Raw genomic sequence first — 56645 nt, forward strand, 5'->3', positions numbered from 1 at the left:
CGGTGGTGGGCAACGAGGACGGTGCGCATAAGGTGAGCGCCGACACCTTCCAGGGGCTCAACGACGTCGGTTTCACTCTCGCTCCGGGGGCGGTGACGTACTGGGTGGGCGAGGCCATGCAGGGCACCGACTACCAGGATCTGGACGGGACCCCGGACGCCGTCGCCGACACCACCCGGACCCTCGCGGCGAACACCGTCCATCTGGCGCGACTGCTGCGTGACGCGCCCTACCCGTCCGCATCGTCCTGAGGTGACCGCTGACGTCCCGAGGTGACGCTCACGTCCCGAGTGGCCGCTCACGTCCGGACGTGACCGCTCACGTCGGTAAACGTCCGCGTTGATCCGTCGCTAATCGTTTGTTGATCGGTTCTGTTCACCCTGTGCCCGTCGATATTCGGGGGAAGACAGGGAAAGACCAGTGTCGGATACACGCATATCGGTGGCCGTACACGCCACCGACCCCCTCAGCCGCGCCGGAGTGATCAGTCACCTCCGCCACCAGCCCAGCGTCGAGCTGGTGGACCGCACCGAGGACCCATCACAGACACCTCAGATCGCGCCCGGCAGGGCGCCCGCACCGGAGCGCGTCGCCGTCATGCTCGTGGACCGGCTCGACGACCTCGCGGGCACCGAACTGCGCCGGCTCGCCAGGTCCGCCGAGCAGCGCGTCGTCCTCATCGCCAGCGAACTGCGCGAGCCGGAGCTGCTCGCGGTCGTCGAGTGCGGCGTACGCGCCATCCTCTGGCGGCACCAGGCGACCCCGCAGAAGCTGCTGCGCGCCGTGCACAGCGCGGCGCGCGGCGAGGGGGAGCTGCCCCCGACCTCATCAACCGGCTCATGACCCAGCTGGGGCGGCTGCGGCTCTCGGCGCTCGACGGGTCGCCGTCCGCCGCCGGGGCGCTCGTGCCGACGCTCGGCATGGCGCCCCGCGAGGTCGACGTGGTCCGGCTGATCGCGGAGGGCCTCGACACCAAGCAGATCTCGGAGAAGCTCGCCTACTCCGAACGCACCGTCAAGAACGTGCTGCACGCGCTGATGACGCGCCTACAGCTCCAGAACCGCGCGCATGCCGTCGCGTACGCGCTGCGGGAGGGATACATCTGATGCCGCCGATCCACCGCCTCCGCCCGTCCGGGCCGGGGGTCCCGTCGTGATCCACGAAGTGGACGAAGCGCTGCGCCAGTTGCTGCGGGCCGCGCTCCCCGAAGGGTCCGGCGAGGTCGTCTTCGAGGCACCCAACCGCGACTGGGCGGCGCGCCGCAACGCGCCGACGCTCAACTCGTACCTGTACGACATCCGCGAGGACGTGGCCCGGCGCGAGCGCGGCGCGTACGCGGAGCGGGGGCCGGACGGCGTGGTGCTGCGCAGGCGGCAGCCGCCCCGCTGGTTCCGGCTCTCGTACCTGCTCACCGCCTGGACCAACCGCCCGGAGGACGAGCACCGGCTCCTCTCCGCGGCCCTCGGCACGCTGCTCGCGCACGAGCTGCTGCCGCCGGACCGGCTCCCGGACGCGCTCGCCGCACTCGGGGTGCCGCTGCCGCTCAGCGTCGCGGTGCCGCCGCCCGAGTCGCGTTCCATCGCGGACATCTGGTCGGCGCTCGGCGGTGAGCTGAAGCCGTCCCTGGACGTGGTGATCACGGTGCCGTTCCCGGTGTCCCCGGTGTACGACGTGGCGCCGCCGGTCACCGAGGGCGCCGTCGTGGCCGTACGCGGCATCGGCGGCGAGCCGGGCGACGCGCGTCCGCGGATGCTGCGGACCAGGGCCGGCGGCGCGGCCGGGCCGGCCGAAGAGAAGGGCACCCGGTGAGCGCCGCCCCCGACACGCTCCTCGGGCTGCTGGACGAGCTGCGCGGGCGCGTGGCGGAGCTGGTCGAGCGGCGCGGCTCCGCCGACCCGACGGCGGCCGACCCGCTGCGCGGCCTGTACGTGACGCAGGAGCTCGCGCACCGGCTGGCCACGGCTCCCCCGCAGCCGCCCGCGGACCTCATGGGGACGGGCGAACTGGGCGGCGTCCTGGGGGAGTTGTCCGGGCCGTTCGGGCTGTCCCCCTTGACCAGCGCATCCTGCTGGCCGCCTGCGCGCCGGACGTGGACCGCCGCTTCGAGCCGCTGTACGGGTATCTGAACGACGACGTGGGGCGGCGCCGGGCCACGGTCGCGCTCGCCCTCGACCTCGCGGGCACCGCCCCGCACGACCCGGCCGCCCGCGCCCGCTTCCACCCCCTGGCGCCGCTGCGTGCCGGGGGGCTCCTCACGCTGGAGGACGAGGACCGGCCGCTGCCGGGGCGTGCGTTGCGCGTGCCCGAGCGGGTGGTGGCTCGGCTGCTCGGCGGCGACGCGCTCCTCGACCCGGAACTGACCGGCCACGCCGTGGAGTTGCTGCCCCCGGTGGTACCGGCGGCAGGCGACGCCCAGGCGTCCGGTGATCGGCTCGCCGCGCGCATCGCGGACCTCGCCGCCGACCGTGCGCTCCTCGTCCACCTGCGGGAGCGCAGGGACGGCTCCGCCGCCGAGCCCGTGGCCGACGCGCTGCGGGCCGCCGGGCTGCCCGTGCTGCGCCACCGGCAGGCGGGCGGGACGGGGGACGACACCGGCCGGGTCGCCCTCGCGCTGCTGCGGGAGGCACGGCTGCGGGGAGCCGCGATCGTCGTGGGTCCGCTGCCCGCCGCACCGGGGCCCCTGGTGCGGTCCCTGGCGACCGGGGACGTACCCGTGGTGTTCCTCGGGAGTGAGCCGTACGACCCCGGGTGGGCGCCGGACGCGGGGCTGCTCGCGCTGGACGCGCCGCCGCCCGACGGGATCGACGCGGCGGCGATGTGGCGCGCCGAGCTGGCCCGGTACGGGCGGGAGCACCACGCCCCCGACGCCGACGACCACCGCCCCGGTGTCGGCCTGGCCGAGGCCGTCGCCCCCTACCGGCTCAGCGCCGCGCAGATCCGCCGGGCCGCCCGCGCCGCCGCGAACCTCGCCGCGTTCGACGGCACCGCGCCGACCGCCGCGCACGTCCAGAGCAGCGCCCGGCTCCAGTCCGCGCCGCTCCTGGACAAGCACGCCCGGCGGATCCGGCCCGAGGTCGGCTTCGCCGACCTCGTGCTGCCGGACGAGCCGCTCGCCATGCTGCGCGAGCTGGCGCAGCGCGCCCGGCACCGCGACAAGGTGCTCGGGGAGTGGCGGCTGCGCACCGGGGGCGGCCGCGGGCGCGGCGTCGTCGCGCTGTTCGCCGGGGACTCCGGCACCGGCAAGACGCTGTCCGCCGAGGTGGTGGCCGGTGAACTGGGCCTCGACCTGTACGTGGTGGACCTGTCGGCGGTGGTCGACAAGTACATCGGCGAGACGGAGAAGAACCTGGAGCGCATCTTCGCCGAGGCGGACCGCACGGACGCCGTGCTGCTCTTCGACGAGGCCGACGCCGTCTTCGGCAAGCGCTCGGAGGTCAAGAGCTCCCACGACCGGTACGCCAACCTGGAGAGCGCCTATCTCCTCCAGCGCCTGGAGGCCTTCGACGGCATCGCGGTGCTGACCACCAACCTGCGGTCCAACATCGACGACGCGTTCACCCGGCGCCTCGACCTCGTGGTCGACTTCCCGTTCCCTGACGTCGACCAGCGTGTCACGCTGTGGCGGACCTGTCTGTCGGGCACGCCCTGCGCGCCCGACCTGGAGGCCGAACTCACGCGCTGCGCGAAGGAGTTCGAGCTGGCGGGCGGCGGTATCCGGTCGGCCGCCGTGACGGCCGCGTATCTGGCGGCGGGGCGCGGCGGCCCGGTCTCGGGTGCGGACGTGCGGGCCGGGGCGCGGCGTGAGTACCGCAAGATGGGCCGGCTTGAGCCGGGTGGGTCACTGCCCTGGCAGTGACCCGCCCGGAAGCGGCCGGGGCCGGGCGGCGCACCCCGCGGTGCGCCGCCCGGCCCCGGCCGTACCTGTTCCCGTACGGCTACTCCGGCCAGTCGGAGATCGTCCAGCCCATGCTCTTGTTGTTGTCGTCGCACTGCCAGGTGACCGCGCTCAGGTCGTTCTGCATGTCGACGAGGCACTCGCCGGAGCCGACAGCGACGATCCGCGTCAGCCCGTCCGGGCGCTTCTCCAGCTTCCACTTCTGGTTGTCCGGCAACCGGCCGGACTCGATGTTCTCCGGCGGGGCGTGGAAGATCTGGGCGATGTTGGTGTTCACCTTCTGGTCCAGGACGGTGCCGGGGGCGTGGGCGGGCTCCAGGGCGTAGGTGTCCGACTCCGGGTAGTGGTGCAGGATCCAGTCCTGGTTCTCGCCGAACTCGTCCGTGAGGGAGGGGTTCTGGCCGACATAGGTGCCGTCCTCCTGCTTCCCCTCCTTGACCTCCAGGTACCAGCCGCCGCCTTCGGCGCTGCGGATGGTGTGCGTCGTGGGGCCCTCGAGCTCCTTGTCCTTCTCCTCGCCGCCGCTGCCCGGCTCCGACTTCGGCGCCTCTTCCTTGCCCGCGTCGGCCGGGGGCGCGGGCTTCTCCTTCTTCTCCTCGCTGGGCTCCGGCTCGGGACTCGGCGCCTTCTTCATCTTGTCGCCCTGCGGGAGCTGCTGCTGCTTGCCGGGCAGCTCCCTCGCCTGGGAGGTCAGGGCCGGCTTGTGCTGGAACCACATCACGGCCGCCGCGATGCCCAGCGCCACCAGGACCGAGAGCACCGCCATCGCCCAGCGCGGGATCACCGAAGGCTGTACGTACGTGCCGCGCAGCTCCACGGGCTCGGGCACCCCGGCCCGCAGCACGGAGACGGTGAACGGATGCTTGCTGGTGCCGCCGACCCAGCTCACCGCGCCCGGCTTCAGGCGCAGGTCGGCGAAGCCTGCGCGGCCCGGGGCGACCTGGACGGAGCCCGGTTCGGACTCCACCTCCAGCTCCTCGCCGTTCTCCCGGCCGGAGAAGGAGGCGGTCAGCTGCTGGTTGCCGAGGTTGTCGACGGCCACGGCGGCCCGTGCGCTGAACCGGCCGCGTACGACCAACGGCAGGAGTTCGGTGCGCAGTTCGGTGAAGGGGCCGACGGTGACCTGGCCCTCGACGACGTCCGCGGTGTGCGGCGCCTCGCGCGGCAGCACCCGCACGCCGACCGGTGTCGGGCCCGCCACCGCGTCCGACGTGCGGGGCGGCGCGAGCTCGACCTCGGCCGTGGCCTCCGCGCCCGGGTACAGCCGCAGCACGTCGGGCTGTACGCGGGCCCAGCCGGCCGCGGTCCCGACCACCTGGAGGCGGTACTCCTCGACGGTGTCACCCGTGTTGCGCACCCGCAGCCGCATCTTCGCGGTGGAGCCGGGCTCCACCGTCGTCGCGGCCGGTTCCAATGCTGTCCACATGTCGCTCATCGCCCTACCACGCCGGGATTCTTCACGCTTCCGCCGACCATCGCCCGAAGGGTCGCGCTGTCCGCGACGCCGGTCCTGGGGAGGCCGACGGCCCCCTGGTACTCCTTGATGTGGGCGGCGGTGTTGCTGCTGTACCTGGCCGTGGTCGGCGCCGAGCGGCCGTTCGCGAAGTAGGCGACGCCGTGCTCGGCGTAGGCCCGGTCGCGGTTCAGGTCGTCGTCGCTGATGCCGGCCTGGGAGGCCCACCAGAAGGCCGCCTGCAACTGCACGACCTCCCAGGTGTCCGCACCGGAGCGGACGTCGTCGGGGCGGATGCCCTGGGCCCACAGGGAGGTGAGCGTGGCCCGGCCGAGGGTGCCCTTGTCGTCGGTGGCGAAGATCTGGGCGGTGTTGCGGCCGCTGCTCTCGCCGGAACGGACCACGGCTTCCTGGTAACAGATCAGCGAAGCCTCGGTGTTGGCGTCGATGACGCCGGGGGTCACGCGACCGTTCAGCGTGCACGGGTTCTTCGAACCGAGGGCGGCGAGGCGGCGCTGGGCGTACTCGACGACGACGTCCGCCTTGTAGCCGCGCTTCCACGGCGGTCCCGCCTTGGCGCCGCCGCCCGCGCGGGGGGCTCTGGGCTTGTCGGCCTGTTCCGCGCCGCTCCCGCTTCCTCCGCCGCCACCTCCGCCGCCACCGCCGCCTCCACCGCCCCCGGAGGAGCCGCCGGAGCCGCCCTTGTCCCCGCCGCCGGGTGCCGCGGCGCCGCCGCCACCGCCACCGCCTCCACCACTCACGTCGTCGCTGATCTTCTCGTCCTTCGGGGGCCCCGGGGCGTCCACCAGCTTCTTCTTCTCGCCGCCCTGCACGACCGCGTCGGGGGACGGGGCGGCCTGGTTCTCGCGGGCGGAGCCGGTCAGCTTGGGGGCGAAGGAGAACCAGAGCACCACGAACGCGACGGCGAGGGCGGCGAGGACGCTGCCGAAGGCGAGGAGCCACCGGGGCAGGACCGAGCGCTGGTCGAAGCTGCCGGGCAGCTCGTGGGCGGTGTCGTCGCCGGAGCGGCGTACGGAGACGGTGAGCGGGTGCGCCTGGGCCCCGCCGGTCCACAGCACCTGCTGCGGGCGGACCGTCATCTTGACGAACGCGGCCCGGCCAGGCGCCACTTGGACGGCTGCGGGCAGGACCTCGAACGTCAGCCGGTCGGCGTCGGCGCGGGCGGTCAGGGACGCGGTGAGCGGGGTGTTGCCGAGGTTGTCCACGGCGACCGAGGCCCGGCCGCGGAAGCGTCCGACGATGGTGGGCGGCAGCAGCTCGGCCCGGATCTCGGAGAACGGCGTGACGGTGACCTCGCCCTCGACGACATCGCGGGCGTGCGGGTTCTCCCGGGGCTCCACGCGGATGCCGAACGGGGTCGGACCCGCCGCCGAGTCCGGTGAGCGGGGCGGCGCGAAGGAGATCTCGGCGGTGCCCTCGCTGCCCGGGTAGAGCCGCAGGACCTCCGGTTCGACGCGGGACCAGCCCGCCGGGGTGCCGACCACCCCCAGTCGGTACTCCTCGACCGTGTCTCCCGTATTGCGTACGCGAAGCCGTACGGTTGCTCGGCCACCGGGGTCAACGGTCACCGCGGCCGGGTCAAGGGAGTTCCACCACGTCATACGGGCACGGTAGAGCCCGCCGCCGGGTCTCTCCTTGTACGAAAGGGCCACGCCGGGGGCAGCCCGTACTGCCCTCCCGTACGGGCCGCCGGGCCGTGCGCCGCACCGTCCGGCGGCGGCTCAGCCGTGGGCCGGCAGGAGGGGCCGGGGCGCGCCGGTCCGCGCCTTCCACCGGGCGAGCTGCGCGGCGATCTCGGCGGCCTCCATGGCGCCGCGCCGGTCCATGACGCGGTAGGCGATCAGCAGGGCGCCCCTGGCCCGGTCGAGATCGCCGAGGGCGAGGAGCGCCCGGCCCCGCGCGGCCATCGCCAGGGCGTGGCAGAACGCGTCGCCCAGCTCGCCCTCGACGGCCAGCGCCGCGTCCGCGCAGTCCATGGCCTTGCCGGGGCTGCCGAGCTCCAGTTCACAGGCGGCGAGGCGGGCCCAGCACAGCGCCTCCCAGCGGGGGTCGCACGCGTGGGCGTGCAGGCGCCGTGCCTCGCGCAGCCGGTCGGCGGCCTCGGCGGCGCGGCCCGCGGCGAGCAGGGCGCAGCCCGCCTGGTAGAGGACGTGGGCGAGGGTGGAGGTGCCGCCCGACTGCCGCGCCTGGCGCACCGCTTCGGTCAGGGCGGTGTCGGCCTCCGCGCGCCGCCCGAGGGTGACGTGCACCCGTGCCATGTGGGAGAGGACGCGGATGCGGTCGCTGTGCCCGCCGAGCGCCCCGAACCGGGCGTAGGCGAGGCGCAGTTGCTCCAGGGCCGCTTCGGGGCGGCCCGTGCCCATGAGGACGATGCCCAGTTCGTGGGTGCCCTCGGCGCCGACCAGCGGGTCGCCCGCGGTCGCGGCCAGGCGCAGGCTCTCGCGCAGGGTCCGCTCGGCGCGGCCGTAGGTCTCCGTGCCGTAGTGCGGGGCGCCGAGGAGCCGCAGGGCGCGGGCCGCCGCCAGGTCGTCGCCGTGGCGGCGCGCGATGTCCAGGGCGAGTTCGGCGAGAGGTTCCAGGTCGCGGTGGCGGGCGGTGCCGACGAGGAGGTGGGACCAGGCGGTGAGCAGGTCCACGGTGGGGCGCAGGCCGGAGGGCGCGCCGCCGTCGTCGCCCGCCGCGTCGGGGATGTACCGCAGGGCGTTCTCGGCGGCCGCGTACAGGCGGGTGTGGGCGACGACGAGCCAGTCGCGTGCGGCGGCCTCGTCCGGCAGGTCCTTGCCCGGTGACGCGGGCCGGTGCAGCAGGGCGGGCAGCACGCTGTGCGGCTTGAGGTGGCGGACGGCGGTGACGACGGTGGCCAGGACGTAGTCGAGGAAGCGGAGCCGGGCGTCGGCACGCTCGCGGGGGCTCTCGTGGCGTTCGCACCGGCGGCGCGCGAAGAGCCTGACGAGGTCGTGGAAGCGGTAGCGGTCCTCGCCGTGCAGCTCCACGAGGCCGGCGTCGACGAGGCGTTCCACCGCCGTCTCGGCCTCCTCGTCGGGTATGTCGAGCAGGGCGCCCGCGGCTCCCCGGCAGAAGGAGGGCATGTAGCAGAGCGACACCATGCGGAAGGCGCGGGCGAGGTCCGCGTCGAGGGCTTCGTAGCCGAGGCGGAAGGTGGCCTCGACGCCGAGGTCGTCCACCCGCAGCTCGTCCAGACGGCGGTGCTCGTCGCGCAGCCGGGCGGCGAGGTCGGCGACGGAGCGGCCGGGCCGGGCGGCCAGCCGTGCGGCGGCGATGCGGACGGCGAGCGGGAGCCCGCCGCAGGTGGCGACCAGTTCGCGGGCGGCGGCCGGTTCGGCGCTCACACGGTCGCCGCCGATCATGGCGGAGAGCAGGCCCAGTGCCTCCCGCTCGTCCATCGTCTCGACGTCGACGAGGCGGGCGCCGGGCAGGGTGATGGTCCGCGAGCGGCTGGTGACGAGGACCGCGCAGCCCGGGGTGCCGGGCAGCAGGGGCCGTACCTGCGCGGTGTCGCGGGCGTTGTCGAGGAGGACGAGCACGCGGCGTCCGGCGAGGAGCGAGCGGTACAGGGCGGTCTGCTGGTCGAGGCCGTCGGGTACGGCGCTCTCGGACACGCCGAGGGCGCGCAGGAAGCCGGTGAGCGCGCTGCCGCTGTCCACGCCCGGCGCCGGGTCCGCGCCGCGCAGGTCCACGTACAGCTGTCCGTCGGGGAAGTCCTCGCGTAAGGCGTGCGCGACGTGCACCGCGAGTGCGGTCTTGCCGACGCCGCCGAGCCCGGTGAGCGTGGCGACGACCATCGTGCTGCCGGTCGTGGCCCCGCGCAACGTCTCTCCGAGCACGCCCACTTCGGCCTCCCTGCCCGCGAAATCGGTGACGTCGGAGGGGAGTTGCGCGGGGGCGAGGGCGGTGGGGCGGCGGGGGGTGTCCGGGCGGCGCGGCGGGGCCTTGAGGGGTGGCGTGCGCAGGGGTGGGCGGGTGGCGGCGGCCGTCGTCGTCGGCGCGAGGGGGCCGCCGCCCCGCAGGCTCTTGTACAGCGCGGTGAGTTCCGGGCCCGGGGAGACGCCGAGTTCGGTGGCGAGGGTGCGGCGCGCCGCCTCGTACACCGCGACGGCGTCCGCCTGCCGGCCGCAGCGGTGCAGGGCCAGCATCAGCAGGGCCTGGGCGCGCTCGCGCAGCGGATGTTCGGCGGCGAACACCCGCAGCGGGCCGGTCGTCTCGCCGTGCCGGCCGAGCGCGAGGGCACAGGCGAAGAGTTCCTCCTGGGCGGTGACGGTCAGCTCGGTCAGCCGGTCGCGCTGCCGTGCGGCGTAGGGGCCGGGCAGGCCGGCCAGGGGCGCGCCGTCGGACAGGGCGAGCGCCGCCGTCAGCTCCTCGTGGGCGTCGGCGTGCCGTCCGGCCCCGCTCGACCGGCGGGCAGCGGCCACCCGGTCCTCCAGCTCGCACGCGTCCAGGGCGGTACGCGGCACCCGCAGGGCGTAGCCGTCCCCGGCCGACACCAGGAGCCGGGCGGGCCCGCGGGCACGCCGGTCGGGTTCGAGCAGGGCACGCAGCCGGGAGACGTACGTACGCAGCGTGCCCACCGCACGCGGCGGCGGCTCCTCGCCCCACAGCGCGTCGACCAGCTCCGCGGCGGAGACCGGCCGCCCGGCGCGCAGCAACAGCACGGCGAGGGTGGCGCGCTGCTGCGGCGAGCCGAGCGTCAGCTGCTGTCCGTCGCGCCAGGCCCGCACGGGCCCGAGGACCTGGAACCGCAGTGCTTCGTCGGGGCCGCCGCGGCCGGCCGCCCGCCCGCCGTCGCCGTTCCGTCCCGGATCGCCCTCCGCGTCGCCCCACATGGTCAGCCCGCACCCCTTGCCCCGTGACGCACCGCGAATGTGCCCGTTCGTACTGGCCACGGATGGCCATCAGCACCAAACGTTACGACAGTCGCACCGGTCCCCCGGCGCATCCGGCGCACTTGCGCCACCTTGTTGACCAGGTATTGACGCTGCTGAGACGCGGTGCGAGGCATATGCGCCAAGGACCACGCACATTCGGCCGAGCCGGGCGGGACGGGGAACGGCGGGCCCGCCGCGACCGTCGCGGGTGCCGGTGCGGGTGTCCGGAAGGGCACCGCGCGCTGCCCCCGCCGGCGCGGCGGCCGGAACGGGGGCGCCCCGCCCCGCGTGCCCCGGCCGGCGCACCCGCCCGGGCGGCCGAACGGGCAGCGGCCTCTGCCCTCGTTGACGTCCGTTCGTCTCTACGCTCCGGCCCGCGCGTGAGACATCGTCACCGGTATCGCCCGACGCCGAGCCCGGTCACGGCCCACGTCGATCCGTCGATTGCCCTCCCTCCAGGAAGAGAGCCAGGACCCACATGCCCACGTACCTGTCCCCCGGTGTCTACATCGAGGAAGTAGCCAGCGGTTCTCGACCCATCGAGGGCGTCGGCACTTCCGTGGCGGCCTTCGTCGGCCTGGCGCCGCGCGGCCCGCTCAACGAGCCGACGCTGGTGACCAACTGGTCCCAGTACGTCGCGGCGTTCGGCGAGTTCACGGACGGGTACTACCTGGCGCACTCCGTGTACGGGTTCTTCAACAACGGCGGCGCCGCCGCGTACGTCGTCCGGGTCGGCGGCACCGACTCGGCCGAGGCGGCCCCGCGGGGCGCGGCTCCCGCGCAGGCCCCCAAGCAGCTGACCGCGGGCGAGCCGGTGGCGCTCGGCGCCTTCACGGTGTCGGCGATCACCGCGGGTTCCGCGGGCGGGCCCCTCACCGTCGAGGTGCAGGACGGCGAGGGCGAGAGCGCCGCGGACCGCTTCAAGCTGGTCGTCAAGGACGGCGACAAGGTCGTCGAGAGCTTCGACGTGAGCGCGAAGAAGACCGCGCGCAACTACGTCGTCACGCAGGTCAAGCAGCGTTCCAAGGTCATCGTCCTGGAAGAGGCGTCGGCGGCCGGCCAGTTGGCCAGGCCGGAGGCGCAGACCGTCACGCTCGCGCCGCCCGCGCCCGCCGCCGCCGTGCCCGCGACGGCCTCGCCGAACGGCGCCGCGCCCCGCGTCGAGACCGCCCAGTTCATCGGCGACTCCGCCGACCGCACCGGGTTCGGCGGCCTGGAGGCCCTGGACGAGATCAACATGGTGGCGGTGCCGGACCTGATGGCCGCCTACCAGCAGGGCCTGATCGACGAGGAGCAGGTCAAGGCCGTCCAGCTCGGGCTGATCGCGCACTGCGAGCTGATGGGCGACCGCATGGCCATCATCGACCCGCCGCCGTCGCTCAACGCCCGCCAGGTGCGGCAGTGGCGCCAGGAGACCGCGGGTTACGACTCGCGGTACGCGGCCCTGTACTACCCGTGGATCAAGTCCTTCGACCCGGCCACCGGCCAGGCGGTCCTCGTGCCGCCGTCCGGCCACATGGCGGGCGTGTGGGCGCGCAACGACTCCGAGCGCGGCGTGCACAAGGCCCCGGCCAACGAGATCGTGCGCGGCGCGGTCGACCTGGAGCTCCAGATCACCCGGGGCGAGCAGGACCTGCTCAACCCGATCGGCGTCAACTGCATCCGCGCCTTCCCCGGCCGCGGCATCCGCGTGTGGGGCGCGCGGACCATGGCGTCCGACCCGGCGTGGCGCTACCTGAACGTGCGCCGCTACTTCAACTACCTCGAAGAGTCGATCCTCATCGGCACCCAGTGGGTGGTCTTCGAGCCCAACGACCACGCCCTGTGGGCACGCATCCGCCGCAACGTCTCGGCGTTCCTGGTCAACGAGTGGCGCTCGGGCGCCTTGTTCGGCCAGCGCCCCGAGGACGCCTTCTACGTGAAGTGCGACGAGGAGACGAACCCCGCCGAGTCGGTCGACCTCGGCCGGGTCGTCTGCGAGATCGGCATCGCGCCGGTCAAGCCCGCCGAGTTCGTGGTGTTCCGGCTCGCGCAGTTCTCCGGCGGGGGCGGCGAGCTGGAGGAGTAGAGCGCGAGCGCGTACGCACGTCAAGCACCGCCCACAAGCATCGCTACAGGAGTGAACCCCCTTGTCCCTTCAGCCCGGTGACGCCCTCACCACACACAACTTCGGCCTTCAGATCGACGGTGTCATGGTCGAGTACCTGCAAGAGGTCAGCGGCCTGTCGATGGAGCAGGACGTCATCGAGTACCAGCAGGTGTCGGCGGACGGGAAGCCCGTCGTGAAGAAGATGCCCGGCGTGAAGAAGGCCGGCGAGTGCACGGTCACGCGCGGCATGACGCAGAGCCCCGTCTTCAGCGAGTGGATCAACAAGTCCATCGCGGGCGACATGGGTTCGGCGCGCAAGAACGCCACGATCATGATGATGGACTACCAGAACTCGCCGGTGAAGCGGTACAACCTGCGCAACGCCTGGTGCAGCAAGGTGGAGACCAGCGGGGTCAAGGCGGGCGACGCCGCCGCGCTGACCGAGCAGGTCACCATCGTCTTCGAAGAGCTGGTCATCGAATAATGCGGCGCGAGGGCCCGGCGGGGGCGGCGGCGGTCCGTGAACCGCTGCGCACGGAGTTCGAGTTCGAGCTGCCGCGCGGCTTCGTGGACGAGTCCGGCACCGTGCACCGCAACGGCGCGATGCGGCTGGCGACGGCGCGCGACGAGCTGGTCCCGCTGCGGGACGTGCGGGTGCGGGAGAACCCCGCGTATCTCTCGGTGGTGCTGCTCGGCCGGGTGATCACCCGGCTCGGCACGCTCGGTGCCGTCCACGACGGCACGGTGGAGAACATGTTCGCCTCCGACCTCGCCTTCCTCCAGGACTTCTACCGGCAGATCAACGCGGAGGGGCACACGCGGGCCGCCGTGGCGTGCCCGCACTGCGAGGAGTCCTTCGAGGTGGAGCTGGCCGGGAGCCGCCTGGGGGAATCGTGACGTACGCCGCCGACCGCATCGAGGAGGAAGTCGCGTATCTCGCCTACCACTTCCACTGGGGCATGGACGACATCCTCGACCTCGAACACGCGGACCGGCGCGCGTACGTGGGGCGGACGGCCACGTTGGTGGAGCGGGCGGAAGCGGGGCGGTGAGGCGGTGGGCCGGTGTGGCGGCGGGACGGTTCCGCTGGTCGGTTCGGCTGGTCGGTTCGGCTGGTCGGTGAGTCAGGCAAGTGGTGAGTCGAGGTAAGTGATGGGCTTGTTCGGGTGGCGACGCGGGTCGCGGAGCCGTGGGGCGGAGGTGCCGCCGCGGGCTGACGCCGGTGCCGGTGCCGACGCCGGTGCCGCCGCCGGTTCCGGGGTGCGGCGGGACGGCGGCTGGGCCGCCGTGCCGCCGGTCCAGCGCGTCCTCGCCACACCGCGCACGGTCGCCGAGCAGGGCTTCGGCGCGACGCTCGCCACTCACCAGAACCCGTCCTTCGGCGGGGAGTTGGGCCATGCGGTACGCCCCTCGGCCCCCGGCGGCCTGCTGCGCGACGTCCTCAGGCCCGTGGCCGGACGCCCCGGCGCCCTCGACCTGCCGTCACTGCACCTGCCGGTCCACGGGCTGCCGGAGCCGCTGGGTGAGGAGGCGGGCTCGGGTTCCGTGGGTGCGGGTTCTGCGCGGCACGCGGCTTCGGGAAGCGGTGTTCAGCGGTCGGGGCCGGCGCGTTCGGGCGGGCAGGCGGTTACGTCTCCGGCGGCGTCGGCTTCCGCTCCCGGCAGGCCTGTACAGCGGTCCGCCGAGCCGCCGGCCGAGGGCACGGCCTCGCGCCCGGCCGACAGCGGCAGCGCGGCTCGGGGCAGGCCCGAGAGTGGCGCCGCCCCTGTCACCGGCGGCCGGGGTACGTCGGCGCCGGGGAGGACCGCCGCGCCGCGGCCCGCCGCACCCGCCAGGGGCACGGCCGCAACGCCGAGCGCCACCCCCGCCTCCGCCTCCAGCTCCACCCCCACCCCCGTCCAGACCGCACCGCAGAGCACCGCACCCGCCAGGGGCACAGCGGCGGCGCCCAAGCCGGTAAGCGGAACAACCGGCCCGCTCACCAGTAACCGGGGCACATCAGCGCCCGGGACACCCGCCGCACCAGGCAACGCCACACCCCAGCCCGCCACACCCACCACGCCACCTACAGCCACCCCACAGCCCGCCACAGACACCAAGCACACGACCCCGCACAAGCCCACCGACAACACGGCCCAACCCACCAGCAACCGCAGCACACCAACGCCCAGGACACCCGCCGCACCACGGAACGCCACACCCCAGCCCGCCACACCCACCACGCCGCGTAAGCCCACCACGCCCAGCACCCCCGCCGCGCCCGTCAAGGGTCCGGCCGTGAACACGTCAGGGGACGGTTCCAGCCCCCTCATCGGCAACCGCAGCACACCGACGCCGAGCAGCACCCCCGCTCCCATCCAGCTCGCGCCGCAGACCACCACACCTGCCAAGGGCACGGCCCCGCACAAGCCCGTGAGCGGTACCGGCCCGCTCGCCGGCAGCCACAGCGCGCCCGCGCCGAACGTCGCCCCCGCGCCGGGGAAGGCCATGCCGCGGCCCGCCACGTCCGCCACGGGCTCGGCCCCGCACACCGACAGCAACCCCACCTCGGCAGCACCGGCAGTACCGGCAGCAACCCCCGGTTCGCCGAAGGCCGTTCCGCAGGCCGCCGCGCCCTCCAAGGGCATGGCCGCCGACAAGCCCGGGAGCCGTACCGCCCCGCTCCTCGGCAACCCCAGTACGCCCATGCCGAGCGTCACCCCCGGCCCCGCCCAGGCCGCACCCACGGCAGCCGCGAGCCCCACCGAACAGCCCACCGCGCCCGCCGAAGGCGCCGCCCGGAACAAGGGTGCCGCCCCTCCCACCGCCGGCCCCAACCCCCCGCAGCCGTCAGCCACGTCCGCCACGGCCGCCGCTCCCCGGCAGGCCACCGCACCCGCGGCCCCCAAGACCACCGGCATCTCGGCCCCCGTACAGCGCAGGGCGACCGGCGGCGTCCCGCTCACCGGTACGCGGACGCCTCCCGCCCCCGGCGCGAGCCCCGACCGACCCGGCCACGGGACCGCCGTACAGCCCACGCAGCCGCACCCGCACCCGCACCCACAGCCGTCCACCGCGCAGGCTGAAGCCGCCGCCTCACACACGCCCACCGTTCAGCGCGCCGCAGCCCCCCGCGGCGGCACGTCGCCCGGAGGCGCCGCACCCGAACCCCTCGTGGGGCGCGCACCGGCAGGGCGTTCCCGTTCTCCCCTGGTGTCCGCCGTGCCGAGCGTGGTCCCGCAGCGGCGGCTGTTCCCCGTCGGCGTCGCGCGCGGCGCCGACGCGGGCCATGCCGATCTTCCGGACAGGCCGAGCCCTCGAACCGGCTCGCTGTCCGCGCCGGACGCCTCCCCGGGCGTCCGGGCCCCTGATGTCCCCGGGTCGGTGCCCCCGCCGGCCCGGGGATGCCTGCCGCAGCCGTTCCCGGTCCAGGGAACGTGCCCGCGGCGGAAGACCCCGTCGCTGTGCGGGCGGATTCCCCCGTCCAGCCCGTACAGCGACGGCCTCTCGTACGCCGTGTCCGGCGTTCCCCGGACGACGGCGCGACCCCGGCGGCCGGGCGTCCGCGCACGGGACTCGGCAAGCCGCTGACTCCGCAGGTCCCCGCCGTGCCCGGCGGCCCGGCAGCGGCCACCCCCGTGCAGAAGGCCCCGGCCGCCGCCACCCCCTCGCCACAGCCCCCGGCTCCCGCTCCCGCTCCTCCGGCCACGCCCACGCCCACGCCCGCCCCGGAGGCAGAACGCACCACACCCATCGCGAAGCCCCTGCCCGTCGTGCCGCTCAACCGCCGTGCGACCCCCGGCAGTTACCGCTCGTCGGCCGCCGCGGCCACCCGCCCTCTGGCGCCCTCCCGGAGCCTGAAGGGCCGGCCCCGGCGGCGGACCACGCCGGGCCTGCGCCGCGAGCCCTTACGGGGCGGGCGGTGCCGAACGCCGTGCCGCTCCAGCGTTCCGTGGGCACGTCCAGCACGGCCGCCACCCCGGCCACCGCCGCCACCCCTGTCGTCGTCCCCCTGGGCAAGCCGAACCCCCGAGCACCGCGCCGGACGCCCTCCCCCGCGCCCGCTCCCCTGACCGCGCCCGCCGCCCCGGCCTTCACCTCCGTACCGGCCACGCCGCCCGTACGCACCTCTGCCCAGCCCACGGCCCGACCGGCCGTCCAGCGAAGCGCAGCGCACACCGCACCCGCGCCCACCCCGGCACCCGCTCCGCCTCCGCCCCGGCCGGCCCCGCTACGCGAAAAGCCGACGCCCCCGCTCCCTCCGCTCCCCCCGCTTCCGGAGAAACCCGTGACGGCGGCACACCCCCCACCGCCGCCCCCGAGTCCACCCCCGCCGACCTCGACGACCTGGCCCGGCGCCTGCTGGCCCCCCTCTCCCGGCTGCTGCGCGCGGAGCTGCGCGGTGACCGCGAGCGGATCGGCCGGCTGCGCGACCACGGCCGCTGACCGGACCGTCCGCCCGCCCGCACGCCCGCCGCCCGCTCGCTCATCCGCTCGTTCACGTCCGCCACGCCGCCACAGGAAAGAACCACCGATGCCCTCGACCCTGGACCCCGGTTCCACCGTCTTCTTCAAGCTGACCATCGACGGCCAGGACCTCGGCCTGTTCAACGGCTGCGACGGGCTGTCCTCCGAGGTGGAGGTGGAGCAGCGGCAGGAAGGCGGCAACAACGGGTTCGTGTGGCAGCTGCCGACCCGCGTGACGTTCTCCACCATCCGCCTCACCCGGCCCCTGACCGCCGACACCTCCCGCGTGGCCGCGTGGATCTCGTCCATCGCGACCGGGATCTCCCGGCCCACGGCCCAGATCGCCGCCCTGCGCGCGGACGGGTCCGTCGTCGCGCAGTGGGGTCTCGTGGAGGTGCTGCCGGTGCGCTGGCAGGGGCCGAGCCTCAGCCCGGACAGCCCGAGCGTGGCGACCGAGACGCTGGAGATCGCGCACCACGGGTTCACCGACGCGGGGGGTGCCTGAGATGGCGGCGCCGACCGGCGGCAAGGCGGGAGCGAGCCTCGTACGGGCCGCGCTCGCCATCCACCAGCCGCCCACCGATCTGGGCGGCTCGCTGGGCGGGAAGATCGGCGAGGTCGAGTTCCAGTTCAACCCGACGCAGCTCCAGATGGGCCGCTCAGCCGAGTGGCGCACGCAGCCCGCGGTGGCCTACATGCGGGGCGCGCCGCCGAAGTTCACCGGGTCCGTGCCCGCCACGCTCCAGCTGGAGGTCTTCCTCGACTCCTCGGGGACGCCGAACTCCGGCAAGGTGCAGAAGCAGGTGGAGCTGCTGCTCTCCTGCTGCGAGGTGACGCCGCAGAGCGCGACCTCCAAGCGGCCCTCGCCGCCCTGGGTGCGGTTCTCCTGGGGGTCGTTCAACACCGTGCAGTTCGTGGCGTACGTGACGAGTGTCAGCGCGACGTACACGCTGTTCAATCCGACCGGCGAGCCGATCCGCGCGACGTGCTCGCTGTCGCTCACCGAGGTGGCGATGCCCACCAAGGGGCAGAACCCGACGTCCGGCGCGCTCTCCGCCCGCCGCGTGCACCGCACGGTGGCCGGTGACTCGCTGGCCTCGCTGGCCTGGCGGGAGTACGGCGACGCCACCCGCTGGCGGCTGATCGCCGAGGCGAACGACATCGACGACCCGATGCGGCTGAGACCCGGCACCGAACTGCTGCTGCCCGCCGCCGAAGAGGCCCGCCCCGCGCCTGCGCACATGGAGTCCGCATGAGTGACCTGAGTGACCTGAGTGACCAGAGCGAGAAGACGTACACGCGATGAGCGAGAAGACGTACACGAGCGTCCTGCACGCCGAGATCGGCGGCTCCGTCCTGCCGGACAAGCTGGCGGCGCTGCTCGTCGAGGGCTGGGTGGACTCCAGTGTGAACGTGCCGTCCGCCTTCCAGCTCACGTTCACCGACGCGGGCGGCGACATTCTGGAGAAGTTCCCGCAGATCAAGGTGGGTGCCAAGGCTGTGCTGTGCCCGTTCACGGACGGTGTGCGCGGCAAGCCGATGCTGACCGGTGAGGTGACCGCGCTGGAGGTGGACGCCGACGGGGGCGGCAAGTCCCTCGTCGTACGCGGCTACGACCCGGGTCACCGGCTGCTGCGCAACCGCCGCGTGCAGGGCTTCCCGAACATGACGGCCTCCGACATCGTGCGCCGCGTGGCCGCCCTCAACAGCCTCAAGCTCGGCAAGATCGACGCGACGCCGACCGTGTACGAACTGGCCACCCAGCCCAACATCACCGACTGGGACTTCCTGTCGCGCCTCGCCCAGGAGAACGACACCCATCTGTCGTTCGACGAGACCGGCAAGCTGTGCTTCGCCAGGCTCGCGCCGGCCGCGGGCGCGCCCGCCGACACGACGCCCGCCGCGCAGAACCCGTACGTCCTCGAATTCGGGCACAACGCGCTGCACAGCCGCGTCGCGGTGACCGCCGCCGGGCAGGTCTCCACGGCGGAGGCGCGCGGCTGGGACATGCGGGCCAAGCGGCCGCTGTCCGCGCGGTCGCCGGCGATCAGCAGCAAGGACATCGTCGCCGACATCACGCCCGCCCAGCTCTCGCGGCCCTTCGGCAAGGCCGAACTGACCAGTACGCATACGCCGTACACCACGCAGGCCCAAGTCCGGCACGCGGCCCAGGCTTTGGCGGACGACGCGGCCGGTTCCTTCGCGGAGCTGGAGGTCGCGGTCACCGGCAACCCGGATCTGAGGCCGGGGCAGCCCGTGGCTCTGAAGGGCGCCGGTTTCCCCTTCGAGGGGAAGTACACGGCGACCGGTGTGCGTCATGTCTTCGAATCCGGGCGGCAGTTCATGACCTGGCTGACGGTGTCGGGGCGGCAGTTCCGCTCGCTGTACGGTCTCGCCTCCGGGGGCGCCGACGCGGCCCCGCCGATGCCGGGCGTCGCCATGGCCCTGGTCAGCAACGCCAAGGACCCGCTCAAGCTGAACCGCGTCAAGCTGCGCTTCCCGTGGCTCTCCCAGACGTACGAGAGCGACTGGTGCCGCATCGCGCAGCTGGGCGGTGTGCGGGGCGGCGGCCTGATGCTGCCCGAGGTCGGCGACGAGGTGCTCGTCGCCTTCGACCGCGGCTCGCTTGAACACCCGTACGTACTCGCCGGGTTGTACAACGGCGTCGACAAGCCGACGCCCAACACGGACGGGCTCCAGCCCATCGACCCGACCAGCGGCCGGGTCAACTGGCGCTCCCTGGCCTCGCGCAGCGGTCACACCGTGGAGCTGATCGACGCCAAGTCCCGTATGAAGAGCGGCATCCGGCTCCAGACGGGCAACGGCCGGCTCACCGTCCACATGGACGAGACCCGCACCAGCGTGACGATCCGCAGCGACGGCTCGGTGTCCATCTCCGGCACCCGCAACGTCAGCATCAGGGCGGGCGGCAACCTGTCGCTGACCGCGGGCGGCTCGCTGACGATGAGCGCGGGCGGCGCCGTGGACATCAAGGCGGGCGCGAAGTTCGGCGTCGTCGCGGGCGGCGCGGCCGACATCAACGCGACCGGTGTCGTCAGCCTCAAGTCGGCGGGCGCGATCGCGGTGAACTCGGTCGGCGCGGTCACCGTCAGCGCGGTCGGCGCGGTGGCCGTCAACGCGGGCGCGGCGGCGGCCATCAGCTCGCCGGCCACGGTCGCGCTGAGCGCCCCGGCCGTCCTGCGCAACGGCATTCCGTTCTAGGGGGCGCGACAGACATGCGGTGCGTTCAAAGGGGGGCGGCAGACATGCGGTGCGTTCAAAGGGGGGCGGCAGACATGCGGTGCGTTCAAAGGGGGGCGACAGACATGCGGTGCGTTCCGTTCCGGGAGGGTGGCAGGGATGAGTGAGCAGTTCGTCGGCGCGGGCTGGACGTTCCCGCTGCGCACGGACGCGGGCGGCGGCATCGCGCTGGCCCGCCGCGAACGCGAGATCGAGGAGTCGATCCGGCTGGTGCTCGCCACGGCGCCCGGCGAGCGCCCGATGCGGCCCGAATTCGGCTGCGCCGTGCACGACCTGGTGTTCGCGCCGGTCAACGAGGCGACGGCGGGCCGGATCCGGTACGAGGTGCGGTCCTCGCTCGACCGGTGGGAGCCCCGCATCGAGGTCCTGGACGTCGAGGTCACCCCGGCGCCCGACGACCCGTCCGTCCTGTTCATCGACGTGAGCTACACCGTGCGCGGCACCAACAACCCGCGCAGCCTCGTCTTCCCCTTCTACGTGATCCCGTCCACGGAATCAGAGAGCGGAGTCTGAAGTCCGATGGCCCTGCCCGCACCCCACCTCGACGACCGGCGCTTCCAGCAGTTCGTCGACGACGCCAAGCGCTACATCCAGCAGCGCTGCCCGGAGTGGACCGATCACAACGTCTCCGACCCGGGCGTCACCCTCGTCGAGGCGGTCGCGCACATGGCCGACCAGATCGTCTACCGCCTCAACCGCGTGCCCGAGAAGAACCACCTGGCCTTCCTCGACCTGCTCGGTGTCACCCTCTTCCCGCCCTCGGCGGCCCGCGCCGACGTCACCTTCTGGCTCTCCGCGCCGCAGCCGGAGCCGGTGGTGCTGCCCGCAGGGACGGAGGTGGCCACCAGCCGCACCGAGACCGAGGAGGCGGTGGCCTTCGCGACCGAGGCGGACCTGACGGTGGTGCCCTGCGAACTGGACGCCGTGCTGCGCCAGGAGGCGGGCGGCACCCCGCAGGACTGCGGGCAGGACGTGTTCGGCGGGCGTGACGTCGGTGTCTTCGCCGAGTCCCCGCGGCCGGGCGACACGCTGCTCTTCGGGCTCAGCGCCGCCGTGCCGCGCAATGTGGCCGTGCTCCAGCTGGACAGCCGCGTCGACGGCGTCGGTGTCGACCCGCGCCAGCCGCCGCTGGTGTGGGAGGCGTGGACCGCGGAGGGCTGGACGGAGTGCGAGGTGGAGGAGGACTCCACCGGCGGCCTCAACCGGCCCGGCGACGTCGTCCTGCACATCCCGGCGGGGCACGTCGTCTCGCGGGTGGGGCGGCAGGAGGCGGGCTGGGTGCGGTGCCGGGTCGTCGAGGCCGCCCAGGGGCAGCCGTTCTACAGCGCCTCGCCGACCGTGCGGGCGGCATCCGCGTTCACCATCGGCGGTACGACGGTCGTCGCGCACGCCGACGTCGTGCGCGACGAGCTGCTGGGCGACTCCACGGGCGTGCCCGGCCAGCGGGTCCGGCTCGCCCAGGCCCCCGTCGTCGCCGACCGGCCCCCGCTCGTCCTGGAGGTCTCCGAGGGCGCCGGGGGCTCCGACGAGGACGGCGCGGGCTGGCAGGAGTGGCAGGTCGTGGACCACTTCGCGGCGTCGGGCCCCGACGACCGGCACGTCACGCTGGACGCGGCGACCGGCGAGATCGCCTTCGGCCCCGCGGTCCGCGAACCCGACGGCTCCCTGCGGCAGTTCGGCGCGGTCCCCGCCAAGGGCGCCGCCCTGCGCGCCACCCGCTACCGCACCGGCGGCGGCCGCGCGGGCAATGTGGCGCGCGGCGCGATCCAGGTGCTGCGCAGCTCCATCCCGTACGTCGCCCGGGTGGAGAACCGCGAGGCGGCGCGCGGCGGTGTGGACGGCGAGACGGTGCAGGAGGCCAAGGTCCGCGCGCCGATCGCGCTGCGCGCCCAGGAGCGGGCGGTCACCGCGCGCGACTACGAGGAGCTGGCGCGGCGCGCGGCGCCCGAGACGGCCCGCATCCACTGCCTGGCCGCCGACGCGGCGGACGCGGGCGACAACGCGGTACGGGTCCTCGTCGTCCCCCAGGCCGTGCCGGATCGCGGCGGCCGGCTCCGCTTCGAGCAGCTGGTCCCGGGCGACGAACTGCTCGCCCGCGTCACGGACTTCCTCGACGACCGCCGCCCCATCGGCACCCGGCTCGCGGTCGGGCCGCCCTTCTACCAGGGCGTCACGGTCGTCGCCACGCTGCACTCCTTCCGCGCCGCCCAGGCGGAGCGGGTGCGGGCCGACGCCCTCGACGCGCTCTACGCCTACCTGGACCCGCTGACCGGCGGGGCGCACGGCACGGGCTGGCCCTTCGGGCGCCCGCTGCGGGCGGGTGAGATTTTCGCGGCGCTCCAGCGGGTGCCGGGCGTGGAACTGGTCGACGAGGTCCTCCTGCATCCGGCCGACCCCCTCACGGGCCGCCGGGGCGACGCCACCGACCGCATCGAACTCGGCCCGTCCGCCCTGCTGTTCCCCTTCGACCACCGCGTGCGTGTCATCGAGGCGCGATGACGGCGGGGTCTGCGGGGCCGGTGTCGGCAGGGCCGGGGCCCGCGATGCTGCGCAAGGGTGGAGGCGGCGGCTCAGCGGGGCCGGGGGCCGGTGCCGTGGCGCCGGGGGGCGGCTCGCGGCGCGGATCGCTGCCCGCGCTGGTCTCCGCGCATCCGCTGGACGAGCAGCTGCCCGCGGTCTTCGCCGACGACGACTTCGCGCTGCGCTTCGTCTCCGGTCTCGACATCGTGCTGGCGCCCGTCTTCACCGTCCTGGACTGTCTGGAGGCGTACTTCACGCCCGCCCTGGCGCCCGAGGACTTCCTCGGCTGGCTCACGGACTGGGTCGGCACGGAGCTGGACGGCACCGAGCCGCTGCCGCTGCGCCGCCACGCGGTGGCCTCCGCCGTGGCGCTGCACCGCGTGCGCGGCACCCGGCGCGGCCTGTCCGCCGCCGTCGAACTGGCCTTCGGCGTACGGCCGCGGATCACCGAGAGCGGCGGCGCGACCTGGTCGGCACGTCCCCTCGGCCCCTTCCCCGGGGCTTCGCGCCCCGCCCTGCACGTGACCCTGCGGGTGCCCGACCCGGCCGCGGTCGACCCCTACCGCCTGCGGTCCGTGGTCGCCGCGGCCCGCCCCGCACACCTCCCTTTCACGGCCGAGGTGACCGCCCTGCCCTCCCCTGAAGGAACCTGATGCCCGAGCAGCCCGAGCAGCCTGAGACGGACCCGATGCCCAACTCCCCTTCCTCTACGCCCGCTACGTCTTCCTGCCCCGAATGCGGCACCCCCGCCCGGCAGCGGGGACAGTCCTTCTGCGACTCCTGCGGCGCCTTCCTCCGCTGGGACACCCCGGCGAGCCCGGTGAACGCGGCCGCCCAGGACGGCCCCGCGACCCCGAGCACGCCCACCCGTCCCGCTCCGCCCCGGCCGCACCAGACCAACAGCACGGCACAGTCCGGTGCCGGAGCGGGCCAGGCCGGTGCCGGGACGGGCCACGCCGGTGCCGGAGCAGGCCAGGCCGGTGCCGGGACGGGGCAGGCCGGTGCGGCGGCCCGGGCCGAGGCCGCCCGCCCGGAGGCGACACCCTCTGCCTCCCCTGCCGCCTCACCGCCCGCCCCGACCACCCCGGCCGGCCCGGGTCCGGCACCGCCGCCGCCTCCACCTCCGCGCCCGCTCCCACCACGGGCGCCACCGACACCACCGTCCCGCTCCCGACGACCGGCCCGGCGCAGCCCACCGGCGGCGCCGCGGGCGGCTCGCCGTCGAGCAGGTCGGCGGCGGGCGGGCCGGCGTCGGGCGGCTCGGCACCGGGCCGCTCGTCGTCCGACGGCGCACCGGTCGGCGGCACACCCGCAGGCAACTCGCCCTCCGGTGGGACGGCACCGCCCCGCTCGTCCTCCGGTTCCGGGATGTCCGACACCGCCATCCGCTCGCTGCTCGTCCCCGTGCCGGAGGCCTCCCAGCCCGCCGCGCCCGCGGAGACGCCGGGAGGTGTACTGCCGGGCAGGCCCGAGGCGGCGCGCCCGCGCGTACGGCAGCCCGTCGTGCCGGTCGAACCGGAGTCCGGCGCGCCGTGCCGCGGCTGCGGGACGCCCAACGCCGCCCGCCGCCACTTCTGCCGCAGCTGCACCACCCCCCTGAAGGACTCCGCCGCCCCGGCCGCCGAAGGCCCGTACGCCGGTCAGCGGCCGCGTCTGCACCGGGACCGCACCCGGTGGATCGCCCGCGCCGTGGGCGTCGCGGTGATCGCCGGCCTGGTGATCGGCGGCATCTTCGGCGGGCCCCCGGCCGCGCGGGCCGTGCAGGACCACTTCGCCAAGCGGGTGCCCGTGCACCCCACCGATTACAGCGCCTCGCACGCCGCCCCCAAGCAGGCGGCGAAGCTCGCCTTCGACAGCTACTCCAACACCTGGTGGGGCACGGGTTACGCGGGCGACTCGGCGGGCCAGTGGATCCAGGCCGAATTCGGCCAGCCCACCGACCTACTGAACCTGCTCATCACCCCGGGCACCTCCCCCCGCACCGCGCAGGCCGCCCAGCAGGCCAGGCCGATGGAGTTCGACCTGGTGGTCAGCGACTCCGCGGGCAAGGAGCACACCATGCACCGCCGGATCAACGACGGCGGCGTCCAGAAGATCGACGTACGCGTACGGGACGCGGTCAGCGCCCGGCTGATCCTGCGCTCCGCGTACGGCGCGGCCGACAACCGCCAGGTGGCCATCGCCGAGCTGGAGTTCTTCGGCCGCTCGGCCAGGCAGTAGCTCGGCCGGGCAGGAGCCGCCCGGCCAGGCAGGGACCGCTCGGCCGGGCGGTAGGGACCGCGACCGGCCACGGGAGTGGCCGCCGGGCACCGGAGGGGGTGCGCCCGGCGGCCACGACTGGGGGCCGTCACGTGGACCGGGCCGGCGGCTAGGACAGCTGCGACTGCACCTGGGAGGAGATCAGCTCCAGGTGGTCCAGGTCGCCGAGGTCCAGGCACTGGAGGTAGATACGGCTCGCACCGATCGCCTCGTACCGCCCGATCTTGTCGACGACCTCGGCCGGGGAGCCCGCCAAGCCGTTGGCCTTGAGCTCGTCCACCCCCCGGCCGATGCCCGCCGCACGGCGGGCGACCTCCGCGTCGTCCTTGCCGACGCAGGCCACCAGCGCGCTGGAGTACACCAGGTCGCCGCCCTTGCGCCCGGCCTCCTCGGCCGCCGCGCGGACCCGGCCGAACTGGCGCTCGCTGTCCTCGATCGAGGCGAAGGGGATGTTGAACTCGTCGGCGTACCGCGCGGCGAGGCGCGGGGTGCGCGTCGCGCCGTGGCCGCCGATGAGCACCGGCACCTTGGCCTGTGCGGGCTTGGGCAGGGCCGGGGAGTCGGTGAGCTGGTAGTGCCTGCCGTCGAAGTCGAAGGTCTGGCCGGCCTCCGTGGACCACAGGCCGGTGACGATCTCCAGCTGCTCCTCCAGGCGGGCGAACTTCTCCTTCGGGAAGGGGATGCCGTACGCCTTGTGCTCCTCCTCGAACCAGCCTGCCCCCAGGCCCAGTTCGACCCGGCCGCCGGACATCTGGTCGACCTGCGCCACCTGGATCGCGAGGACGCCGGGCAGGCGGAACGTACCGGCCGTCATGAGGGTGCCCAGCCTGATCCGCTTGGTCTCCCGCGCGAGCCCGGCCAGGGTGATCCACGCGTCCGTGGGGCCCGGCAGCCCGTCGACGGAGCCCATGCGCAGGTAGTGGTCGGAGCGGAAGAAGGCGTCAAAGCCGAGGTCCTCCGTGGCCTTGGCGACGGTGAGCAGGGTGTCGTAGGTCGCCCCTTGCTGGGGCTCGGTGAAGATTCGAAGATCCATGTTTCCATCCTGCACGGTCGAAAGCGTGTCGGCCCCGCCGGTTCCGCCGATTCACGGCCGCCCCGGTCGGGTGAAAAACCGCGGCACCGGCACCGGCACCGGCACGGACGTCGGCACCGTTGAGGCCACGAACGTAGGCACCAGCACCGGCACCGGCACCCCGCCCACCCCCACAGGTCGGCGCCACCACCCGGCAGGGGCGCCGCATCGGCGTCTCATGCCCACCCCGCCGCCGAGTCGGGCTCCGGCAGGCCCCGGTCCCGCACCGCGAGCCTGCGCAGCATTTCGAGGACCCGGTCCCTCGACTCGTCGGCGGCGTCTATCGCCTCCATGCACTGCCAGTACACCCCCTCGTCGGCGGCGCCCATAGCGACGCCGACGAGCGCGATGCCGACCTCGCCGAGGAGCCGGTCGAGGGCGACCAGGACCGCGTGGGCGTCGCCGGTCTCGGTGAGCCGCGCGGCTCTGATGTCCTCCGTCCCGAGATGCGGGGCGTCGAGCAGTCCGCAGGCTCTGCCGCCCACTTCGCTCAGGCCCAACGCCTCGCCCCGTAACTCGGGAGGGCCCGTGACCGCGAGGCGGCTGCCGATCGCCTGCGCGAGCGCCTGCGACTGCCACACCTCCACGACGATGCCGATCGGATCCTCGCTCCGCGCCAGCGCACGCCGGTTCGCCTCGATGAGCCGCATCGCGTTCATGCGCAGCCCCCCATCCATCCCGCGCGCCCACTCCGCACGTCCGCCCGAACTCGCCTGTCCACTACCCAGAGTGATACTCATCCGGGCGAAAAGCCAGGGGAGGTCTGAATTCTGTGGACAAGTAATCGAGATTGGACAAGACATCCACTCCGGAGAGTGACGAAAATATCGGTGAGGGGTGCTACGGACCCTCAGGAGTGCCCTTGGAGGCGCCCTCGGAGGCGCCCTCGGACGCGCCCCCGGGAGCCGGAAAACGCTCTTCGTTCCGCTCGATCTTCGCCGCGAGCGCGGCCAGCGCGTCGATTCCCAGGGCCTCGCAGAACTGCAGCAGATACGCGAGGACATCGGCCACCTCATCCGCGACCCGGTGCGCGGTGTCCGGGTCCCGCATCACCTGTTGCGACTCCTCGGGCGTCAACCACTGGAAGATCTCGACCAGTTCGGACGCCTCCACGCTCAGCGCGGCGGCCAGGTTCTTCGGGGTGTGGTAGGGCTGCCAGTCGCGGGCCGCCGCGAACCGGGCCAGTCTGCGCTGGAGTCCCTCTACATCAAGTCGTTCTGTCACGCCCCAGGTCTACCACTGAGGCGTCGGCGGCGTCGGCCGCCCCTGCGGCGTCGCGCACCGCCCCGACCAGGCGGATGTGGCCGCGGGCGCAGGTGCGCGCCGCCAGTTCGCCGAGCGCGCTCACCTGCCGTGCGTCCAGTCGGCGGTCGAGGTCGTCGGCGAGGACGGTGAGGGTCTGGTACGCCTCCGGGACCTCCGCCACCGGGTCGACGGCGAGGACGCCGGGGCCGGTCAGCAGGACGAGCGCCAGCGCGAGGTAGCGCAACTCGCCGTCCCCGAGCCGTGCGAGAGGCGTACGCACGCCGTCCCCGCGGTCGATGAAGGCCTGCACCGAACCGTCCTCCGCCTCCTCGGCGAACACGTCCGCGGCCGGCCCCGCGCAGCCCTCGCGCACCGCCGAGACGAGCAGCGCGTGGCGCCCCGCGCACTCGGCGCGGGTACGCCACAGCACCTCCGCGAGGTTGTCGCAGCCGCCCTGGAGGCGGCCCGCGCCGATCAGTCCCGCCGGGACCGGGGCGCGCATCCGGCTGGGCCGCGGGTCGCAGGCGAACGCCGAGCGCAGCGCGACCACGACCTGTTCGGCCGCCGCGAGCACCAGGCGCTGCCCCTCGGTCTTGCCCGCCACGCGCAGCGGCACGAGCGCCGTGCCGAGCCGGTCGTCCGGCATGGGGGCGCGGGTCACGGGCGCCGTGCCCGCGGTGTGCCAGGCGGCCTGGACCATGCGTCGCCCGGGGTCGCGCAGCGCCGTCTCCAGGAGGACGAGGCCGCCGCGGGTCAGCCGCTCGCCCACGACGCGGAGTTCCGGCTCGGCCTGGACGGCGAGGTCGAGCCGGACGGTCCCGGCGGGCCCCTCGACGGTGCAGCCGATGCGGAACCCGCGGCGCCGCTGGCCGTCGGCGCGGGCCCGTTCGGGCACGCACGCCGCGGGGTCGTCGAAGACATCGACCAGTTCGGCACCGGCGCTGAGCCGCGCGAGCGCCTCGTACGCGCGCAGTGCGCTGGTCTTGCCGCTGCCGCTGGGGCCCGTCATCAGCGTGAGCGGGCCGAGGGGGAGGACCGCGCCGCGATGCCGGGCGAAGGCGGACAGCCGCAACTCGGTGACCTGCGGCCGGTCCTGGCCTGCCGGCGGCCGAGCGGCCGGCACCGGGGAGAACACCGTCATGTCCGGAAGCTAAGCGGCATCGCACGGGGCGAACCGTTCCGCCAAGCCGACCTTCCTACGATCGGGCGATTCCCCCCGAAGCTCCCCCACGGCGGCTCCGCGAGGGGCTACAGCCTCAAGGCGCCCCCGAGACAACCGTGTGGCAGCCCTGAGGCAGCCTCAAGGCTGTGCCACCGCCTCCACCAGACCCTGCACCTCCGTGCCGGGCGGGGCGAGGAGGAAGACGTTCTTGTCGACCCGGTGCATGCCGCAGCCCAGGCCCATCACCACACCGCTGCTGAAGTCGAGGACGCGCTTGGCGACATCCGTCTCGGCGCCCGTCAGGTCGAGCAGGACCGGGATCTGCGACATGACCGTCTCGGCGACCTCGCGGGCGTCCGAGAAGACGTTGACCCGCATCACCACGAACCGCCGGCGCGTCTCGGTCTCCGCTTCGGGCAGCGCGCTGTGTCCGGGCCACGAAGGCCATTCGTTGCGGCTGCGCAGCGGTACGACCTGGGCGAGCCCTTCCCACTGTTCGTCGGTGACGTCGTGGCGCTGACTGCTACTCACTTGCCCACCCCGTCCTGGCTCGCACTCATAGTCTGCACTGACCAATTCTTACGCCAAGTCACCCGTTCAGCCCAACAGCGACACGGATGGCTCCCCCGAGGCCGGGCCACGCCCCTCATCAGCGCCGTCAGACCGAGCCCGACGCCTTGTGCCGTCCTGCCGGCAAACAGCCACGTGAACGGCAGCGGTAGCTCGGTGAGCGCCTCGTGCGATTCCACGCGTTTGAAGTCGTTGCTCACGAACCCGGAACGCGCAGCGGTTTCCGGGCCGATTCGGCATCGGGGGTGGACCGCCGCTATGTGTACCGGATCGGACCGCCCAGGTTCTGCCAAGGCTCCGCCTTGGCCGTGCTCAGACGCGTGCCCTTCCCGATGGAGGCAGGTGCGCGACCGAGGAGGGTTCGCGCTGTGCGGGCCAGGTGGGCGTGGTCGGCGAAGCCCGCGGATGCCGCGGCTGCGGCGACCGATTCATCAGGCAGGCCGGCGATGGCGGTGCGCAGTCGGGACCATTGCCGCAGCCGCACGAGCGGGATTCCCACAGCCGTACGAACCAGGGCGCGCATCCGCGGTGGTGAAAGTCCGACCTCGGCGGCAATGGCTCCGATGTGGGCGTGGGGGTCGGCGCGGGTGCTCTCCTGGATTGCGTGGGCCACCCGTGGATCGAGGGAGTGTCCTGCTCCGGTGAGGGCGGTGAGTTCGGCTTTGGCGGCTGCGAGGTCGGCCCCGGTGTCAGGAAGGTCGGCGTGGCCCAGTGCGGCGCGTAACCGCCGTGCCGCGGCGTTGTCGAGGCATGTGAGCCCCGGTTCAGGACGGAGCATCCAAGGGTCGATGAAGAGGGCGACGTAGGACGACGACGCGGCACACGTGTGGGCGAGTTGAGGGGGCACGATCACGCCGGCCGCCGCTGTGGTACGCCTCCCGCTCACCCCGACTTCGACGTGGCCGCCGATCGGCAGGACGACCTTCCATGCCGGGTGGCAGTGGCGAGTGACGCTGAACGCGCGGGTCTCGGCGAACAGAGTCGCTTCGGAGCCGGAGACGAAGACGAGCCGGCGATCGTTTTGTTCAAGCTCCCATGCGCGAGTGGGGAAGATCATCACGGCATGCACGTTATCGCGGCCCTGGTGTCGGCGGTCTTCCTGATCGCGGTGGGAATCGCGCGCTTCGCGGTTCCTGGCTACTTCCGCACCCTGGTGCCTGGTACCCCCCTGGCTAGGCCGGGCAGGAGGGCTCGTCGCTGCCGGCGGAGCGGCGGAGATCGTCGAGGGCACGCTGATCCTGACTCCGCAGGCCCGAGAGGCCGGCAGTCGGGCCGCCGTCGCGCTCATCACCGCCTGCCTGCCCTCCCCCCTCGATGCCCTGCACCGCGCACGTCCCGACCGGCCGCGTCGGAAGGCCGTCGGCACGGGCACGGACAGTTCGGCCGCCGACCGGAACCGACAACAACAAGGAGCTTCATGACTCACCGCATCGTGGTGCTGGGCGCCGGATACGCCGGCCTGGCTGCGGCCAAGCGCCTGGCCCGGCTGCTGCGCCGAACCGACGTGAAGATCACGCTGGTCAACACCGCGGACCGCTTCGTGGAACGAGTCCGGCTGCACCAGCTCGCCGCCGGGCAGCAACTGCGCGACCTGCCCCTGCGAGACCTGCTGACAGGAACCGGTGTCGAACTCCGCATCGCCCATGTGACCGCCATCGACGCCGCGCACAGAACGGTCCAGGTCGGGGCCGCGCCGCACAGCATCGGCTACGACACGCTGGTGTACGCGCTGGGCAGCCGCGCCGATGTCGATGCCACGCCCGGGGCGGCCGAGCACGCCTACACCGTCGCCGGGGCCCCGCAGGCACTGCGGCTTCAGCGGCGAGTGGCCCAGATCGCGTCCGGCGGTGCCCTCGCCGTGGTGGGCGGCGGACTCACCGGCATCGAGGTGGCCACCGAGATGGCCGAGAGCTACCCCGACCTGCGGGTCGAGCTGCACACAGCGGCCGACGCCGGAAGGTGGCTGCCACGGCGGGCCCAGCACCATGTGCAACAGGCGCTGGACCGATGGGAGATCACTCTCCGTTCCCGGACCTCGGTGGCGGAAGTCCGGCAGAACGCGGTCGTCTGCGCCAGCGGGAAGACGTTCACCGCCGACGCCGTCGTGTGGGCCGCCGGCTTCCGGGCGCCCGCGACAGCGGCCGAAGCGGGTTTCGCCGTCGACGAACGGGGCCGGATGATCGTCGACGAGACGCTGTGCTCGGTATCCCACCCCGAGGTGTTCGCGGCCGGGGACGCCGCCGCGGGTCACGCGGCGGACGGTGCCGAGACGCGCATGTCCTGCCAGACTGCCATGCCCATGGGACAGCAGGCGGCCGATGCCATCGCCGCCCGGCTGACCGGTCGCAAGCCCGAACCGGCCCGCATCAGGTATGCCTTCACCAATATCAGCCTCGGTCGTCGGGACGGCATCACCCAGTTCACCCACGCTGACGACACCCCACGTGGAGCCATGCTCACCGGACGCGCCGCCGCGGTCTTCAAAGAGGCCATCGTCCGCAGCACTGTCCTGACCATGCGCCACCCCGGTCCCATGCGTCTCGGCCTCCGTCCGTAAGGACTGACGGAGTAGGGGACCATGCCCGGCGAGGACCGGGGCGAGCTGACCGAGCGCGAGGCCGCCCTGCTGGACCACATCGCCGTCGAAGAGAGGCCTCCTGAAGCTGCCGTCCAGGCGGAAGAGGCCCGCGCTCTCGCAGCCCGGCTTGCGCGCCGAGATCGACAGAGTCGGCTGAGCACGGAGCCCGTCCATCACCCCGGGGCGGCGGCCGGTTCGCGCTCGGCGGCGCCCCCCGGTCCGCGTCGGTGAGGGTGTCGGCCCACTTCTCAGGCCCGGGGCGCCCAGGTCGGTTCGCAACTCGGTGAACGGCGACCGGCCGCCACAGGCGAGCGCGTCGAGGGTGGACTCACCGAGGGTGACGATCTTCTTCGGATTCCTCGGTGCCTCCCCGGACTTGTCGTGGGCGTCCGTGACGGTCCGGGTGCCCGACGAGGCGCCCGCCGCTCCCCTCACCGTCCCCCTCGCCGGTCGCTGCCGCGGTCCGCGAGGACGAGCGTGAGAGCTCCGGTGAGCGCGGCGGCGGTCAGGGCGGTGCGGCGGACGGTGGGGGCACCAGTAGAGTGCCAGGGCGCAGCCCCCTCCCGAACCCCGAGGTACCCGCAGTGACCCCCGCACCCCCGGCCTCCCCCGCAGGCATACCGGCCGTCACCGTCGTCGGGATCGGAGCCGACGGCTGGGCCGGGCTCTCGGCCGCCTCCCGCGCCGCCCTCGGGGACGCCGAGATCATCGTCGGCGGCCCGCGCCAGCTCGGCCTGCTGCCCGCCGACGCCTGCCCCGGCGAGCGCGTGGCCTGGCCCTCGCCACTGCGGCCCGCCGTGCGCGGACTGCTCGCCGACCACGCGGGGCGCCGCGTCGCCGTCCTCGCCAGTGGCGACCCCATGTTCTACGGGATCGGGCGCGCCCTCACCGAGGAGCTGGGCGCCGACAGGCTGCGCGTACTGCCACACCCGTCCGCCGTCTCCCTCGCTTGCGCCCGCCTCGGCTGGCCCGTGGAGGACACGGAGGTGATCACGCTCGTGGGCCGCCCGGCCGCGCGTCTGGCCGCCGCGCTGCACGACGGGCGCCGCCTGCTCGTGCTCAGCGCGGGGGCCGCGACGCCGGGCGAGGTCGCCGCGCTGCTGCGGGACCGGGGCTTCGGGCCGAGCCGGATGCGCGTACTGGAACAGCTGGGCTCGGAGCACGAGTGTGCGTACGAAGATGTCGCAGACGCCTGGTCGCACGCGCCCGGCGACCCCCTGAACGTCGTCGCGGTCGAGTGCCGCCGCGCCCCCGGCGCCCTGCGGCTCGGCGCGGCGGCGGGGCTGCCCGACGCGGCGTACGAGAGCGACGGCCAGCTCACCAAGCGGCATGTGCGGGCCGTGACGCTGGCCGCGCTGGCGCCCGCGCCAGGTGAGCTGCTGTGGGACGTCGGCGGTGGGTCGGGGTCGATCGCGGTGGAGTGGATGCGCACGCACCCCTCGTGCCGCGCCGTCACCGTCGAGAAGAACGCCGTGCGGGCCGAGCGGATCGTCCGCAACGCGGACCGGCTCGGCACCCCCGGCCTGCGCGTCGTCACCGGCGCCGCGCCCGCCGCCCTGGCCGAACTGCCCACGCCCGACGCCGTGTTCATCGGCGGCGGCCTCACCGCGCCCGGCCTGCTCGACGCCTGCTGGGCGGCGCTGCCCGCCGGCGGACGGCTCGTCGCCAACACCGTGACGATGGAGTCCGAGGCGCTGCTCGCCGACCGGTACCGGCGCCACGGCGGCGAGCTGGTGCGGCTCTCGGTCGCGCAGGCCGTCCCCGTCGGCGGTTTCACCGGGTGGCGGCAGGCCATGCCGGTCACTCAATGGACCGTCACCAAGCCTGCTCAGCAAGGAGAACAAGAACGATGACCGTGTACTTCATCGGTGCCGGACCCGGCGCCGCCGACCTGATCACGGTGCGCGGCGCCCGGACGCTCGCCGCCTGCCAGGTCTGCCTGTACGCGGGCAGCCTCGTCCCGCGTGAACTCCTCGCCGAATGCCCGGACGGCGCACGGCTCGTGGACACCGCGCACCTCAACCTGGACGAGATCACCGCCGAGCTGGTGCGCGCCCACGAGGCGGGGCTCGACGTGGCGCGGCTGCACTCGGGCGACCCGTCCGTGTTCAGCGCGGTCGCCGAGCAGATGCGGCGGCTCGACGCGGCGGGTGTCCCGTACGAAGTCGTGCCGGGCGTCCCGGCGTTCGCCGCCGCCGCTGCCGCGCTGAAGCGGGAGCTGACGGTGCCGACGGTCGGCCAGACGGTCATCCTCACCCGCGTCGCGCAGCGCGCCACGGCAATGCCGCCCGGGGAGGATCTGGCCACGCTCGGCCGTAGCGGGGCGCTGCTCGTCCTGCACCTCGCCGCCGGGTACGTGGACCGCGTGGTCGAGGAACTGATCCCCCACTACGGCGCCGACTGCCCCGCCGCCGTGGTGGCTCTCGCCAGCCGGCCCGACGAGGTGATCCTGCGGGGCACGCTGGAGGACATCGCCGGGCAGGTGAAGGAGGCGGGGATCGTGCGGACCGCCGTCATCATGGTGGGGCGGACGTTGGGGGCCTCGCAGTTCCGGGACAGCCATCTGTACTCGGCGGAGCGGGACCGGCACGTCTGCTGAGTGACGGGGCGACTCAGGCCGCGCCGCTTCGCCCCACCACCGCGCCCGCCCGGTCGATGCAGATGACGTCCACCGCGACCGGGGCGCCCCGTAGTACCGCAAGGGCTTCGTCCCGTGCCGCCCGCGCCACCAGGTCACCCAGCGGTACCGCCGCCGCCTCGCACAGGCGCAGCGCCTCCAGGCCCGTGTTGGCGGCGGCGATCCGTGCGGCCAGGGACTCGCTCGCGCCGCCGTGCCGCGCCAGCTCCGCGAGGAAGCCCTTGTCGACCTGGGAGCGGGCCGAGTGGAGGTCGAGGTGGCCCGCCGCCAGCTTCGACAGCTTGGCGAAGCCGCCGCAGATGGTGAGGCGGTCCACGGGGTGGCGGCGTACGTACTTCAGGACCGCGCCCGCGAAGTCCCCCATGTCCAGGAGCGCGTCCTCGGGCAGGCCGTACTCGGCGACGACGGTCTTCTCGGAGGTCGAGCCGGTGCACCCGGCGACATGCGTGCGCCCGGCCGCCCGCGCCACGTCCACGCCGCGCCGGATCGAGTCGATCCACGCCGAGCAGGAGTAGGGCACGACGATGCCGGTGGTGCCGAGGATGGACAGACCGCCGAGGATGCCGAGGCGGGGGTTCCACGTGGAGCGGGCGATCTCCTCGCCGTGATCGACGGAGACGGTGATCTCCACGTCTCCGGTGCCGCCGTGCTCCGCCGCCACCCGCGCCACGTGGTCCCGCATCAACTGGCGCGGCACGGGGTTGATGGCCGGCTCGCCGACGTCGAGGGGCAGGCCGGGGCGGGTGACCGTGCCGACGCCGGGGCCCGCCTTGAAGACGACGCCGGAGCCGGGCGGCAGCCGCCGCACCGTGGCGCGGACCAGCGCGCCGTGCGTGACGTCCGGGTCGTCGCCCGCGTCCTTGACGATGCCCGCCATGGCGTACGCGTCGGTCCGCTCCTCGGCGGCGAGCGCGAAGGCGGGCGTCTGGCCCTTGGGCAGGGTGATCGTCACCGGGTCCGGGAAGTCGCCGGTCAGCAGCGCGGTGTACGCGGCGGTGGTGGCGGCGGTCGCGCAGGCGCCGGTCGTCCAGCCGGGCCGCAGACCGGTGTGCTTGAGTTGGGCGCCGCGTCCGCCCTGCGCCTCGTGCGGGCCGCTTGCCTTACTCATGAGGGGAACCGAACTCCGTGCACGTACTGATTCTGGGGGAACGACCGAGGCCCGCCGCCTGGCGGAAGTGCTCGCGGGCGATGCGGGGCTGCGGGTGACCAGTTCCCTGGCGGGGCGGGTCGCCGCGCCCCGGCTGCCGCCCGGCGAGGTCCGCGTCGGCGGGTTCGGCGGGGCGGAGGGCATGGCGGCGTGGCTGCGGGACCACCGCGTGGACGCGCTCATCGACGCCACCCATCCCTTCGCCGAGGCCATCTCGTTCAACGCGGCGTCGGCCGCCGCCACCGCCCATGTTCCCCTGCTCGCCCTGCGCCGCCCCGGCTGGGTCGCGGGTGAGGGCGACGACTGGCATCCGGTGGGCTCCCTGGAGCAGGCGGCACGGGTGCTGCCCGGGCTGGGCGAGCGGGTCTTCCTCACGACGGGACGGATGGGGCTCGCGGCCTTCGCCGGGCCGGAACCGGACCTGGCGGCGCTGTGGTTCCTCGTACGGTCCGTCGACGCGCCCGAGCCGCCGTTCCCGGCCCGCGTGGAGGTCCTCCTCGACCGGGGCCCGTTCACGTTGGACGGTGAGCGTGAGCTGCTGCGTACGCATCGGATCGACGTGGTGGTGACGAAGGACAGCGGGGGTGCGGCGACGGCACCGAAGCTGGCCGCCGCGCGCGAGGCGGGGGTCCCCGTGGTGATCGTGGAGCGGCCACCGGTCCCGGAGGGCGTTCCGGTGGTGGCCGCTCCGGAGGAGGCGGCCACCTGGCTGCGCCGCGTCAGCGGCTGTGCCCCTGAAGGGGCGTGCGCCCCGTAAGGGGCGCGGGACTGTGACATGTGCGGCTCCGCCGCGTGGGCGCGACCAGCCCCCGCGCACCCGCACACGCACGGGAACCCGCTCACCCCCCTTCGGGGTACCTCCGCGGCGTCCACACCACCCGCTCCGCACCGCCACGCCGCCGTACGACCCGGGTCTGCGAGGACCCGACGATCAGCAGCGTCCGCATGTCGACCTCGGCGGGGTCGAGGTCTGCGAGCCGCACCACACGCACGGACTCCTCAGGTCCTCCGACATCCCGCCCGAGGACGACCGGCGTATCCGGCGCCCGGTGTTCGAGCAGCAGCTCCCGGGCCTTGCCCACCTGCCAGGTGCGGCTGCGCGAACCGGGGTTGTAGAGCGCGAGGACGAGATCGGCCGAGGCCGCCGCGGCGAGCCGCTCCGCGATGACCTCCCACGGCTTCAGGCGGTCGGAGAGGGAGATCGTGGCGTAGTCGTGGCCGAGCGGTGCCCCCGCGCGCGCGGCGGCGGCGTTGGCGGCGGTCACGCCCGGCAGCACCCGGACCGGAATGTCCTCGTACGCGTCCTGCGAGGCGGCCTCCAGGACGGCCGTGGCCATCGCGAAGACGCCGGGGTCGCCGCCCGAGACGACCGCCACGCGCCGCCCGCGCCGCGCCAGTTCCAGGGCGAACTCGGCGCGCTCGGACTCCACGCGGTTGTCGGAGCCGTGGCGCCGCTGGCCGGGGCGGTGCGGTACGCGGTCGACGTAGGTGGTGTAGCCGACGAGGTCGTCGGCGGCGGCGAGCGCGCCGCGCGTCTCGGGAGTGAGCCAGAGGGGTCCGGCCGGGCCGGTGCCGACGACGACGACCTCGCCCGCCCCGCCCTCGGGGGACGGCTCCGGCCGGGGGCCACCCGTCAGCGGCGCCACCCGGCTCGGGAGCACCGCCACGGAGAAGTACGGCACGGACTCCGGGTCCACGTCGGCGAGGCGGCCGGTGCGCTCGCCGTCCATGGTGGCGCGCTCGACGTAACGGGCCTCGTCCAGGCGGCCCGAGCGCTCCAGGGCGCCGCGCACCTTGCCGAACGTACGGCCGAGCTTCATGACGACCGCCGAGTCCGTCGACGCGAGGCGCGCGGTCAGCTCCTCCTCGGGGAGGGTGCCGGGCAGGATCGTCAGGACCTCCTCGGCCTCGACGAGGGGTTCGCCGAGGCGGGCGGCGGCGGCGCTGACCGAGGTCACACCGGGGATGACCTCAGTGTCGTAGCGGTGGGCGAGCCGCTTGTGCATGTGCTGGTAGGAGCCGTAGAAGAGCGGGTCGCCCTCGGCGAGGACGGCGACCGTGCGCCCGGCGTCCAGGTGCGCGGCGAGGCGGGCGGCGGCCTCTTCGTAGAAGTCGTCGAGGGCGCCGCGGTAGCCGCCGGGGTGGTCGGTGGTCTCCGTGGTGACGGGGTAGACCAGCGGCTCCTCGACGTGGTCGGCACGGAGGTGCCGCGCGGCGATCGAACGGGCGATGGAGCGGCCGTGCCGCGCAGAGTGGTACGCGACGACGTCGGCGGCGGCGATGACCTCGACGGCGCGCACGGTCATCAGGGAGGGGTCGCCGGGCCCGAGCCCGACCCCGTACAACTTCCCCCGCCCGGTGTTCTGAGCGTGCTGGGCGTACTCGGTGTGCTGGGTGTTCTCGGTGTGCTCGGTGTTCTGGGTGTTCACTCCGTCTCGCTCGCAATCGCGTTGATCGCCGCCGCGGCCATCGCGCTGCCGCCACGACGGCCCCGTACGACCAGGTACTCCAGGCCCGAGTGGTGCTCGGCGAGCGCGTCCTTGGATTCCGCGGCGCCGACGAAGCCGACCGGGATGCCGAGGACGGCGGCCGGGCGCGGGGCGCCTTCCTCGATCATCTCCAGAAGGCGGAAGAGCGCGGTGGGCGCGTTGCCGATGGCGACGACGGAGCCTTCGAGGCGGTCGCGCCACAGCTCCATGGCGGCGGCGCTGCGGGTGGTGCCGAGCCGCGCCGCGAGGTCCGGGACGGCGGGGTCGGTGAGGGTGCAGATCACGTCGTTGTCGGCGGGCAGCCGCTTGCGCGTGACGCCGCTCGCGACCATGTTCGCGTCGCACAGGATCGGCGCGCCGTCGCGCAGCGCCTTGCGGGCGTCGGCCACCACGCGCGGGCTGAAGGCGAGGTCGCGGACGAGGTCGACCATCCCGCAGGCGTGGATCATCCGCACCGCGACCTGGCTGACGTCGGCGGGCAGACCGGCGAGGTCCGCCTCCGCGCGGATGGTGGCAAAGGACTCGCGGTAGATCGCCGCGCCGTCCTTCTCGTAGTCGAACACTGTGCTCTCGCTCATCTCGTGGCCGTTGCTCTGGTGGTTGCGGATGTCGTACGTGCTGTCGTGACCGTCTCGGTCAGGGTTCCGCCGCTCACGGGCGCCGCCGTGCCGCCGGTGCGCACCGTCACCTCGTACCGACCGTCCCCGGTGGCGAGGACGTCCACCCAGTCGCCGTGCGGGTGCCCGCACCGCCGCTCGCAGCCGGACCAGTGGACGGGCAGGCCACCGGTGCCGGGGACGGCGTCGGCGCGGACGTCGGCGAGGGACTTGGCGCAGCCGGGCCTGCCGGTGCAGGCGCCGACGCCGAGCCAGGGCGAGGCGGGGTCGGTGAGGTATCCGGCGTCGGCCAGCGCGCGCAGGCGTGCGCGGGCCGCCGCGGCGTCCTCGAAGCCGGGGAGCACGAAGCCGCGCCACGGGGTGACGCGCAGTTCGTCGGCGGGGGCGGGCAGCAGGGCCCGCCACTGGTCGGCGCTCACGCGGCCGAGGGGGGCGCCGACGGCCACCGCGCGGCCGATGACGCCGGGCAGGTGTGGGGCGGGGCGGGGCGGGCCGAAGGGGGCGGCGGCCGGTTCGGCGTCGATGCCCTGCCGCGCCAGCGCCCCGGCGAGGTCGACGGGGTGCCCCGCGGGCAGCTCGCGGACCCGCCACGCCCCGTTGCCCGCGTCGCGCGCGGCGGCGAGGAAGGCCCCGGCGGCGGCGAGGGCGGCACGCGGGGCGTCGGCGGCGGAAACCCGCAGGGCGCGGTCACCGACGCGGACGAGCGCCGACGCCGTGCCGGTCGGCCGCACGGCCGGGGTTCCGTCGGCTCCCGCGTACCCCGCCCCGCCCGAAGCCACGGGCACGGAAGCCGCCCCGCCCCCCGACTCCACGGACGCGCGCCCCGCCCCGCCCGATTCTGCGATCAAGGTCACATCGCCGCTGAGCGGGGCCACATCCCCGCGCCCGTCGTCCAGGACGAACAGGAAGCGGCCGGAGAGCGCCGTCGTCCACTCCTGCCCACACAGCAGCCGGTCCAGCTCGCGGGCCCACAACTGCACGTCGGCGTGGCCGAGTCGGTCGAGCGTGGCGAGCGGGGAGGCCACGATGTTGCGGACGCGTTCGTGGCGTTCGGAGGGCAGCAGGCCCGCGTCCGCGAGGAGCGCGGAGAGCTCCGCGCCGCAGCTCGCGCCGAGGCCGCGCAGCTCGATGTTGCCGCGCGAGGTGATGCTGAGGTGGCCGTCCGCCAGGCGCTCCGCCACGTCTGCCAGCACCGCTGCCTGACGGGACGTCAAAAGCCCTGCGGGTACGCGGAGTCGGGCCAGCGCGCCGTCGTCGGCTCGGTGCAGGCGGAGGGCTCCGGGGCAGGCGTCGCCCCGGTCGCGTACCGGGTTGCGTATGAGGGATTCGCCCTGGTTCGTGGAGGTCGCTCGGGTGGGCGGCATGGCGGCGAGCATACCCACGCCGATCCGGCCGGTCGCCTCCCGAGACGGGCCGTCCCGGTAGGTGGGCGCCCCATCGGCCGCGGTCAGGACTTACTATGCAGGCGGCGGGCCGCCAGGTCCGCCTACGCCAGCGACGGCGTGGGTCCGCCAGGACCCGGGGGAGGAAGCCCGGTGTGAATCCGGCGCGGTCCCGCCACTGTGAGCCCCATCCGTGGGGCGAGTCAGGAACTCCCGCCGTCCATACGACCACCCGGGGCGCGGACACCCCGAGGAAGGCCTGCGCACGCATGCTTCTGCTGCTGTCGACCTCCGACACCGACCTGCTCAGCGCCCGCGCGGCGGGGGGTCCGGTCGACTACCGGTTCGCCAACCCCTCCCGCCTGGACCTCGCCGAGCTGCCCGCGCTCCTGGAGGGCGCCGACCTCGTCGTCGTACGCCTCCTCGGCGGCGTACGCGCCTGGCAGGACGGCCTTGACCAGCTCACCGCCAGCGGTCTGCCGGTGGTCGTGCTCACCGGTGAACAGGCGCCCGACGCCCAGCTGATGGCCTCCTCGACCGTGCCGGTCGGCATCGCCGCCGAGGCGCACGCCTACCTCGCGCACGGCGGCCCCGCGAACCTGGAGCAGCTCGCCCGCTTCCTCTCCGACACCGTGCTCCTCACCGGCCACGGCTTCGACCCGCCGGCGCCCGCGCCGTCCTGGGGACCGCTGGAGCGCGCCGCCCGCGACATCGAGGGCCCGACGGTCGCGGTGCTGTACTACCGCGCCCACCACATGAGCGGCAACACCGCGTTCATCGACGACCTGTGCGGCGCCATCGAGGACGCGGGCGCCCGCCCGATGCCGCTGTACGTGGCCTCGCTGCGCGCCCCCGAGCCGGAGCTGATCGACGCGCTGCGCCCCGCCGACGCCATCGTGACGACGGTCCTCGCCGCCGGTGGCACCAAGCCCGCCGAGGCCTCCGCGGGCGGCGACGACGAGTCGTGGGACGCGGGCGCGTTGACCGGGCTCGACGTGCCGATCCTCCAGGCGCTCTGTCTGACCGGGTCGCGTTCGGCCTGGGAGGAGAACGACGAGGGCGTCTCGCCGCTGGACGCCGCGAGCCAGATCGCGGTGCCCGAGTTCGACGGACGGCTCATCACGGTCCCCTTCTCGTTCAAGGAGATCGACGAGGACGGGCTCCCGGCGTACGTCGCCGACGCCGAGCGCGCGGCCCGGGTCGCCGGTATCGCCGTACGCCACGCGCGTCTGCGGCACATCCCGGCCGCCGACAAGCGCCTGGCCCTGGTACTTTCCGCGTACCCGACCAAGCACTCCCGGATCGGCAACGCGGTCGGCCTGGACACCCCGGCGTCCGCCGTCGCGCTGCTGCGCAGGCTCATCGCGGAGGGGTACGACTTCGGTCCCACGGAGGAGATCCCGGGCCTCGTCTCCGGTGACGGCGACGAGCTGATCCGCGCGCTGATCGACGCGGGCGGCCACGACCAGGACTGGCTGACCGAGGAGCAGCTCGCCGCCAACCCGGTCCGCATCCCGGCCGCCGACTACAAGCGGTGGTACGCGACGCTGCCGCAGGAGCTGCGGGACTCGGTCGAGCAGCACTGGGGGCCGCCGCCCGGCGAGATGTTCCTGGACCGTTCGCGGGTCGGCGACGGCGGCGATCCGGAGGGCGACATCGTCCTTGCCGCCCTGCGGCGCGGCAACCTCCTCATCCTCATCCAGCCGCCGCGCGGCTTCGGCGAGAACCCCATCGCGATCTACCACGACCCGGACCTGCCGCCCTCGCACCACTACTTGGCGGCCTACCGCTGGATCGCGGCCCCCGCCGCCGACGGCGGCTTCGGCGCGGACGCGATGGTCCACCTCGGCAAGCACGGCAACCTGGAGTGGCTGCCCGGCAAGAACGCGGGCCTCTCGGCGGCCTGCGGCCCGGACGCCGCGCTCGGTGACCTGCCGCTGATCTACCCCTTCCTCGTCAACGACCCGGGCGAGGGCACGCAGGCCAAGCGCCGCGTGCACGCCACGCTCATCGACCACCTCGTGCCGCCGATGGCCCGCGCCGACTCCTACGGCGACATCGCGCGCCTGGAGCAGCTCCTCGACGAGTACGCGCAGATCAGCTCGATGGACCCGGCGAAGCTGCCGGCGATCCGCGCGCAGATCTGGACGCTCATCCAGGCCGCGAAGCTCGACCACGACCTGGGCCTGGAGGACCGCCCGGACGACGACGGCTTCGACGACTTCCTCCTCCATGTCGACGGCTGGCTCTGCGAGATCAAGGACATGCAGATCCGCGACGGCCTGCACGTGCTCGGCACCGCCCCGGCGGGCGCCGACCGCGTCAACCTCGTCCTCGCGATCCTGCGCGCCCGCCAGATCTGGGGCGGCACGACCGCCCTGCCCGGCCTGCGCGAGGCGCTCGGCCTGGACGAGTCGGCGGCGACGCGCGTGAGCGCCGACGAGGCGGAGGAGAAGGCCCGCGCGCTGGTCCAGGCGATGGACGACGCGGACTGGGACCTCTCCGCAGTCCCCGCCGGCCAGAGCGAACAGGTCGCCGCCATCCTGGAGTTCGCGGCCCGCGAGGTCGTCCCCCGCCTGGAGGGCACCACGGCCGAACTGGACAACGCCGTACGGGCCCTGGACGGCCGCTTCGTTGCGGCGGGCCCCTCCGGCTCCCCGCTGCGCGGCCTGGTCAACGTCCTGCCGACCGGCCGCAACTTCTACTCCGTCGACCCCAAGGCCGTCCCGTCCCGCCTCGCGTGGGAGACCGGCGAGGCCCTCGCCGACTCGCTCATCGAGCGGTACAAGAACGACAACGGCGACTACCCCACCTCCGTCGGCCTGTCCCTGTGGGGCACGAGCGCGATGCGCACAGCGGGCGACGACGTCGCCGAGGCCATGGCGCTGCTCGGCGTCCGCCCCGTCTGGGACGACGCCTCGCGCCGCGTCACGGGCCTGGAGGCCATCCCGTACGAGGAGCTGGGCCGCCCCCGCATCGACGTGACGCTGCGCATCTCGGGCTTCTTCCGCGACGCGTTCCCGCACACGATCGGCCTGCTCGACGACGCGGTGCGCCTCGCCGCCTCGCTGGACGAGCCCGCCGAGCACAACTACGTACGCGCCCACGCCCAGGCCGACCTGGCCGAGCACGGCGACGAACGCCGGGCCACCACCCGCATCTTCGGTTCGCGTCCGGGCACGTACGGCGCGGGGCTGCTCCAGCTCATCGACTCCCGCGACTGGCGCACCGACGCGGACCTCGCCGAGGTCTACACGGTCTGGGGCGGCTACGCCTACGGCCGCGGGCTCGAAGGCCGCCCGGCGCGCGCCGAGATGGAGACCGCGTACAAGCGCATCGCGGTCGCCGCGAAGAACACGGACACCCGCGAGCACGACATCGCGGACTCCGACGACTACTTCCAGTACCACGGTGGCATGGTCGCGACGGTGCGCGCGCTGCGGGGCACGGCCCCCGAGGCGTACATCGGCGACTCGACCCGCCCCGAGACGGTCCGCACCCGCACGCTGGTGGAGGAGACCTCGCGCGTCTTCCGCGCCCGCGTCGTCAACCCCAAGTGGATCGAGGCGATGCGCCGCCACGGCTACAAGGGCGCCTTCGAACTCGCCGCGACCGTGGACTACTTGTTCGGATACGACGCCACGACGGGCGTCGTCGCCGACTGGATGTACGACAAGCTCACCGAGACGTACGTCCTGGACCCCACGAACCGTCAGTTCCTCCAGGAGAACAACCCCTGGGCGCTGCACGGCATCGCGGAACGCCTCCTGGAGGCCGAGTCGCGCGGCATGTGGGCGAAGCCGGACCCGGCGGTGCTCGAAGCCCTGCGGCAGGCGTACCTGGAGACGGAAGGCAACCTGGAGGACGAGGGTTGACCGCCCCGAGGCACCTCTACCTCGCCCGGCACGGCGAGGCCACGCCCGATGAGAGCGGCCTGACGGAGGGCGGCCGCCGCCAGGCCGCCCTTCTCGGCGAGCGGCTGCGCGGCGTCCCCCTCTCCGCGGTCCACCACGGACCGCTGCCGCGGGCCGAGGAGACCGCCCGGCTGATCGCCGGGCGGCTCGACGGCGTGGCCCTGTGCCGCTCGGACGCCGCGGGCGACTACATCCCGTACATGCCGCGCGAGGACGAACTGCCCCCGGAAGGCGCCGAGTCCACGCTCAACCGGCTCAGGGGCCTCCCCGAGGAAGAGCGCGTGAACGGGCCCGCGCTCGCCCGTGCCGCGCTGGACCGGTTCACCGGCCCGGCGCCGGGGACGAACCCCGCCACGAACTGGTCGTCACGCACAACTTCCTCATCGGATGGCTCGTCCGGGACGCCCTCGACGCCCCGCCGTGGCGCTGGCTCGGCCTCAACCACTGCAACGCCGCCCTGACCGTCATCCGCTACGCGCCGGGGCGGCCCGCCTCGCTGCTCTTCTACAACGACATGCGGCATCTGCCCGCCGAGCTGCGCTGGACCGGGTTCCCGCCGGAGTTCCGCGACTGCGAGCCGGGCGGCGACGGCTAGCGGAGGACGGGCAGGGTGACGCCGTTGATCAACGGGCCCTCGACGGCGACCCCTTCCGTGATCAGCGAATCGATGGGGGGCAGCGGGGTGGGCGTGGCCGCCTGCCGGGCCGCCGCCGCGGCCGGAGCGGTGAGGGTGACGGCGACCAGGGTGAGAGCTCCGAGCAGGGTGACGGCCAGGGCGCGACGATGACGCATGCGGCTGACTTCTTTCTCCAGGAGTTCAGGGGATTTTGGGGGCATCCGACGACCCGTTCGTATGATCGTCGGTGACTTCTTGGGAGCCTCGGGGTTACACACGGCGAGCGGGCCGCGACCGGCGGCTCGCGCGCTTTGCTCCAAGGAGGCTTGCTGTGAACGGCAGTTGGGTGCGGAAGATGTCCCGTTGGGCGCTGGTCGCGGCAGTGACGGCCGCGCCGGCCGTTCTGTGCTCCGGCACGGCGCAGGCCGACGAGACGAACAAGGACTCGCACAATGCCCCCAGGATCGCGCTGATCAACACCGGGCAGATCGACGACCCGATGGAGGACGTGCTGGAGCACACCCTCAACTTCGGGGACGGCTACCGCTGGAACTGACCCGCTGACCCGCTGACCACGGCGCCCCGGTGGCGCACTCGCACGGACCCCCGGCCTCCGCGCAAGTGCGCCATCCGGCGCGGGCGTTCAGCAGATCCGGGTCACGGCGCGAGGCACCCGGTGCCCGGGACCTCAGTGGGCACGCCGGGCGCGGTCGGATCGACGAGCGAGGTGAGGTCACCGGCCGCCATCGTCAGGCAGTCGACGGTGGCGACCGGATCCGGCACGGCGCCGGCGGGCCCGGCGAGGGCCCCCAGCAGGGCGACGGCCCCGAGGATGACGGCGGCGGTACGGCGCATGTGAACTCTCTTTCGTCACGGCGGAGTTGTCTGCGGCCCGGGATTTTCGCGGGCCGCTCCGTGACTCCCCAGCTCTCCCACCCGATACGCCCCATCTCACCCGTACGGGGCTGAGGGAACGATCCGCCTCACCTCGCCTCGGACACAGCCCGGCCGCGGGTGGGTCAGAGGGAGGTGCCGACCTTCAGCGCCAGGTCGACGAGGCGGTTCGAGTAGCCCCACTCGTTGTCGTACCAGCCGACGACCTTGACCTGCGGCCCGATCACGCGGGTGAGACCGGCGTCGTAGACGCAGGAGGCCGGGTCGGTGACGATATCGGAGCTGACGATCGGCGCTTCGGTGTAGGAGAGCAGTCCCTTGTACGCGCCGGCGGCGGCCTTCGCGTACGCCTCGTTGATCTCCTCGACGGTGGTGCGGCGGCTCGTGGTGACCGTCAGGTCGGTGACCGATCCGGTCGGCACCGGGACCCGCAGCGCGAACGCGTCGAGGCGCCCCTGGAGTTCGGGCAGGACCAGGCCGATGGCCTTGGCCGCGCCGCTGGACGTCGGCACCACGTTGACGGCCGCCGAGCGGGCGCGGCGCAGGTCCTTGTGGGGGGCGTCTTGGAGGTTCTGGTCCTGGGTGTAGGCGTGGACCGTGGTCATCATCCCGTACTCGATGCCGACGCTCTCGTGCAGCACCTTGGCGAGGACGCCGAGGCAGTTGGTGGTGCACGAGGCGTTCGAGATGATCGCGTGCCGCTCGGGGTCGTACGCGTCGTCGTTGACACCGAGGACGATCGTGACGTCCTCGTCGTCGGCGGGGGCGGCGATGATCACCTTCTTGGCGCCGCCGTCGAGGTGTGCGCGCGCCTTCTCCGCCTTGGTGAAGACGCCCGTGGACTCGATGACCACGTCGACCCCCAGGTCGCCCCAGGGCAGCGCGGCCGGGTCGCGCTCGGCGAGGACGGCGACCTCGCGGTCGCCGACCCGGATCGCTCCGGGTCCGGCGGCGACCTCTTCGGGGAAACGGCCGAGGACCGAGTCGTAGGTCAGGAGGTGGGCCATGGTCGGCACATCGCCCAGGTCGTTGACGGCGACGATCTCCAGCTCCGCGTTCCTGGCGGCAACCGCCCGGAAGACGTTCCTCCCGATGCGGCCGAAACCGTTGATACCTATACGAACAGTCATGCGTTCCCCTCACGACGGCCAGAGAGGGCGGCTGCGGGCGGCGCGTAGCGTCGCGGGGGCCGCCCGGAACACCATAAGCAACTTGTATAAGTTATCAATACATTGCCGCTCCGCAAGCCAAGCCGCCCCCGCCCCTCGGGTGAGCCGGGGTAAGCCGGCCGCCTTCCGGTCACTCACCTTCGGCGAAGCCGTCCGGACCTCCCGCGCTCATCCCGGCGAACATGCCCTCCATCAGCTGCTCGATGTCCAGCTCCGTGGCACCGGCCGGGACGGTCGGCTTGACGCCGTCGGTCATCCGTATGACCAGGCCGAACCTCTTGACCTTGGCGTTCTCGGCGAGCTTGGCGAGGTCGAGGCGGACCGCCTTCAGCTCGCCGTTCTTCAACGTGATGTCCGCCCGCACCTTGGCGTCCGGGGCCTCCTTCAGATCCTTCTCCGTCGGCAGCTCCGCGCCGGGCGGCAGCTTCTTCGCCAGCGGGCGCAGCTCGTCGACCAGTTCGGTGGCCAGGGTGCGGAAGGGGGCGGTGGCGGTGATGCGCTCGGTCCCGTCCTCGCCCCCGGCCGACCTCAGCTTGACCTCACGGGCGACGACGCCGCGCACCGCGTCCATGAGCTTCTTCTGCGTAACGGCGTCGAGGGTGGGCTGCGGGGCGGGCTCGGCCCCCGGCTCCTCGCCGGCCTCGGCGGCGAGCCGCTCCATCCGCTTGGTGTCGATCTTCACCCACTCGCCCGCCAAAGCCTTCTTGAAGGCGCCTGCCTCCGGAGGCAGGTCGGACGCCTTCGGCACGGGGAAGGCCAGGGCCTTGCCGACCTTGCTCACGTCCGTACGGAAGTACGTGTGGTCACCGATGACCCGGTACTCGACCAACTGCCCGTCCGGGCCGCTGACCTTCATGGCCATGCGGTCGAAGTCCTTCTCCCCGGACTCGCCGAACGGCTTCTTCGACTGCACGGTGACGCTGACCTTCGCGTCGCGGAGCAGCTGTGCGGCCTCGTCCGGCATGTCGTCGCCGGGCTCCGAGGCCGAGGAGTCGTCCAGCGCCTTGAGCGACGCGGTGTCGGTGTCCAGGGAGAACTCGAAGGAGAGCGACTTCTCCTGGTTGAGCTTCTCGAAGGCCCGGTCGAGCTTCTGGCCCGCGGACAGCTGCTCCACGGTCCCGCAGGCGGCCGAACCGGCGAGGACCGCGCTGACGACAGCGGTGGCGGTCAGGGTCTTGCGTATGGCGATGATGGTGGTCTCCTCGTCAGTGTGCTTGGCCGGTAGACCCGTACCTGCCGCGAATGGTTGTGCTGTCAGGGGCCACCGCGAGGGGCCCGGTCGGAGGCCGGCCAGACGTACGGCAGATCGTCGGGGACGTCCGGGAAGAGCGGGGCGTACACCGCCGGCGCCTTGCGCACCAGTGCCGACTGATGGCTGCGGTGGAAGGCGGGATCCCCGAGCCAGGGAGGCAGCTCACCGTCGTCGGCGAGCCGGCTCTGGTCGCGTACGGCGGCGCCGGGCCGGTGCCGGGTGAAGTCGGCGACGAGCGTGGCGGCGCAGGTGTCGGCGCGCCCCTCCGCCACCCACACCGCGCACACGTCGAGGCCGTAGCGGACCAGGGCCTCCTCGTAACCGATCCACATGCGTACGGCCGGATGGTGTCGCCATCCGTAGCCCGGCACGGTCAAGCCGCGCAGCACCTGAAGGGCCTCGACCCGCTGTTTGCCCAGACGTGCCGGGTCCAGGGCCGTGGCGGACCGGGTGAAGCCGGAGTACGGGAGAAAGGTCTGCACGCGAGATGACTACCGCGGCAGGACCTTTCCCATACGGGGCCCGTACGGGATCCGTATGGGAGGCCACCGCGCCGTCAGAAGGCGTATCTGACCCGTAGCCATGGCGCGTGCACCGCGAGCAGCCGCCGAAGGCGCGTCAGGGACTCCTGCTTGACCTCAAGGGCGTAGCGCACGTTGAGGGCGCCGTTCTGTGAACGCTTCGGCTCCTGGATGTCCGGCCGCCACAGCGCCTCCTCGGCGCGGGGGTGCCACCCGAGATTGACCTCGTGCAGCGCCTGGTTGTGGGTCAGCATGATGATCTCGGCCGCCGCCTGCTCCTTCACCCGGCCGGGCAGTACGTCGTCGAGGTGGGTGAGCAGATCGGCCCAGTCCCGCTCCCACCCCGGGCGCAGGACGACGGGCGAGAGGTTGAAGTGGACCTCGTAACCGGCGTCGAGGAAGTCGGCGGCGGCGGCGATCCGCTCGGCGACCGGGCTGGTGCGGATGTCCAGGAGCCGGGCGTCGTCGGGCGGCATGACGGAGAAGCGCACCCGCGTACGTCCCTGGGGATCGAGGGTGAGCAGGTCGGGGTTGACGAACTTGGTCGCGAAGGAAGCCTTGGCGGTCGGCAGCCCGCGGAACGCGGCGACGAGATCCGCCGTGTTGTCGCTGACCAGGGCGTCGACGGAGCAGTCGCCGTTCTCGCCGACGTCGTAGACCCACGAGAGGGGGTCGCACTGGTTGGGCTCCCTCTTCGGCCCCTGGGCCCGCACGTGGCGCCGGATGTGGGCGACGATCGCCTCGATGTTGGTGAACAGGGTGATCGGGTTGGCGTATCCCTTGCGGCGGGGGACGTAGCAGTAGGCGCAGGACATCGCGCACCCGTTGGAGGGCCCCGGGGCGATCCAGTCGGCCGACCTGCCGTTGGGACGCGTCACGAGCCGGTGCTTGACCCCGAGGACGAGCGTCTCGGTCTTCACGCGGGCCCACCGGGCGACGTTGCCGTCGTTCCCGTGCAGGGACGGGATGCGCCAGTGGCTGTCCACCACGGTCACCCGCACCTCCGGCAGCCGGGCCATGATCTGCCGGCCGCGCGGCGAGTCCAGCGCCGCGGGCTCCGCGTAGACCTCCCGTACGTCGAGCATCCGCCGCGCCTTGGGGCTGTCCCGGAACGCCCCGGGCGCGGCCGGTGCCGGAGCGGTGCCCGCCCACTCGAAGAGCGCTTGCTGCTCGGGCTCTCCCGCAGCGGATCCCGCGCCCGCCGATGACTGATCCACGTGCCGTACCTGTCGTCCCTGGCGTCCCTGGCCGTCCCTGGCCGTACCTGTCCGTACTGTCGTAGCTGGCCGTCCCTGTCCGTACTGTCGCACCTGGCCGCACCTGTCCGTACCTGTCCGTGCCTGCCCGTGCCTGCCCGTGCCTGCCCGTGCCTGCCGTCAGCGTCGCGGCTTCCGGGGCGGTGCCTTGTCCTTCACTGTCCCGCTCATCGGGGCCCGGCGCATTCCGCCGGGCCCCGATGAGCGGGAGGTGCGGTCTCAGGCCAGCGCGTTCACCGCCGCGGCGAACAGGCGTGGCAGGCAGGCGGCCGTGGGCGTGATGCGTGCGGCGAGCAGGGGCTGCTGCCGAGCCCTGACCAGGAGTTCGGTCAGGAGCCGGTGGCGGCGGGTCGCTCGGCTCCAGTCGCTCTCGTAGCGGTGCGGGGTGCCACGGCGCAGGTTGGCGACCAGGGCTTCCGCGCCGGCGAGGGCGAGGGAGACGCCCTCGCCGGTCAGTGCGTCGATGTAGCCGGCGGCATCGCCGACGAGCAGGACGCGCCCGTGGGCACGGGTACGGGCGCGCTGGCGCAGCGGCCCCGCGCCGCGCACCGCGGTGACGGCCGCTTCCGGGGCGAGGCGGGCCGCCAGTTCGGGGAAGCTCTCCAGCTGGGCGCTGAAGGGCGCCCGCCGGGACGTCAGCAGGGCGACGCCGACGAGTGCCGGGCCGAGCGGGGTGACGTACGCCTCCGCGTGCGCTCCCCAGTGCACCTCGACGTAAGGCGACCAGGGAGGCACCGCGTAGTGCCGACGCAGCCCGTACCGGGGGTTCCCCGGGGCTTCACGCCCAGCCCGAGGGAACGGCGTACGGGTGAGTGCAGGCCGTCCGCGGCGACCAGCCACCGGGCGCGCAGCCCTGTGCCGGGGACGGTCACCCCCGTGGCGTCCTGCCGCACTTCCTCCACCCGCAGGGGCAGCACCGGAACTCCCGCGTCCAGAACGGCCCGGTGGAGGGCGCTGTGCAGGCCGGTGCGGCGCGCGCCGAGGCCGGGGCCGTACCGGAACGCGGCCTGGACCTGGCGGGGGCCCTGGACGTAGCGGATGCCGGTGATGGGGTGGCCGGGGACCGCCAGGCCGAGGGCGGTCAGGGCGCGCACGGCGCTGGGCATCAGGCCCTCGCCGCACGCCTTGTCGACCGGTGTTCGGCGCGGCTCGGCGACGACGGTGTCGAGGCCGGCGCGCGCGGCGTGCAGGGCGGTGGCGAGGCCGGCGGGCCCGCCTCCGGCGATCAGCAGGTCATGGCCGCCGCTCACGCGGGTGCCGCCTGGGTGAGGGCCGTGTTCTCGCAGCGGATGCGTACGGTGAGCAGCACCGCGTTGGCGACGGTGAACACCGCCGCGGTCAGCCATGCGCAGTGCACCAGCGGCAGGGCGGCGATCTCCACGACGACCGCGACGTAGTTGGGGTGGCGCAGGAAGCGGTAGGGCCCGGCGCCGACGAGGCGTGCGCCGGGAACGACGATGACCCGGGTGTTCCAGTACGGCCCGAGTGTGGTGATGCACCACCAGCGCAGGGCCTGGGCCAGGAGGGCGAGCGCCAGCATGGGCCAGCCCAGGGCGGGCAGGAACGGCCGGCCGGTGAGCGTGGGTTCGAGCAGGCAGCATGCGAGCAGGCCGAGGTGCAGGACGACCATGGCCGGGTAATGGCCACGGCCGTGCTCCACACCGCCCCGGGTGAGGGTGCGCGCCGCGTTGCGTCGGGCGACGACCAGTTCGGCGACGCGTTCGGCGGCGACGGCCAGTACGAGAAGCGTGTACCACGGCATGAGGATCACTCACCAGCGCAACAGGACGAGTTCGGAGCAGAAGCCGGGGCCCATCGCGAGCAGCAGCCCCCACGTGCCGGGCTCGGGCAGGCGGGACTCCTGGACGGTCTGCAGGATGTGCAGGACGGAGACGGAGGACATGTTCCCCACCCTCGCCAGGGAGTGCCACGCGGAGTCCAGGGCGTCATCGGGCAGGCCGAGGGTGTCGGCCAGGGCGGAGAGGACCTTGGGGCCTCCCGGGTGGCACACCCACGTGTCGATGTCGTCGGTGGTGAGGCCGTGTTCGGCCAGGAAGGCACGCAGGTGCCGACCGAAGTGGTCCCGCACGATACCGGGTACCGCGGCGTCGATCACGACGCGGAATCCGCCGGCGCCGATGTCCCACCCCAGGATCTTCTCGGTGTCCGGGTACAGGCGGCTGCGCGTGGCGACGACCGAGGGCCCGGCCGCCACCGGTTCCGTGCCGCCGCCGGTCGCTCTTGTGCCGCCGCCGGTCGTCCCTGCACCGCCGCCGGTCGTCCCTGCACCGCCGCCGGTCGTCCTTGTGCCGCTGCCGCGTGCGACGAGCGCTGCCGCACCGTCGCCGAACAGGGCGCCGGCGACGAGGTTGGCGCGGGAGCCGTCGCCCTGCTGGAGCGTCAGCGAGCACAGCTCGACGGTCAGCAGCACAGCGGTGTCGTCGGGGTGCCCGCACAGATAGTCGTGCACCCGTGCGAGGCCGGCGGCGCCCGCCACGCAGCCCAGGCCGAAGACGGGCAGCCTCTTCACGTCGGGCCGCAGCCCTATGCGTCCGGCCAGCCGGGCGTCGAGCGACGGAGCGGCGACGCCGGTGATGGAGGCGCACACCAGCAGGTCGACATCGGCCGGATCCAGCCCTGCCTCCCGCAACGCGCCGGTGAGGGCCTCCTCGCCCAGTTCGAGACCCACCGCCAGCCAGGCGTCGTTGCTCTGCCCGAAGTCCCTGAGGCCGGCGTACCGCTCGATCGGCAGCGCGAGGTGACGTGTGCGCACACCGGCGGACGCGTGCAGGCGACGCAATACGGCGCGGTCGGCCCCCGGGGGCAGGCACAGGTCACCGATCGGCTCGGTGAGGTCGTCCTGGGCGTAACGGTGCGCGGGCAGCGCGGTGTGGACGGCGACGATGGTGGTCGCCGCGGCGGGCACGGAGGTCCGTACCGGCGCGGTGGGCGGAGCCGGGGACGGGGAGGGGGCCGGGGGCGGAGACGGGGAGGGCGCCAGGGCAGGGGACGGGGACGGGGACGAGGCATGGTCGACGATCGCGGGGACACGCATGCCGGTAATGCCTTCCGCAGAGCCGGCACTGATTACCTTGCACACGTGTCTCTCCACCCATCTGGGGTTCTCGCGCGCACGACACGCCGTCTCCCGGCGCTGCTGCGCTCCTGTCATCCGGGGCCGGCGCTCGCCGTGACGGTGTTCGTGGCCGCCCTGGCCGTGGCGGCGGGCCGAGGGGGCCCGGGGTCGGTGGCGGTGGCCGCGGCCGTGCTGGCCGGTCAGCTCTCCGTGGGCTGGTGCAACGACGCGGCCGACGCGCGGCGCGACGCGGCGTGCGAGCGCCCCGACAAGCCGGTGGCCACGGGTGAACTCTCGCCCCGGGCGGCGGCCGCCGCGGCCGTGACGGCGCTGACGCTGTGCGTACCGCTGTCACTGCTGAGCGGCGCCGCCGCAGGAACAGCGCACCTGGGCATGGTCGCCGCGGGCTGGGCCTACAACCTGCGGCTGAAGCACACGGTGCTCTCACCGCTGCCCTATGCCATGGCCTTCGGCGCGCTGCCGGCCTTCGTCACCCTTGGTCCGCCCGCACCGTCCTGGCCCGCCTGGTGGGCGGTGGCCGCCGGGGCGCTGCTGGGTGTGGGGGCGCACTTGGTGAACGTCCTGCCGGACATCGAGGACGATCTCGCGACCGGTGTACGCGGACTGCCGCAGCGGCTGGGCGGCCCGGCCTGCCGGTGGCTGGCCCCGTTCGTGATGCTGGCGGCCGTGGGCGTGGTCGTCGCGGGGGCGCCCGGAACGGTGCGGACGTCGGGTTGGACGCTCGCGGCGGCCGCCGTGATCGTCGCGGTCGCGGGTACGGCTGTGCGGTCAGGGGCGCGGAGCCGGTGGCCGTTCCGGGCGGCGATCGTGGTGTCCGGCATGGCGGTGGCACAGCTCCTGCTACGGGGCTCGGACATGGCATGACCCGGGCACCGCTACGTTTCCGGTAGCCACGCCCGGGGCATTTGCCTCGTATGGTGGGTTACCGCCCGGAGCGCCGGGTGCGGGTGCCCGCGGTGCGGGCTGCCTGGCTGACACAGACGTTCGTCCACTGGCCCTTCCGGCCGGAGGCCGTGCGGCCCCTGGTACCCGAAGGCTTGGCCGTGGACGAGTACGAGGGGGCCGCCTGGGTGGGGCTCACGCCCTTCGTCATGGCGGACGTGCGCCCTCCCGGTGTCCCCGCGGCCCTGCCCGGACTCCCGGCGTTCGCGGAGACCAACCTCCGGACGTACGTACGTCAGCGGGACGGGCGGGACGGGCTGTGGTTCCTGTCCCTGGAGGTCGCCTGCCCCCTGATGGTGGCGGGGCGGGCCATCGGCGCGCCGTACCACCCGGGCACGCTCAGCGTGTCCGCGAGCGGGGACACCGTCTCGTACTTCGGTTCAAGGTGGACCGGCGGGGCCTCCTACCGCCTGGTCGTCCGCCCCGGTGACCCGATCCGGCCGGCGGAGAGGGACGTGTGGCTGACGTCGCGCTGGCGGGCGTACACCCGGCGGCTGGGCATGCTCTGGGAGACACCTGCCGAGCACGAGCCGTGGCCACTGGCCGACGCCGCCGTCGACGTACTGGAGGAGACGCTGACGACCGCCGCGGGCCTCCCCGCCCCTCTCGGCGAGCCGGTGGTGCACTTCTCGCGAGGAGTCAGGCACGTACGGCTCGGACCCTCACGTCCATTGGCGATGGGCTCTCGCTGATTCCCGAGCGGAGACGAGTGGAGGAGTTGTCGAGCAGGGGAACAGCCGAGTAGAGGAACGGCCGAGTAGAGGAGTGGAGGAGCCGCATGCCCGGCGGAGTCACACGGCGGCGTCCGTTGCTGCGCTTCGACGGCTGGATCGCGGGCCTGGGCACCGCGTCCGGGACCCGTGTCGTGGTCGGCCACTGGCACCGGTCGCCGTTCGGGCCGTTCAGCGATGTGATGCTCGAACGGCCCGATGGGGAACGGCTGCTGCTGGCCCCCACACCGGAGACGGCCGACTTCGTCAGCGACACCTACACCTTCGACGTCGTACGCGTCGTCCCGGTCGACGTCAGCGTCGCCGCCGACACGTGGACCGTGCAAGCCGGCCCACTCGACCTGCGCTTCACCGTCGGCCGCCGAGGGCCTTTGGGACTCCTGCTGCGTGCCGTCCCCGGTGCCCTCGCCCGCCGCCCGGCGTGGAGCGCGCTGACGGATCGCCCCGCCCGCCTCCTGCTGCCCGGCGTACGAACCCGCGGCAGCACCGGCGCGGGACGCCGCGAGTGGTACGGCGCCCGGGACCTGCGGCCGATCCGCACGGCGTCGGCAACCTTCGAGGGCACCGACCTCGGCCCGACGGCCCCCGTCGAGCCGCCCGTACGCTTCGGCTTCGGCTCGGCACCGAGGAACCCGGCTCTCACCCGGATCACGACCATGATCGCGCTCGAACCGGAGTAGGAACAGCCCTGTCACGCATACGCGGCGGCCCCGGATGCGTTCAAGTCCGGCTTTAGCGGCCGTGATCCCGCCCGTTAACTGCCGCGTGATTGCGCGGCGTTGGCGCCCCTCCCGGAGGGCCGTTCCCGAATGCCTCGCGAAGTGAGGGGATCATTGATTTCATATGTTCTGGTGATAGGCGGCGGGCCGGGCGGGGCGCTGACGGCGATATTGTCGGCCCGGGCCGATATCACGTCGGTGAGTCGCTCACCTCGTCCTGCCGCGCGATGATGGAAATCGCGGGCGTATGGGAGAAGGTGGACGCCGCCGGCTTCACCAGTCGTCGAGGAGCCATGCTGAGGTGGGGCGCCGAGGACTGGACCATCGACTGGGCGGAGTTCTTCGGCGCGGATGAGCGCGGCTGGCAGGTGGAGCGCGCCGAGTTCGACGAGATCTTGCTGCGGCACGCGCAGGAGCTGGGCGTCGAGGTCGTCGAGAGCGCCCACGTGAGAAGGTCGTCTTCAAGGGTCATCCCCCTGCGCGAGGGGCGGTTCAGCATCGGTTTCGTGACGCACAAGATACGGTTCGTCGAGCGTCGGAAGGAATTCGCGTCCGACGACGAAATGCTCCGGGCGCTGGTCCAGGAGTCCGAGACGGTGCGCAAGCAATTGGCGGGCGCGGAATTTATCGGTCCCACGCGCGTCGAGCAGCACTACTCCTACGTGGACCGAGTGAATGTCGGCCGCTGAGCCCGCGGCCACGCCACGCTCGGACTCGGCCCCTTCCGCAACAGCCTCAGCATGCGGCCGCTCGCGCGGGCGCCGGCCACCGCGATGGAGCTGACGTCACGTTCCCCGGTCAGCGCGATGTCGCTTGGCGCAGTGCCACACGGCGTCCGCCTCACCGGCGAGGCGCGCGTAGATCGCGGGAGACAGGCCCAGCCACGGCTTCGTGACATCCCCGCTCACCCACCACAGGCGGTCACGGAGAGGTGCGTCGAAGGCGCCCCCAACTCACCGCTCGGAGAGCCTCGACCATCCGGTTCCGCAGGCGGGACGGATCCCCGCGACCCAGGACGACGACGGGCCCGGAGCGGGTGGTGATCAGGGCGTGCGTGCGCGAGGCGGGAGCCGAAGAATCCGGTGGCTCCGGTGGCTCCGGTGAGCAGAACGGTCATGGCACGTACAGGATCCACGTACAGGATCACAGGGCCGCTACCCTTGGGAATGCGGAGCGTAACCTGTCGAACACAGTACGTATCAAGCGCACGAGGTGAGGGGACACCCTTTGCTGGGAAGCGAGGTGAGCGTGCGACTCGGCCCAGTGGACCGGAGCTTCACTTACCAAAGCGTCGAGCCACAACCGATCACGGGCTTCTTTCTGGAGCTCGAAGGGGAACCTCCCTCCAGAGAAGCCCTGGTGGCACGGGTCTCGGAACGCCTGGGTTCGCTCCCGGCACTGTGGCAGCTGCGGCCAGAACCAGGACAACGGCTACGCCCTGTGGCAGCGGCACGCCTCGACCCCGTGGCACACGTGCGTTGGGCGGGTGGCCACGGCCTCTCCGCTTTCCCCGAGGCAGTGTTGGCCGAGCCGCTCCCGGCAGGCGGACCGGCGTGGGATCTGTGGTGCGTTCCCGAAAGAGAAGGCGGCCGGTTCCAAGTCGCGTTCCGCATCCACCACGCGGTCCATGACGGGATGGGCGCGGCCCATGACCTTCTGACTCTGCTGTGTGACGACGTCCCGCCGCTGTTGCGTCCCATGGAACGGAAGCGGCCCACGATCACTGGTTGTGCCGCCGTTGTGAAGGATCTGGCCCGCGCGCTGACCGGCGAGTTGCGTCCCCGTACCAACTACCTGTCGCATCCCG

Annotated in this window: 47 protein-coding genes, 5 pseudogenes and 1 riboswitch (2 of these 53 cut by a window edge); of the genes and pseudogenes, 28 read left to right on the forward strand and 24 right to left on the reverse strand. The window is 73.6% G+C overall.

The window, feature by feature from the left end; genetic code table 11:
• From ACOBQB_RS07520 to ACOBQB_RS07535, 4 genes and pseudogenes are all read left to right on the forward strand, one after another.
• A protein-coding gene (locus ACOBQB_RS07520; RefSeq protein WP_423589781.1) for a flavodoxin family protein crosses the window boundary here: on the forward strand, window positions 1–251 show its end. The gene continues 355 nt to the left of window position 1, outside the view; 251 of the gene's 606 nt are visible here — the last part of the coding sequence; the start codon falls outside the window, past its left edge; the stop codon is at window positions 249–251.
• Window positions 252–420: 169 nt separating this feature from the next.
• Window positions 421–1106, forward strand: a pseudogene (locus ACOBQB_RS07525) (response regulator transcription factor).
• A 46-nt stretch (window positions 1107–1152) separates the two neighbouring features.
• Complete coding sequence (locus ACOBQB_RS07530; RefSeq protein WP_423589783.1) at window positions 1153–1809, forward strand: DUF4255 domain-containing protein; 657 nt, start codon at window positions 1153–1155, stop codon at window positions 1807–1809.
• Window positions 1806–3856: pseudogene (locus tag ACOBQB_RS07535) on the forward strand (AAA family ATPase). The gene ACOBQB_RS07530 and the pseudogene ACOBQB_RS07535 overlap by 4 nt, the downstream one beginning before the upstream one ends.
• Window positions 3857–3935: 79 nt before the next feature.
• Here ACOBQB_RS07535 and ACOBQB_RS07540 read toward each other — a convergent pair.
• The 3 genes from ACOBQB_RS07540 to ACOBQB_RS07550 form a co-directional block, all read right to left on the reverse strand.
• Window positions 3936–5330: a hydrogenase expression protein gene (locus ACOBQB_RS07540; protein WP_423589785.1), complete on the reverse strand. Its 1395-nt coding sequence runs from the start codon at window positions 5328–5330 to the stop codon at window positions 3936–3938.
• Window positions 5327–6970 (reverse strand): peptidoglycan-binding protein, encoded by a 1644-nt coding sequence (locus ACOBQB_RS07545; RefSeq protein ID WP_423589786.1) that lies wholly within the window; start codon window positions 6968–6970, stop codon window positions 5327–5329. The genes ACOBQB_RS07540 and ACOBQB_RS07545 overlap by 4 nt, the downstream gene beginning before the upstream one ends.
• A 120-nt stretch (window positions 6971–7090) precedes the next feature.
• A complete protein-coding gene (locus ACOBQB_RS07550; RefSeq protein WP_423589787.1) occupies window positions 7091–10210 on the reverse strand; it encodes an AfsR/SARP family transcriptional regulator in 3120 nt (1039 codons plus the stop codon).
• A 520-nt stretch (window positions 10211–10730) separates the two neighbouring features.
• Here ACOBQB_RS07550 and ACOBQB_RS07555 point away from each other — a divergent pair.
• The 4 genes from ACOBQB_RS07555 (at window position 10731) to ACOBQB_RS07570 (ending at window position 13393) form a co-directional block, all read left to right on the forward strand.
• Window positions 10731–12320, forward strand: coding sequence for a phage tail sheath family protein (locus ACOBQB_RS07555; protein ID WP_423589789.1), 1590 nt, complete (start codon window positions 10731–10733; stop codon window positions 12318–12320).
• A 61-nt stretch (window positions 12321–12381) separates the two neighbouring features.
• A complete protein-coding gene (locus ACOBQB_RS07560; RefSeq protein WP_205040150.1) occupies window positions 12382–12825 on the forward strand; it encodes a phage tail protein in 444 nt (147 codons plus the stop codon).
• Window positions 12825–13238 (forward strand): hypothetical protein, encoded by a 414-nt coding sequence (locus ACOBQB_RS07565; RefSeq protein ID WP_423589791.1) that lies wholly within the window; start codon window positions 12825–12827, stop codon window positions 13236–13238. Before ACOBQB_RS07560 ends, ACOBQB_RS07565 begins: the two co-directional genes overlap by 1 nt.
• A complete protein-coding gene (locus ACOBQB_RS07570) occupies window positions 13235–13393 on the forward strand; it encodes a DUF6760 family protein (protein ID WP_167516034.1) in 159 nt (52 codons plus the stop codon). The genes ACOBQB_RS07565 and ACOBQB_RS07570 overlap by 4 nt, the downstream gene beginning before the upstream one ends.
• Before the next feature lie 537 nt (window positions 13394–13930).
• On the opposite strand, the gene ACOBQB_RS07575 is transcribed toward ACOBQB_RS07570, so the two are convergent.
• Window positions 13931–14293, reverse strand: a complete 363-nt coding sequence (locus ACOBQB_RS07575) for a hypothetical protein (RefSeq protein WP_423589794.1) — start codon at window positions 14291–14293, stop codon at window positions 13931–13933.
• 325 nt (window positions 14294–14618) lie between these two features.
• Between ACOBQB_RS07575 and ACOBQB_RS07580 the strand changes: the two genes are divergently transcribed.
• From ACOBQB_RS07580 to ACOBQB_RS07615, 8 genes are all read left to right on the forward strand, one after another.
• Complete coding sequence (locus tag ACOBQB_RS07580; protein WP_423589796.1) at window positions 14619–15911, forward strand: hypothetical protein; 1293 nt, start codon at window positions 14619–14621, stop codon at window positions 15909–15911.
• Between the two features lie 943 nt (window positions 15912–16854).
• Window positions 16855–17292 carry a phage tail protein gene (locus ACOBQB_RS07585; protein WP_362991594.1) on the forward strand — a complete coding sequence of 146 codons (438 nt, stop codon included), beginning with the start codon at window positions 16855–16857 and terminating at the stop codon, window positions 17290–17292.
• A gap of 1 nt (window position 17293) precedes the next feature.
• On the forward strand, window positions 17294–18043 hold the full coding sequence (locus ACOBQB_RS07590) for a LysM peptidoglycan-binding domain-containing protein (RefSeq protein WP_423589798.1): 750 nt from the start codon (window positions 17294–17296) through the stop codon (window positions 18041–18043).
• 46 nt (window positions 18044–18089) lie between these two features.
• The gene (locus tag ACOBQB_RS07595) at window positions 18090–20009 is read left to right on the forward strand and encodes a VgrG-related protein (RefSeq protein ID WP_423589800.1); all 1920 of its coding nucleotides are present in this window, start codon (window positions 18090–18092) and stop codon (window positions 20007–20009) included.
• 138 nt (window positions 20010–20147) lie between these two features.
• Window positions 20148–20561: a GPW/gp25 family protein gene (locus tag ACOBQB_RS07600; RefSeq protein ID WP_127913130.1), complete on the forward strand. Its 414-nt coding sequence runs from the start codon at window positions 20148–20150 to the stop codon at window positions 20559–20561.
• Between the two features lie 6 nt (window positions 20562–20567).
• Complete coding sequence (locus ACOBQB_RS07605; protein ID WP_423589802.1) at window positions 20568–22547, forward strand: putative baseplate assembly protein; 1980 nt, start codon at window positions 20568–20570, stop codon at window positions 22545–22547.
• Window positions 22544–23221: a phage tail protein gene (locus ACOBQB_RS07610; protein WP_423589804.1), complete on the forward strand. Its 678-nt coding sequence runs from the start codon at window positions 22544–22546 to the stop codon at window positions 23219–23221. Before ACOBQB_RS07605 ends, ACOBQB_RS07610 begins: the two co-directional genes overlap by 4 nt.
• Before the next feature lie 715 nt (window positions 23222–23936).
• The gene (locus ACOBQB_RS07615; protein ID WP_423589806.1) at window positions 23937–24788 is read left to right on the forward strand and encodes an NADase-type glycan-binding domain-containing protein; all 852 of its coding nucleotides are present in this window, start codon (window positions 23937–23939) and stop codon (window positions 24786–24788) included.
• Between the two features lie 148 nt (window positions 24789–24936).
• Here ACOBQB_RS07615 and ACOBQB_RS07620 read toward each other — a convergent pair whose 3' ends face one another.
• From ACOBQB_RS07620 to ACOBQB_RS07645, 6 genes are all read right to left on the reverse strand, one after another.
• Window positions 24937–25860, reverse strand: a complete 924-nt coding sequence (locus tag ACOBQB_RS07620) for an LLM class F420-dependent oxidoreductase (protein ID WP_423589807.1) — start codon at window positions 25858–25860, stop codon at window positions 24937–24939.
• Window positions 25861–26075: 215 nt separating this feature from the next.
• Window positions 26076–26558 (reverse strand): DUF6099 family protein, encoded by a 483-nt coding sequence (locus ACOBQB_RS07625; protein ID WP_423589809.1) that lies wholly within the window; start codon window positions 26556–26558, stop codon window positions 26076–26078.
• 181 nt (window positions 26559–26739) lie between these two features.
• Complete coding sequence (locus ACOBQB_RS07630) at window positions 26740–27123, reverse strand: nucleotide pyrophosphohydrolase (protein WP_423589810.1); 384 nt, start codon at window positions 27121–27123, stop codon at window positions 26740–26742.
• Window positions 27107–28285, reverse strand: a complete 1179-nt coding sequence (locus ACOBQB_RS07635; protein WP_423589811.1) for an AAA family ATPase — start codon at window positions 28283–28285, stop codon at window positions 27107–27109. Before ACOBQB_RS07635 ends, ACOBQB_RS07630 begins: the two co-directional genes overlap by 17 nt.
• A 159-nt stretch (window positions 28286–28444) precedes the next feature.
• Window positions 28445–28837 (reverse strand): cell division protein SepF, encoded by a 393-nt coding sequence (locus ACOBQB_RS07640; protein ID WP_423589813.1) that lies wholly within the window; start codon window positions 28835–28837, stop codon window positions 28445–28447.
• Between the two features lie 295 nt (window positions 28838–29132).
• A complete protein-coding gene (locus ACOBQB_RS07645) occupies window positions 29133–29933 on the reverse strand; it encodes a helix-turn-helix domain-containing protein (RefSeq protein WP_423590473.1) in 801 nt (266 codons plus the stop codon).
• 360 nt (window positions 29934–30293) lie between these two features.
• Here ACOBQB_RS07645 and ACOBQB_RS07650 point away from each other — a divergent pair, with 360 nt between their 5' ends.
• From ACOBQB_RS07650 to cobM, 3 genes are all read left to right on the forward strand, one after another.
• Window positions 30294–31433, forward strand: a complete 1140-nt coding sequence (locus tag ACOBQB_RS07650; protein ID WP_423589815.1) for an NAD(P)/FAD-dependent oxidoreductase — start codon at window positions 30294–30296, stop codon at window positions 31431–31433.
• A gap of 605 nt (window positions 31434–32038) precedes the next feature.
• Window positions 32039–33307, forward strand: a complete 1269-nt coding sequence (gene cbiE / locus ACOBQB_RS07655) for a precorrin-6y C5,15-methyltransferase (decarboxylating) subunit CbiE (RefSeq protein ID WP_423589817.1) — start codon at window positions 32039–32041, stop codon at window positions 33305–33307.
• Complete coding sequence (gene cobM / locus ACOBQB_RS07660; RefSeq protein ID WP_423589819.1) at window positions 33304–34053, forward strand: precorrin-4 C(11)-methyltransferase; 750 nt, start codon at window positions 33304–33306, stop codon at window positions 34051–34053. The genes cbiE and cobM overlap by 4 nt, the downstream gene beginning before the upstream one ends.
• A gap of 13 nt (window positions 34054–34066) precedes the next feature.
• On the opposite strand, the gene ACOBQB_RS07665 is transcribed toward cobM, so the two are convergent.
• Window positions 34067–35200 (reverse strand): cobalt-precorrin-5B (C(1))-methyltransferase, encoded by a 1134-nt coding sequence (locus ACOBQB_RS07665; RefSeq protein WP_423589820.1) that lies wholly within the window; start codon window positions 35198–35200, stop codon window positions 34067–34069.
• A gap of 17 nt (window positions 35201–35217) precedes the next feature.
• Between ACOBQB_RS07665 and ACOBQB_RS07670 the strand changes: the two are divergent.
• Window positions 35218–35996: pseudogene (locus ACOBQB_RS07670) on the forward strand (cobalt-precorrin-6A reductase).
• Window positions 35997–36078: 82 nt separating this feature from the next.
• Here ACOBQB_RS07670 and ACOBQB_RS07675 read toward each other — a convergent pair.
• Genes ACOBQB_RS07675 through ACOBQB_RS07685 form a run of 3 tightly spaced genes read right to left on the reverse strand, consistent with a single transcriptional unit; the run spans window position 36079 to window position 39721 of the window.
• Entirely contained in the window at window positions 36079–37668 is a 1590-nt protein-coding gene (locus ACOBQB_RS07675; protein ID WP_423589822.1) for a precorrin-2 C(20)-methyltransferase, read from the reverse strand.
• Window positions 37665–38291 carry a precorrin-8X methylmutase gene (locus ACOBQB_RS07680; RefSeq protein ID WP_423590474.1) on the reverse strand — a complete coding sequence of 209 codons (627 nt, stop codon included), beginning with the start codon at window positions 38289–38291 and terminating at the stop codon, window positions 37665–37667. Before ACOBQB_RS07680 ends, ACOBQB_RS07675 begins: the two co-directional genes overlap by 4 nt.
• Window positions 38292–38302: 11 nt before the next feature.
• The gene (locus ACOBQB_RS07685; protein ID WP_423589823.1) at window positions 38303–39721 is read right to left on the reverse strand and encodes a cobalamin biosynthesis protein CobG; all 1419 of its coding nucleotides are present in this window, start codon (window positions 39719–39721) and stop codon (window positions 38303–38305) included.
• A gap of 107 nt (window positions 39722–39828) precedes the next feature.
• Window positions 39829–39960, forward strand: a riboswitch (cobalamin riboswitch).
• Between the two features lie 36 nt (window positions 39961–39996).
• Here ACOBQB_RS07685 and cobN point away from each other — a divergent pair.
• On the forward strand, window positions 39997–43602 hold the full coding sequence (cobN, locus tag ACOBQB_RS07690; RefSeq protein WP_423589825.1) for a cobaltochelatase subunit CobN: 3606 nt from the start codon (window positions 39997–39999) through the stop codon (window positions 43600–43602).
• Window positions 43599–44236 (forward strand): annotated as a pseudogene (locus tag ACOBQB_RS07695) (histidine phosphatase family protein). The gene cobN and the pseudogene ACOBQB_RS07695 overlap by 4 nt, the downstream one beginning before the upstream one ends.
• On the opposite strand, the gene ACOBQB_RS07700 reads toward ACOBQB_RS07695, so the two are convergent.
• Window positions 44233–44433 (reverse strand): hypothetical protein, encoded by a 201-nt coding sequence (locus tag ACOBQB_RS07700; RefSeq protein WP_423589827.1) that lies wholly within the window; start codon window positions 44431–44433, stop codon window positions 44233–44235. The pseudogene ACOBQB_RS07695 and the gene ACOBQB_RS07700 sit on opposite strands and share 4 nt — an antisense overlap.
• 179 nt (window positions 44434–44612) lie before the next feature.
• On the opposite strand from ACOBQB_RS07700, the gene ACOBQB_RS07705 reads away from it, so the two are divergent.
• Complete coding sequence (locus ACOBQB_RS07705) at window positions 44613–44813, forward strand: hypothetical protein (RefSeq protein ID WP_423590475.1); 201 nt, start codon at window positions 44613–44615, stop codon at window positions 44811–44813.
• A 101-nt stretch (window positions 44814–44914) separates the two neighbouring features.
• Here ACOBQB_RS07705 and ACOBQB_RS07710 read toward each other — a convergent pair whose 3' ends face one another.
• From ACOBQB_RS07710 to ACOBQB_RS07745, 8 genes and pseudogenes are all read right to left on the reverse strand, one after another.
• A complete protein-coding gene (locus tag ACOBQB_RS07710; RefSeq protein ID WP_423589829.1) occupies window positions 44915–45112 on the reverse strand; it encodes a hypothetical protein in 198 nt (65 codons plus the stop codon).
• A gap of 164 nt (window positions 45113–45276) precedes the next feature.
• On the reverse strand, window positions 45277–46281 hold the full coding sequence (gene gap, locus ACOBQB_RS07715) for a type I glyceraldehyde-3-phosphate dehydrogenase (protein WP_423589830.1): 1005 nt from the start codon (window positions 46279–46281) through the stop codon (window positions 45277–45279).
• A gap of 169 nt (window positions 46282–46450) precedes the next feature.
• Entirely contained in the window at window positions 46451–47434 is a 984-nt protein-coding gene (locus ACOBQB_RS07720; protein ID WP_423589832.1) for a hypothetical protein, read from the reverse strand.
• Between the two features lie 140 nt (window positions 47435–47574).
• Window positions 47575–48054: an MSMEG_6728 family protein gene (locus ACOBQB_RS07725; protein ID WP_423589833.1), complete on the reverse strand. Its 480-nt coding sequence runs from the start codon at window positions 48052–48054 to the stop codon at window positions 47575–47577.
• A gap of 74 nt (window positions 48055–48128) precedes the next feature.
• Window positions 48129–49310 (reverse strand): spore photoproduct lyase family protein, encoded by a 1182-nt coding sequence (locus tag ACOBQB_RS07730; RefSeq protein ID WP_423589834.1) that lies wholly within the window; start codon window positions 49308–49310, stop codon window positions 48129–48131.
• A 258-nt stretch (window positions 49311–49568) separates the two neighbouring features.
• Window positions 49569–50599, reverse strand: a pseudogene (locus ACOBQB_RS07735) (NAD(P)/FAD-dependent oxidoreductase).
• Entirely contained in the window at window positions 50596–51111 is a 516-nt protein-coding gene (locus tag ACOBQB_RS07740) for an isoprenylcysteine carboxyl methyltransferase family protein (RefSeq protein WP_423589835.1), read from the reverse strand. Before ACOBQB_RS07740 ends, ACOBQB_RS07735 begins: the two are co-directional and overlap by 4 nt.
• 9 nt (window positions 51112–51120) lie before the next feature.
• A complete protein-coding gene (locus ACOBQB_RS07745) occupies window positions 51121–52404 on the reverse strand; it encodes a type III polyketide synthase (protein WP_423589837.1) in 1284 nt (427 codons plus the stop codon).
• Window positions 52405–52449: 45 nt separating this feature from the next.
• On the opposite strand from ACOBQB_RS07745, the gene ACOBQB_RS07750 reads away from it, so the two are divergent.
• The 4 genes from ACOBQB_RS07750 to ACOBQB_RS07765 all read left to right on the forward strand — a co-directional run bounded on the left by ACOBQB_RS07750 (window position 52450) and on the right by ACOBQB_RS07765 (window position 55527).
• Window positions 52450–53310, forward strand: a complete 861-nt coding sequence (locus ACOBQB_RS07750) for a UbiA family prenyltransferase (protein WP_423589839.1) — start codon at window positions 52450–52452, stop codon at window positions 53308–53310.
• Window positions 53311–53360: 50 nt separating this feature from the next.
• A complete protein-coding gene (locus tag ACOBQB_RS07755; RefSeq protein WP_423589840.1) occupies window positions 53361–54080 on the forward strand; it encodes a YqjF family protein in 720 nt (239 codons plus the stop codon).
• A gap of 86 nt (window positions 54081–54166) precedes the next feature.
• A complete protein-coding gene (locus ACOBQB_RS07760; protein ID WP_423589842.1) occupies window positions 54167–54799 on the forward strand; it encodes a hypothetical protein in 633 nt (210 codons plus the stop codon).
• Window positions 54800–55065: 266 nt separating this feature from the next.
• Entirely contained in the window at window positions 55066–55527 is a 462-nt protein-coding gene (locus ACOBQB_RS07765) for an NAD(P)/FAD-dependent oxidoreductase (RefSeq protein ID WP_423589843.1), read from the forward strand.
• A gap of 96 nt (window positions 55528–55623) precedes the next feature.
• Here ACOBQB_RS07765 and ACOBQB_RS07770 read toward each other — a convergent pair whose 3' ends face one another.
• The gene (locus ACOBQB_RS07770) at window positions 55624–55746 is read right to left on the reverse strand and encodes an SDR family oxidoreductase (RefSeq protein WP_423589844.1); all 123 of its coding nucleotides are present in this window, start codon (window positions 55744–55746) and stop codon (window positions 55624–55626) included.
• A gap of 451 nt (window positions 55747–56197) precedes the next feature.
• On the opposite strand from ACOBQB_RS07770, the gene ACOBQB_RS07775 reads away from it, so the two are divergent.
• Window positions 56198–56645 carry the 5' end (the start) of a wax ester/triacylglycerol synthase domain-containing protein gene (locus ACOBQB_RS07775; protein ID WP_423590477.1) on the forward strand. Its footprint extends 692 nt past the window's final position, so only the first 448 of its 1140 coding nucleotides appear in the window; its start codon is at window positions 56198–56200; its stop codon lies beyond the right edge, outside the window.

Source organism: Streptomyces sp. G5(2025) (genome assembly GCF_049542075.1).
Classification (GTDB): domain Bacteria; phylum Actinomycetota; class Actinomycetes; order Streptomycetales; family Streptomycetaceae; genus Streptomyces.

Bases quoted from the DNA above. Each gene is read 5' to 3' on its own strand.
- ACOBQB_RS07650 (WP_423589815.1), top strand. From the start codon at position 30,294: ATGACTCACCGCATCGTGGTGCTGGGCGCCGGATACGCCGGCCTGGCT.
- ACOBQB_RS07550 (WP_423589787.1), bottom strand. From the start codon at position 10,210: ATGTGGGGCGACGCGGAGGGCGATCCGGGACGGAACGGCGACGGCGGG.
- ACOBQB_RS07585 (WP_362991594.1), top strand. From the start codon at position 16,855: ATGCCCTCGACCCTGGACCCCGGTTCCACCGTCTTCTTCAAGCTGACC.
- ACOBQB_RS07600 (WP_127913130.1), top strand. From the start codon at position 20,148: ATGAGTGAGCAGTTCGTCGGCGCGGGCTGGACGTTCCCGCTGCGCACG.
- ACOBQB_RS07635 (WP_423589811.1), bottom strand. From the start codon at position 28,285: ATGACGGTGTTCTCCCCGGTGCCGGCCGCTCGGCCGCCGGCAGGCCAG.
- ACOBQB_RS07745 (WP_423589837.1), bottom strand. From the start codon at position 52,404: ATGCGTGTCCCCGCGATCGTCGACCATGCCTCGTCCCCGTCCCCGTCC.
- ACOBQB_RS07540 (WP_423589785.1), bottom strand. From the start codon at position 5,330: ATGAGCGACATGTGGACAGCATTGGAACCGGCCGCGACGACGGTGGAG.
- ACOBQB_RS07605 (WP_423589802.1), top strand. From the start codon at position 20,568: ATGGCCCTGCCCGCACCCCACCTCGACGACCGGCGCTTCCAGCAGTTC.
- ACOBQB_RS07620 (WP_423589807.1), bottom strand. From the start codon at position 25,860: ATGGATCTTCGAATCTTCACCGAGCCCCAGCAAGGGGCGACCTACGAC.
- ACOBQB_RS07685 (WP_423589823.1), bottom strand. From the start codon at position 39,721: ATGCTCGCCGCCATGCCGCCCACCCGAGCGACCTCCACGAACCAGGGC.
- ACOBQB_RS07615 (WP_423589806.1), top strand. From the start codon at position 23,937: ATGTCCGACACCGCCATCCGCTCGCTGCTCGTCCCCGTGCCGGAGGCC.
- ACOBQB_RS07710 (WP_423589829.1), bottom strand. From the start codon at position 45,112: ATGCGCCGTACCGCCGCCGTCATCCTCGGGGCCGTCGCCCTGCTGGGG.
- ACOBQB_RS07565 (WP_423589791.1), top strand. From the start codon at position 12,825: ATGCGGCGCGAGGGCCCGGCGGGGGCGGCGGCGGTCCGTGAACCGCTG.
- ACOBQB_RS07740 (WP_423589835.1), bottom strand. From the start codon at position 51,111: ATGCCGTGGTACACGCTTCTCGTACTGGCCGTCGCCGCCGAACGCGTC.
- ACOBQB_RS07555 (WP_423589789.1), top strand. From the start codon at position 10,731: ATGCCCACGTACCTGTCCCCCGGTGTCTACATCGAGGAAGTAGCCAGC.
- cobN (WP_423589825.1), top strand. From the start codon at position 39,997: ATGCTTCTGCTGCTGTCGACCTCCGACACCGACCTGCTCAGCGCCCGC.
- ACOBQB_RS07665 (WP_423589820.1), bottom strand. From the start codon at position 35,200: ATGAGTAAGGCAAGCGGCCCGCACGAGGCGCAGGGCGGACGCGGCGCC.
- ACOBQB_RS07765 (WP_423589843.1), top strand. From the start codon at position 55,066: ATGATGGAAATCGCGGGCGTATGGGAGAAGGTGGACGCCGCCGGCTTC.
- ACOBQB_RS07590 (WP_423589798.1), top strand. From the start codon at position 17,294: ATGGCGGCGCCGACCGGCGGCAAGGCGGGAGCGAGCCTCGTACGGGCC.
- cobM (WP_423589819.1), top strand. From the start codon at position 33,304: ATGACCGTGTACTTCATCGGTGCCGGACCCGGCGCCGCCGACCTGATC.
- ACOBQB_RS07595 (WP_423589800.1), top strand. From the start codon at position 18,090: ATGAGCGAGAAGACGTACACGAGCGTCCTGCACGCCGAGATCGGCGGC.
- ACOBQB_RS07645 (WP_423590473.1), bottom strand. From the start codon at position 29,933: ATGATCTTCCCCACTCGCGCATGGGAGCTTGAACAAAACGATCGCCGG.
- ACOBQB_RS07610 (WP_423589804.1), top strand. From the start codon at position 22,544: ATGACGGCGGGGTCTGCGGGGCCGGTGTCGGCAGGGCCGGGGCCCGCG.
- ACOBQB_RS07700 (WP_423589827.1), bottom strand. From the start codon at position 44,433: ATGCGTCATCGTCGCGCCCTGGCCGTCACCCTGCTCGGAGCTCTCACC.
- ACOBQB_RS07760 (WP_423589842.1), top strand. From the start codon at position 54,167: ATGCCCGGCGGAGTCACACGGCGGCGTCCGTTGCTGCGCTTCGACGGC.
- ACOBQB_RS07755 (WP_423589840.1), top strand. From the start codon at position 53,361: ATGGTGGGTTACCGCCCGGAGCGCCGGGTGCGGGTGCCCGCGGTGCGG.
- ACOBQB_RS07705 (WP_423590475.1), top strand. From the start codon at position 44,613: ATGTCCCGTTGGGCGCTGGTCGCGGCAGTGACGGCCGCGCCGGCCGTT.
- ACOBQB_RS07545 (WP_423589786.1), bottom strand. From the start codon at position 6,970: ATGACGTGGTGGAACTCCCTTGACCCGGCCGCGGTGACCGTTGACCCC.
- ACOBQB_RS07625 (WP_423589809.1), bottom strand. From the start codon at position 26,558: ATGAACGCGATGCGGCTCATCGAGGCGAACCGGCGTGCGCTGGCGCGG.
- gap (WP_423589830.1), bottom strand. From the start codon at position 46,281: ATGACTGTTCGTATAGGTATCAACGGTTTCGGCCGCATCGGGAGGAAC.